The 46,002-nt window shown below is 60.8% G+C and carries 51 protein-coding genes and 6 pseudogenes (1 of these 57 only partly in view); 18 read left to right on the top strand and 39 right to left on the bottom strand.

Annotated features, from left to right (window positions below; genetic code table 11):
- Positions 1 to 135: 135 nt before the first annotated feature.
- From NKJ23_RS19905 to NKJ23_RS19855, 10 genes and pseudogenes are all read right to left on the bottom strand, one after another.
- Entirely contained in the window at positions 136 to 633 is a 498-nt protein-coding gene (locus tag NKJ23_RS19905) for a hypothetical protein (protein ID WP_352681755.1), read from the bottom strand.
- Between the two features lie 730 nt (positions 634 to 1,363).
- Positions 1,364 to 1,660, bottom strand: a pseudogene (locus NKJ23_RS19895) (FAD-dependent oxidoreductase); the annotation flags it as partial.
- A gap of 44 nt (positions 1,661 to 1,704) precedes the next feature.
- Positions 1,705 to 2,025 (bottom strand): ArsR/SmtB family transcription factor, encoded by a 321-nt coding sequence (locus tag NKJ23_RS19890; protein WP_352496400.1) that lies wholly within the window; start codon positions 2,023 to 2,025, stop codon positions 1,705 to 1,707.
- A gap of 70 nt (positions 2,026 to 2,095) precedes the next feature.
- Positions 2,096 to 2,806 carry an arsenical resistance protein ArsH gene (gene arsH, locus NKJ23_RS19885; protein WP_352496401.1) on the bottom strand — a complete coding sequence of 237 codons (711 nt, stop codon included), beginning with the start codon at positions 2,804 to 2,806 and terminating at the stop codon, positions 2,096 to 2,098.
- A complete protein-coding gene (gene arsB, locus NKJ23_RS19880) occupies positions 2,806 to 3,861 on the bottom strand; it encodes an ACR3 family arsenite efflux transporter (protein ID WP_352496402.1) in 1,056 nt (351 codons plus the stop codon). The genes arsH and arsB overlap by 1 nt, the downstream gene beginning before the upstream one ends.
- 9 nt (positions 3,862 to 3,870) lie before the next feature.
- A complete protein-coding gene (gene arsC, locus NKJ23_RS19875) occupies positions 3,871 to 4,296 on the bottom strand; it encodes an arsenate reductase (glutaredoxin) (protein ID WP_352496403.1) in 426 nt (141 codons plus the stop codon).
- An 8-nt stretch (positions 4,297 to 4,304) separates the two neighbouring features.
- A complete protein-coding gene (locus NKJ23_RS19870; protein ID WP_352496404.1) occupies positions 4,305 to 4,832 on the bottom strand; it encodes an arsenate reductase ArsC in 528 nt (175 codons plus the stop codon).
- Positions 4,825 to 5,196: an ArsR/SmtB family transcription factor gene (locus NKJ23_RS19865; RefSeq protein ID WP_352496405.1), complete on the bottom strand. Its 372-nt coding sequence runs from the start codon at positions 5,194 to 5,196 to the stop codon at positions 4,825 to 4,827. Before NKJ23_RS19865 ends, NKJ23_RS19870 begins: the two co-directional genes overlap by 8 nt.
- A 60-nt stretch (positions 5,197 to 5,256) precedes the next feature.
- A complete protein-coding gene (scpB, locus tag NKJ23_RS19860; RefSeq protein ID WP_352496406.1) occupies positions 5,257 to 5,973 on the bottom strand; it encodes an SMC-Scp complex subunit ScpB in 717 nt (238 codons plus the stop codon).
- Between the two features lie 3 nt (positions 5,974 to 5,976).
- A complete protein-coding gene (locus NKJ23_RS19855) occupies positions 5,977 to 6,993 on the bottom strand; it encodes a DUF1403 family protein (protein WP_352681766.1) in 1,017 nt (338 codons plus the stop codon).
- Between the two features lie 127 nt (positions 6,994 to 7,120).
- On the opposite strand from NKJ23_RS19855, the gene NKJ23_RS19850 reads away from it, so the two are divergent.
- From NKJ23_RS19850 to NKJ23_RS19840, 3 genes are all read left to right on the top strand, one after another.
- Positions 7,121 to 8,215: a tyrosine-type recombinase/integrase gene (locus tag NKJ23_RS19850; RefSeq protein WP_352496407.1), complete on the top strand. Its 1,095-nt coding sequence runs from the start codon at positions 7,121 to 7,123 to the stop codon at positions 8,213 to 8,215.
- Positions 8,216 to 8,499: 284 nt separating this feature from the next.
- On the top strand, positions 8,500 to 9,597 hold the full coding sequence (locus tag NKJ23_RS19845) for a hypothetical protein (RefSeq protein ID WP_352496408.1): 1,098 nt from the start codon (positions 8,500 to 8,502) through the stop codon (positions 9,595 to 9,597).
- Positions 9,598 to 9,607: 10 nt separating this feature from the next.
- Complete coding sequence (locus NKJ23_RS19840) at positions 9,608 to 10,777, top strand: site-specific integrase (protein ID WP_352496409.1); 1,170 nt, start codon at positions 9,608 to 9,610, stop codon at positions 10,775 to 10,777.
- 10 nt (positions 10,778 to 10,787) lie between these two features.
- On the opposite strand, the pseudogene NKJ23_RS34685 reads toward NKJ23_RS19840, so the two are convergent.
- Positions 10,788 to 10,912 (bottom strand): annotated as a pseudogene (locus NKJ23_RS34685) (IS256 family transposase); the annotation flags it as partial.
- On the opposite strand from NKJ23_RS34685, the gene NKJ23_RS19835 reads away from it, so the two are divergent.
- Positions 10,899 to 11,516: a hypothetical protein gene (locus NKJ23_RS19835; protein ID WP_352496410.1), complete on the top strand. Its 618-nt coding sequence runs from the start codon at positions 10,899 to 10,901 to the stop codon at positions 11,514 to 11,516. The pseudogene NKJ23_RS34685 and the gene NKJ23_RS19835 sit on opposite strands and share 14 nt — an antisense overlap.
- A 63-nt stretch (positions 11,517 to 11,579) precedes the next feature.
- On the opposite strand, the gene NKJ23_RS19830 is transcribed toward NKJ23_RS19835, so the two are convergent.
- The 6 genes from NKJ23_RS19830 to repA all read right to left on the bottom strand — a co-directional run bounded on the left by NKJ23_RS19830 (position 11,580) and on the right by repA (position 16,673).
- Positions 11,580 to 12,098 (bottom strand): RES family NAD+ phosphorylase, encoded by a 519-nt coding sequence (locus tag NKJ23_RS19830; protein WP_352496411.1) that lies wholly within the window; start codon positions 12,096 to 12,098, stop codon positions 11,580 to 11,582.
- Positions 12,095 to 12,484 carry an antitoxin Xre/MbcA/ParS toxin-binding domain-containing protein gene (locus NKJ23_RS19825; protein ID WP_352496412.1) on the bottom strand — a complete coding sequence of 130 codons (390 nt, stop codon included), beginning with the start codon at positions 12,482 to 12,484 and terminating at the stop codon, positions 12,095 to 12,097. The genes NKJ23_RS19830 and NKJ23_RS19825 overlap by 4 nt, the downstream gene beginning before the upstream one ends.
- Before the next feature lie 248 nt (positions 12,485 to 12,732).
- Entirely contained in the window at positions 12,733 to 12,918 is a 186-nt protein-coding gene (locus tag NKJ23_RS19820) for a hypothetical protein (protein WP_352681750.1), read from the bottom strand.
- A 115-nt stretch (positions 12,919 to 13,033) separates the two neighbouring features.
- Positions 13,034 to 14,239 carry a plasmid replication protein RepC gene (repC, locus tag NKJ23_RS19815; protein ID WP_352496413.1) on the bottom strand — a complete coding sequence of 402 codons (1,206 nt, stop codon included), beginning with the start codon at positions 14,237 to 14,239 and terminating at the stop codon, positions 13,034 to 13,036.
- A gap of 156 nt (positions 14,240 to 14,395) precedes the next feature.
- The gene (gene repB / locus NKJ23_RS19810) at positions 14,396 to 15,400 is read right to left on the bottom strand and encodes a plasmid partitioning protein RepB (protein WP_352496414.1); all 1,005 of its coding nucleotides are present in this window, start codon (positions 15,398 to 15,400) and stop codon (positions 14,396 to 14,398) included.
- 67 nt (positions 15,401 to 15,467) lie between these two features.
- Positions 15,468 to 16,673, bottom strand: a complete 1,206-nt coding sequence (repA, locus tag NKJ23_RS19805; RefSeq protein WP_352496428.1) for a plasmid partitioning protein RepA — start codon at positions 16,671 to 16,673, stop codon at positions 15,468 to 15,470.
- 356 nt (positions 16,674 to 17,029) lie between these two features.
- Here repA and NKJ23_RS19800 point away from each other — a divergent pair, with 356 nt between their 5' ends.
- The gene (locus NKJ23_RS19800; RefSeq protein WP_352496415.1) at positions 17,030 to 17,356 is read left to right on the top strand and encodes a GNAT family N-acetyltransferase; all 327 of its coding nucleotides are present in this window, start codon (positions 17,030 to 17,032) and stop codon (positions 17,354 to 17,356) included.
- A 33-nt stretch (positions 17,357 to 17,389) separates the two neighbouring features.
- Here the strand turns inward: NKJ23_RS19800 and NKJ23_RS19795 are convergent, their stop codons facing one another.
- The 4 genes from NKJ23_RS19795 to NKJ23_RS19780 all read right to left on the bottom strand — a co-directional run bounded on the left by NKJ23_RS19795 (position 17,390) and on the right by NKJ23_RS19780 (position 20,394).
- Positions 17,390 to 17,977, bottom strand: coding sequence for a hypothetical protein (locus tag NKJ23_RS19795; RefSeq protein WP_352496416.1), 588 nt, complete (start codon positions 17,975 to 17,977; stop codon positions 17,390 to 17,392).
- Positions 17,978 to 18,102: 125 nt separating this feature from the next.
- Positions 18,103 to 18,492 carry a hypothetical protein gene (locus NKJ23_RS19790; RefSeq protein ID WP_352496417.1) on the bottom strand — a complete coding sequence of 130 codons (390 nt, stop codon included), beginning with the start codon at positions 18,490 to 18,492 and terminating at the stop codon, positions 18,103 to 18,105.
- Between the two features lie 117 nt (positions 18,493 to 18,609).
- On the bottom strand, positions 18,610 to 19,179 hold the full coding sequence (locus tag NKJ23_RS19785; protein WP_352496418.1) for a hypothetical protein: 570 nt from the start codon (positions 19,177 to 19,179) through the stop codon (positions 18,610 to 18,612).
- A gap of 276 nt (positions 19,180 to 19,455) precedes the next feature.
- Positions 19,456 to 20,394: a recombinase family protein gene (locus NKJ23_RS19780; RefSeq protein WP_352496419.1), complete on the bottom strand. Its 939-nt coding sequence runs from the start codon at positions 20,392 to 20,394 to the stop codon at positions 19,456 to 19,458.
- A 679-nt stretch (positions 20,395 to 21,073) separates the two neighbouring features.
- On the opposite strand from NKJ23_RS19780, the pseudogene NKJ23_RS19775 reads away from it, so the two are divergent.
- From NKJ23_RS19775 to scpB (NKJ23_RS19765), 3 genes and pseudogenes are all read left to right on the top strand, one after another.
- Positions 21,074 to 21,337, top strand: a pseudogene (locus tag NKJ23_RS19775) (DUF1403 family protein); the annotation flags it as partial.
- Positions 21,338 to 21,387: 50 nt separating this feature from the next.
- A complete protein-coding gene (locus NKJ23_RS19770; protein WP_352496420.1) occupies positions 21,388 to 22,041 on the top strand; it encodes a DUF1403 family protein in 654 nt (217 codons plus the stop codon).
- 2 nt (positions 22,042 to 22,043) lie between these two features.
- Positions 22,044 to 22,763, top strand: coding sequence for an SMC-Scp complex subunit ScpB (gene scpB, locus NKJ23_RS19765; protein WP_352496421.1), 720 nt, complete (start codon positions 22,044 to 22,046; stop codon positions 22,761 to 22,763).
- Between the two features lie 40 nt (positions 22,764 to 22,803).
- Here scpB (NKJ23_RS19765) and NKJ23_RS19760 read toward each other — a convergent pair whose 3' ends face one another.
- The 4 genes and pseudogenes from NKJ23_RS19760 to NKJ23_RS19745 all read right to left on the bottom strand — a co-directional run.
- Positions 22,804 to 23,328, bottom strand: a complete 525-nt coding sequence (locus tag NKJ23_RS19760) for an RES family NAD+ phosphorylase (RefSeq protein ID WP_352496422.1) — start codon at positions 23,326 to 23,328, stop codon at positions 22,804 to 22,806.
- Positions 23,325 to 23,711: a hypothetical protein gene (locus NKJ23_RS19755; RefSeq protein ID WP_127253491.1), complete on the bottom strand. Its 387-nt coding sequence runs from the start codon at positions 23,709 to 23,711 to the stop codon at positions 23,325 to 23,327. Before NKJ23_RS19755 ends, NKJ23_RS19760 begins: the two co-directional genes overlap by 4 nt.
- A gap of 245 nt (positions 23,712 to 23,956) precedes the next feature.
- Positions 23,957 to 24,211, bottom strand: a pseudogene (locus tag NKJ23_RS19750) (cupin domain-containing protein); the annotation flags it as partial.
- Positions 24,212 to 24,213: 2 nt separating this feature from the next.
- A pseudogene (locus tag NKJ23_RS19745) lies at positions 24,214 to 24,450 on the bottom strand (hypothetical protein); the annotation flags it as partial.
- A gap of 246 nt (positions 24,451 to 24,696) precedes the next feature.
- On the opposite strand from NKJ23_RS19745, the gene NKJ23_RS19740 reads away from it, so the two are divergent.
- The gene (locus tag NKJ23_RS19740; protein WP_352496424.1) at positions 24,697 to 26,091 is read left to right on the top strand and encodes a Do family serine endopeptidase; all 1,395 of its coding nucleotides are present in this window, start codon (positions 24,697 to 24,699) and stop codon (positions 26,089 to 26,091) included.
- A gap of 62 nt (positions 26,092 to 26,153) precedes the next feature.
- Here the strand turns inward: NKJ23_RS19740 and NKJ23_RS19735 are convergent, their stop codons facing one another.
- The gene (locus NKJ23_RS19735; protein ID WP_352496425.1) at positions 26,154 to 26,642 is read right to left on the bottom strand and encodes a hypothetical protein; all 489 of its coding nucleotides are present in this window, start codon (positions 26,640 to 26,642) and stop codon (positions 26,154 to 26,156) included.
- 223 nt (positions 26,643 to 26,865) lie between these two features.
- On the bottom strand, positions 26,866 to 27,699 hold the full coding sequence (locus NKJ23_RS19730; RefSeq protein ID WP_352681745.1) for a thermonuclease family protein: 834 nt from the start codon (positions 27,697 to 27,699) through the stop codon (positions 26,866 to 26,868).
- 1,144 nt (positions 27,700 to 28,843) lie between these two features.
- Here NKJ23_RS19730 and NKJ23_RS19725 point away from each other — a divergent pair.
- Positions 28,844 to 29,823, top strand: a pseudogene (locus tag NKJ23_RS19725) (IS110 family RNA-guided transposase); the annotation flags it as partial.
- A gap of 939 nt (positions 29,824 to 30,762) precedes the next feature.
- On the opposite strand, the gene NKJ23_RS19720 reads toward NKJ23_RS19725, so the two are convergent.
- The 3 genes from NKJ23_RS19720 to NKJ23_RS19710 all read right to left on the bottom strand — a co-directional run bounded on the left by NKJ23_RS19720 (position 30,763) and on the right by NKJ23_RS19710 (position 32,013).
- The gene (locus tag NKJ23_RS19720; protein ID WP_352495646.1) at positions 30,763 to 31,128 is read right to left on the bottom strand and encodes a hypothetical protein; all 366 of its coding nucleotides are present in this window, start codon (positions 31,126 to 31,128) and stop codon (positions 30,763 to 30,765) included.
- 82 nt (positions 31,129 to 31,210) lie between these two features.
- A complete protein-coding gene (locus NKJ23_RS19715; protein WP_023680684.1) occupies positions 31,211 to 31,435 on the bottom strand; it encodes a hypothetical protein in 225 nt (74 codons plus the stop codon).
- A gap of 401 nt (positions 31,436 to 31,836) precedes the next feature.
- Entirely contained in the window at positions 31,837 to 32,013 is a 177-nt protein-coding gene (locus NKJ23_RS19710) for a hypothetical protein (RefSeq protein WP_352495647.1), read from the bottom strand.
- Between the two features lie 134 nt (positions 32,014 to 32,147).
- Here NKJ23_RS19710 and NKJ23_RS19705 point away from each other — a divergent pair, with 134 nt between their 5' ends.
- Positions 32,148 to 32,540, top strand: coding sequence for a hypothetical protein (locus tag NKJ23_RS19705; protein ID WP_352495648.1), 393 nt, complete (start codon positions 32,148 to 32,150; stop codon positions 32,538 to 32,540).
- Between the two features lie 798 nt (positions 32,541 to 33,338).
- Entirely contained in the window at positions 33,339 to 33,551 is a 213-nt protein-coding gene (locus NKJ23_RS19700) for a hypothetical protein (RefSeq protein WP_352495649.1), read from the top strand.
- 671 nt (positions 33,552 to 34,222) lie between these two features.
- Here the strand turns inward: NKJ23_RS19700 and NKJ23_RS19695 are convergent.
- From NKJ23_RS19695 to NKJ23_RS19680, 4 genes are all read right to left on the bottom strand, one after another.
- Entirely contained in the window at positions 34,223 to 34,468 is a 246-nt protein-coding gene (locus NKJ23_RS19695) for a DUF982 domain-containing protein (RefSeq protein ID WP_352469334.1), read from the bottom strand.
- 207 nt (positions 34,469 to 34,675) lie between these two features.
- Positions 34,676 to 34,930 carry a DUF982 domain-containing protein gene (locus NKJ23_RS19690; RefSeq protein WP_352469335.1) on the bottom strand — a complete coding sequence of 85 codons (255 nt, stop codon included), beginning with the start codon at positions 34,928 to 34,930 and terminating at the stop codon, positions 34,676 to 34,678.
- A gap of 379 nt (positions 34,931 to 35,309) precedes the next feature.
- Positions 35,310 to 35,528: a hypothetical protein gene (locus tag NKJ23_RS19685; RefSeq protein ID WP_352469336.1), complete on the bottom strand. Its 219-nt coding sequence runs from the start codon at positions 35,526 to 35,528 to the stop codon at positions 35,310 to 35,312.
- Positions 35,529 to 35,803: 275 nt separating this feature from the next.
- Positions 35,804 to 36,031, bottom strand: a complete 228-nt coding sequence (locus NKJ23_RS19680; protein WP_352495650.1) for a hypothetical protein — start codon at positions 36,029 to 36,031, stop codon at positions 35,804 to 35,806.
- A 478-nt stretch (positions 36,032 to 36,509) separates the two neighbouring features.
- Here NKJ23_RS19680 and NKJ23_RS19675 point away from each other — a divergent pair, with 478 nt between their 5' ends.
- Positions 36,510 to 36,836 carry a glycogen debranching N-terminal domain-containing protein gene (locus NKJ23_RS19675; RefSeq protein WP_352495651.1) on the top strand — a complete coding sequence of 109 codons (327 nt, stop codon included), beginning with the start codon at positions 36,510 to 36,512 and terminating at the stop codon, positions 36,834 to 36,836.
- A 220-nt stretch (positions 36,837 to 37,056) separates the two neighbouring features.
- On the top strand, positions 37,057 to 37,539 hold the full coding sequence (locus NKJ23_RS19670; protein ID WP_352529191.1) for an amylo-alpha-1,6-glucosidase: 483 nt from the start codon (positions 37,057 to 37,059) through the stop codon (positions 37,537 to 37,539).
- A gap of 451 nt (positions 37,540 to 37,990) precedes the next feature.
- On the opposite strand, the gene NKJ23_RS19665 is transcribed toward NKJ23_RS19670, so the two are convergent.
- The 5 genes from NKJ23_RS19665 to NKJ23_RS19645 all read right to left on the bottom strand — a co-directional run bounded on the left by NKJ23_RS19665 (position 37,991) and on the right by NKJ23_RS19645 (position 41,667).
- On the bottom strand, positions 37,991 to 38,188 hold the full coding sequence (locus NKJ23_RS19665) for a hypothetical protein (RefSeq protein ID WP_023722969.1): 198 nt from the start codon (positions 38,186 to 38,188) through the stop codon (positions 37,991 to 37,993).
- A gap of 826 nt (positions 38,189 to 39,014) precedes the next feature.
- The gene (locus tag NKJ23_RS19660; protein ID WP_023680838.1) at positions 39,015 to 39,299 is read right to left on the bottom strand and encodes a PilZ domain-containing protein; all 285 of its coding nucleotides are present in this window, start codon (positions 39,297 to 39,299) and stop codon (positions 39,015 to 39,017) included.
- Between the two features lie 295 nt (positions 39,300 to 39,594).
- A complete protein-coding gene (locus tag NKJ23_RS19655; RefSeq protein ID WP_352469275.1) occupies positions 39,595 to 39,948 on the bottom strand; it encodes a TadE/TadG family type IV pilus assembly protein in 354 nt (117 codons plus the stop codon).
- Positions 39,949 to 39,988: 40 nt separating this feature from the next.
- Positions 39,989 to 40,429, bottom strand: coding sequence for a TadE/TadG family type IV pilus assembly protein (locus NKJ23_RS19650; protein ID WP_031195389.1), 441 nt, complete (start codon positions 40,427 to 40,429; stop codon positions 39,989 to 39,991).
- 5 nt (positions 40,430 to 40,434) lie between these two features.
- Positions 40,435 to 41,667, bottom strand: coding sequence for a pilus assembly protein TadG-related protein (locus NKJ23_RS19645; protein WP_352681764.1), 1,233 nt, complete (start codon positions 41,665 to 41,667; stop codon positions 40,435 to 40,437).
- Between the two features lie 470 nt (positions 41,668 to 42,137).
- Here NKJ23_RS19645 and NKJ23_RS19640 point away from each other — a divergent pair, with 470 nt between their 5' ends.
- The 4 genes in view from NKJ23_RS19640 to NKJ23_RS19625 are tightly spaced (at most 7 nt apart) and all read left to right on the top strand, a layout consistent with a single transcriptional unit that may run on beyond the window.
- Positions 42,138 to 44,036: a methyl-accepting chemotaxis protein gene (locus NKJ23_RS19640; RefSeq protein WP_245278787.1), complete on the top strand. Its 1,899-nt coding sequence runs from the start codon at positions 42,138 to 42,140 to the stop codon at positions 44,034 to 44,036.
- A 7-nt stretch (positions 44,037 to 44,043) separates the two neighbouring features.
- Positions 44,044 to 44,508, top strand: coding sequence for a chemotaxis protein CheW (locus tag NKJ23_RS19635; RefSeq protein WP_023680840.1), 465 nt, complete (start codon positions 44,044 to 44,046; stop codon positions 44,506 to 44,508).
- Entirely contained in the window at positions 44,505 to 45,758 is a 1,254-nt protein-coding gene (locus NKJ23_RS19630) for a CheR family methyltransferase (RefSeq protein WP_023722963.1), read from the top strand. The genes NKJ23_RS19635 and NKJ23_RS19630 overlap by 4 nt, the downstream gene beginning before the upstream one ends.
- Positions 45,755 to 46,002: the 5' portion of a chemotaxis protein CheW gene (locus tag NKJ23_RS19625; protein WP_352495653.1), read on the top strand. 472 nt of this gene lie beyond the right edge of the window; 248 of the gene's 720 nt are visible here — the first part of the coding sequence; it begins with the start codon at positions 45,755 to 45,757; its stop codon lies off the right edge, out of view. Before NKJ23_RS19630 ends, NKJ23_RS19625 begins: the two co-directional genes overlap by 4 nt.

Genomic DNA, 46,002 nt, shown 5'->3' with positions numbered 1-46,002 from the left:
CACCGGCGAGCGGGCGAGACGCTCGTCGAGACGCGTCACAGCGTCTTCCGCCGCGACCAGCGGGCCGGCGATCTCGCCCCATGGGATCGTTCGTGGGATTTCACCGTCAGGTATGTTCATCGCGCACTGGCTCCGTCAGTCGATAAGCATCACGTTTTCGAGCGGCCATTGCGCGCCTGACCCCGTTGCCTCATGCGCGCGCCCAAGCTTGCGCAGAATAATGCCAACCGCGGCCCGCCACGCCAGATATTCTCCACGGTCCTCGGCGATGACGCGCACATAGTCGTGATAGGCGCGTGGGTACGCGGTCCGCAGCTCAAATCGATGCTGCGGGCACAGTGCCATGGTGGCGAAGACCTCGTCGCGGATCTTCGTTCGAACCTCGGGTTCAAACAGGTCGGGTGCGACCCGCACGATGGCGCCCGTCGCCCAGCCGAATGGCGCCAGGATGTCTCGGCATGACCAGACGATCGGCTCTGCTGCTTCCGGCACCGGTACCCTCACGGGGCCGCGACAAAACGGTGGATCGGTTTCACGGGTGGGCGCCAAGGGCACGGTCGGACTTTCCACCCGGCCTGGCCCGGGCCGATCGCGCGGGACGATCGGGTGTTGAAGCGGCATGCTGAAAATCATGTTTGTCGCTTTCACTTCCCGATTTCAATCGCGGAAGAGTCATGTGCTGTTTAGGTTTGGGCGCTACGACAGGCCCGATTTTTCGCTAACGATTTCACTGACCATTGAATTTGCCGAACCGATTGCACAACCGAAAAGCTGCTCCTGCCTCATCGCGCTCCGACGAAGCCTGGTTGGCGACGCGCCGTGTCGCTCGCGAGCTTGACAGAATTCCGACGGTCCGGAACCGCGCCGGGCGGCAATCGAGCGCGCGGCGGCCGAGCTGCGCCTTTCGACCCGCCAGGTCTACAATCTGCTGGCGCGCTATCGCATCGATCGGACGGTGACGTCGCTCTTGCCCGATGGGGATCGGACCAGGAAGAAGCGTCTTCAAGAGGCCGTCGAGGCAATCATCGCGGGGACACTGCGAGAGCAGTGGCTGGTGCTGGAGGCACCGCCACGCTCCTGTCGTCGCCGAGATACGCGCTCGATGCGAGGAGGTCGGCGCGGCTCCACCATCCTATGTCGGCTCATCCGAGAGATCGGAGGCACATGCGAGAGGCATCGCGTCGGCTTGCGGGATCGATGCCCCGCCTGCCACAGTGGGATTGCGTCCTTCGACCTTGGCGAACTTGTCCCACAGCAGCGCAACTCGGCCTTTTAAGGCTTCGGCTGGCCGGCGATTTCCGCGATTCTTCGGCGGAGCGCCACCTTCTCGACATTCGTGCGGGCGTTCCCGCCGCGCCGTCGCGGCCAGCGGTTCGAGGTACTTGGTGACGATCTCGCCGCCGGTCGGGAAGACATCGGGTTCCGGCAGGCGACAATTCTGGCGTTCGAGCAATTTCGTTGCTGCGGGGTCGACACAGTATCGCCAGGGCGTGAAAACCCGGACATGGCCCCAGTCGCGCATATTGGCGCCAACGGCATCCCCAGCTTCATAGACTTTGACAGGGATACCTCGCGCAATGAGATGCGCTGCAGCGGCCAGGCCAACGGGTCCGCCGCCAATCACGGCTACTGGGAGAGATTCCACAGCTTGCTGTATCATATTCTATCCTTCCGGGATTATCGAAATAAAAGGCAAAAAAGAGATCAGGCGGCAGCCTCTCCCTCGCTTACGGTACAGGGCGCATCGACACAGCATTCGTCCACGAGGAAACCGACAAGGTTGTCCATGGCCGGATAGTTGGCGCGGCAGATCAGCGTGGTCGCCTGACGCTCCTGCGTCACCAGGCCGGTCAGGATCAATCGGTGCAGGTGATGCGAGAGCGTCGAGGCCGCGATCCCGAGCTTCTCCTGCAGGCTGCCGACCGGGAGTCCGCTATCGCCGGCCCGCACGAGCGTCCGATAGACCTGAAGCCGCGTCGGGTTGCCAAGCGCTTCGAGCTGTTTTGCTGCTTGTTCGATGTTCATGGAAATAAGCTATCGCCAACCGGTCCGATGGTCAACGGCTATTTCGACGATTGTCGAAATAGCCGTTGCGTCAGATTGCTGAGAGCTTCACGCGCTTGGACAGCTTCTCGGCTGCTTCCTTGCGCTCGCTGTAGCGGTCGGTGAGATAGTGGGAGACGTCGCGGGTCAATAGCGTGAACTTGACCAGTTCCTCCATCACGTCGACCACGCGATCGTAGTAGGAGGACGGCTTCATCCGCCCCACCTCGTCGAACTCCTGATAGGCCTTCGGGACGGACGACTGGTTGGGGATTGTCACCATGCGCATCCAGCGGCCGAGCACCCGAAGCTGATTGACGGCATTGAAGCTCTGAGACCCGCCGGAAACCTGCATGACGGCTAGCGTCCGCCCCTGCGTCGGACGCACCGCACCGACCGAGAGCGGTATCCAGTCGATTTGTGCCTTCATCACCGCACTCATCGCGCCGTGCCGCTCCGGGCTGGTCCAGACCTGGCCCTCGGACCACAAGGATAGGTCACGCAGTTCCTGCACCTTCGGATGGTCGATCGCGGCGCCGTCCGGTAGCGGCAGGCCGTGCGGATCGAAGATGCGGGTTTCCGCGCCGAAGCGTTTGAGCAGACGTTCGGCCTCCAGCGTCAGGAACCGGCTGTAGGAGCGTTCGCGCAACGATCCATAGAGCAACAGGATACGCGGTAGATACGTCGAGGGCATCGCGTGCAGCCGGTCGATGGTTGGCACGTCAAGGCAGTCGGCGGCGACGTTGGACAGATCATCCGGCATCAACGGTGGGCCTCGGCAATCGCCACGACCTTGTCGCCGCGCTCGTACCAGCCCTTCGATCGATTCACGATCCAGACAACGATGAGCATCACCGGGACTTCGATCAGCACGCCGACGACGGTCGCGAGCGCGGCGCCTGAGTGGAAGCCGAACAGGCTCATCGCGGCGGCGACCGCCAGCTCGAAGAAGTTGGAGGCGCCGATCAGCGCCGATGGCCCGGCGACGCAATGCTGCTCCCCGGCCATGCGGTTGAGGACGTAGGCGAGGCCAGCATTGAAATAGACCTGGATCAGGATCGGCACAGCAAGGAGGCCGATGATGAAGGGCTGCGCGATAATCTGCTCGCCCTGGAAGCCGAACAGCAGCACCAAAGTCGTCAGCAATGCCGCGAGCGAGACCGGGCCGAGCCTGGAAAGCAGCCGGTCGAGCGCCGCCTGTCCTCCGGTCGCTAGCAGCCGGCGGCGTATGAGCTGCGCGATGATCACCGGAATGACGATGTAAAGCACGACCGACAGGACCAGCGTGTCCCAAGGCACGGTGATCGCGGAGAGCCCGAGCAGCAGGCCGACGATCGGCGCGAACGCCACGACCATGATGGCGTCGTTGAGCGCCACCTGGCTCAGCGTGAAATGCGGCTCGCCCTTGGTCAGGTTGGACCAGACGAACACCATGGCGGTACAAGGCGCGGCGGCGAGAATGATCAGACCGGCGATATAGCTGTCGATCTGGTCGGCCGGCAGATGCGACCGGAACAGCCAGCCAATGAAGAGCCAGCCGAGCAGTGCCATCGAGAACGGCTTGATCGCCCAGCTGATGAACAGGGTGACGCCGATGCCGCGCCAGTGCCGGCCGACCTCGCCGAGCGCTGCGAAGTCGATCTTGAGCAGCATCGGGATGACCATCAGCCAGATCAGTGCGGCAACCGGCAGGTTAACCTTGGCGATCTCGGCGGCGCCGATCGCCTGGAATGCGCCCGGCATGACGTGCCCGAGCGCGATTCCGGCAACAATGCACAAGGCGACCCAGAGCGTCAGATAGCGTTCAAATGTCGACATTGTTCTTCCTCACGTCGTCGCGACGCGGCGGCCGTGCTCGTCGATGACGCGCTCGCCATCTTCCTTGATGAACTCACCCCGCTGCGGCGGCAGCAGGTCGAGCACCTCTTCGGATGGCCGGCAGAGCTTCACGCCCTTGGGACTGACGACGATCGGTCGGTTGATCAGGACCGGATGCGCCAGCATCGCGTCGAGCAGCTGATCGTCGGGCAGGCTCTGATCGCCAAGGCCAAGGTCTGTGAAGGGCGTGCCCTTCTCGCGCAACAGCTCGCGCGCCGAGATGCCCATGCGCCCGATGAGCTGAATCAGCATTGTCCGCGACGGCGGCGTCTTCAGATATTCGATAACGTGCGGCTCAACGCCGGCATTGCGGATCAGCGCCAGTGTGTTGCGCGAGGTGCCGCAGTCGGGATTGTGATAGATGATTACATCCATGACCGACCTCACGCCGCACTGTTTCGCGGCGAGGATGCGCCTTCCGACTGCCCGATCTCCACGAGCCTGGCGCGGAGCGACGACTTGTCGAGGCTGGCCACAGGCAGAGCCGTGAAAACGGAAATCCGGTTCTTGAGAAACCGGAAAGCAGCGACGAAGGCGGCTTCCTTCCGGATATCAGGCCCTTCGACCGCTGCCGGATCTTCGACGCCCCAATGGGCGGTCATCGGCTGGCCCGGCCACACCGGGCAGGTTTCGCCGGCGGCGTTGTCGCAGACAGTGAACACGAAATCCATCACAGGTGCATCGGCGCTCGCGAACTCCTCCCAGTTCTTCGAGCGGAATCCCTCGGCCGGGTAGTCGAAGCTGGCGAGCACCTTCAACGCGAACGGATTGACAGCTCCCTTTGGTTGGCTGCCGGCGGAGAAGGCGCGGAAGCGGCCGCCGCCGTCCTTGGTCAGAATGCTCTCGGCCAGGATCGAGCGCGCCGAATTGCCGGTGCAGAGGAAGAGAACATTGTAGATGCGGTCAGCCATGAGCGGGCTCCTTGGTGGCTCCATTTCGCGGGGTGCAGCAAGGTGAGAGATCGGCGATCAGCGGCGTACAGATCTCCGGCCGTCCGCCGCAGCAATCCTTGACGAGATAGCCTGCAAGCTCCCGTACGGCGTCGAGCTTCGCCCGGTAAATGATCGACCGGCTCTGCCGCTCGGCTTCGATCAGCCCGGCACGGGACAGGATCGCCAGGTGTGTCGACATGGTATTGTGCGGCACGGCCATATGGCGAGCGATGTCCCCGGCCGGCAGTCCGTCGGGCTCGTGTTCGATCAGCAGCCGGAACACGTCGAGGCGTGTGGGCTGGGCGAGTGCCGCGAAGGCGAGGATGGCTTGTTCTGATTCCATCTGTCGAGACTAATCGACATATTCGGTAGAGTCCAGAGGCCGAAGGATCACAGGGCGCGGCTAATCCTCGATCTCGACGGTTTCCCTCTGGAGGTCGGAAAAGTCGGGCATAATGCCCCCCGCGAGCAGCTTCTCCTTCGAGAGCAGGCCCGCGTCCTCGAGCGCCTCGAAGTCGGGCAGGTCGCGCAGCGTGTCGAGCCCGAATTCCAGCAGGAACTCTTTGGTCGTGACGTAGGTATAAGGTGCGCCTGGCTGCGGCGCGCGCGGGCCGGATGCGATCAACCCGAAGGAGCGAAGATTGCCGACCAGGTCGCGGCTGATCTCCTTGCCGAAGAAGCTGGACAGCTCGGCGCGGGTGATCGGCTGGAAGTAGGCGATGCACATCAGCACCAGCACTTCGGACTGCGTCAAGTCGACCGCCTTATCGCCTCCACCAACCGCGGCGCGGATGGCGTCGGCATAAGCCGGCCGGGTCAGGTGCTTCCAGCCGCCGGCCACCGAGACCAGGTCGTAAGGTCGACCGCGCAGTTCCTCGCGGATGTCGTCGATCAACAGGTCGATGCTGCAGCTTTTGCCGACGACGCGGGCGAGCGTCTCGCGGTCGACCGGCTCGCTGGCGGCGAAGATGGTCGCCTCGACGCGGTTCATCCATTCGCGCCAGCGAACCTCCGGCGGCAGATGATCCAATTCCCGATCAAACAAATGGTCATTTGACCGGCCCTCGCCTGATCGATGGTCATCTGAGCGGCCTCGCCTCTTGCGCGGTGCTTCAGCCATTTCCTAAAGCCCGTAAATGCGGAAAGTGGTGCGGCCCGACAACTCACGAACGGCGCCGAGTTCGACCAGCCGGTCAAACAGCCGGCGCAGCCCACGGTCACTCATGCCTGCGATCTTTTCCGAGGCAACGATCGCATCGTCGGACAAGAGCTTGTTGACAACAGCGTCCGCCGCCTTGGCCCGGAGTTTCGGCGCGACCGCAAGCAGTTTTTCCGCACGGCGCTCGAGTTCCGTAAAAAGATCGATCGCGCGCACCGCGGCGCGCGCCTGCGCGGCGAGCAGACCTTTCGCACGCTCTGGATCTGTCTCAATGCTTGTGGCCACGGAGCTGGCTGCCGATCGACGCGGGCGGGCGCTTGTGCCCAAGGCCGCTTCGCCGCCGAGCAGCGGCACCGCATGGTGCCACCCCAGCCGCTGTGCGAGCAGTGCGTCCGCGAGCCAGAATCCGACGCCACGCGCGAGCCCCCGGCGCTCGGCGAGCGCAAATGCCCCGGTCAGCATCCCGACCGGTCCTTCACCGGCGGCGAGCGGCCGCAGGTCATCGGCCAGATCGCTCGCAGCCTCGTCGTCTCGGGCGTGGCCGAGATCCTCCAGAACCCTGGCGATGCTCGCCTTCGTCAGCAGCCCCTCAGCCGGCCGGGCCGCCAGGCTGCGCCAGGCCAAAAACATCCTGCCGGCTGGCCCGGCATTGTCGCCCGGTCGTGTGAGCAGCACGGCGTCGCGCAGCGCGGCCTCGTCCTCGGTGCGACCCGCCTGGCGCGCCGTCGCCGCGGCCGCGCCGAGTGCGAGGCGCTGCCGCCAGGCGCCGGCCCATCGTTCTTCCCGGCGCGCAAGCGCATCGAGCGCTCCAATGGCTGCCCCGGCGACGATCGCAATGTCCTCGAAGCCTTTTGCGGCAAGGCTTTGCGCATCAGGGATCGCCCGGCGTAGCCAGGCCGGAACGGGGCCCACGGGCGCGAGCAGCTGGGAGGCGAGCGGCTGAGCATGAAGGAAAGGAGACGGTTTGGGTCGAAGAATCATCCCCGACAAGGTGAATCAGCGCGGCGCTTTTTGCAAGTCTTTACGCCCACAACCGCCGCGCCTGTCGCAACGCTTTTATGTCCGGTAAGCTTGCCTTATCGGACGTATGGCGGTAGCCTGCCAAATCATGGAAAATGCCCCGGCCAATGCCACCGAAAACGATCTCTCGGACGCCGACGATCTTGACGGCGATCTGCCCGACATCGTCGATCTGGTCATGGAAATGGGCTCATCGCCGGCGCGGCTGGAAGCCCTCGTCGAGACCGCGACGGCCTACGCAAAGGCCGCCAGTTCCGAAAACACGCGGGACGCCTACGCCAAGGATTGGCGGCATTTCACCTCCTGGTGTCGCCGGGAAGGATTCGATCCGCTACCGCCCTCCAGCCAGGTCATCGGTCTCTACATCGGTGCCTGCGCTGCCGGCGATCCGAAACGCGGCCTGCCATCGCTCTCCGTCGCGACGATCGAGCGCCGCCTATCCGGTCTCGCCTGGAACTTCACCCAGCGTGGCCAGCCGATGGATCGAGCGGATCGCCACATCGCCACCGTACTCGCCGGCATTCGCCGCCAGCACGCAAAGCCGCCGCGGCAGAAGGAAGCCGTGCTTGGCGACGACATCAAGGCGATGGTCAACACGCTTGGCCATGATCTGCGGGGCTTGCGTGACCGGGCGATCCTGTTGCTCGGCTTTGCCGGCGGCCTTCGGCGCTCCGAAATCGTCGGTCTGGACGTCGTGCGCGACGACCGCAGTGACGGCGCCGGCTGGATCGAGATTTTTGACGGCAAAGGCGTGCTGGTCACCCTGCGCGGCAAGACGGGATGGCGCGAGGTCGAGGTCGGTTTAGGAGCATCCGACCAGACCTGCCCGGCCGCCGCGCTCGAGAGCTGGATCCGCTTCGGTCGCATCGCGCGGGGTCCGCTCTTCCGGCGCATCTTCAAGGACAACAAGACCGTCGACACCGAGCGGCTTTCCGACAAGCATGTCGCGCGCCTGGTCAAGCAGACCACCCTTGCCGCCGGCGTCCGTTCCGATCTTCCGGAAGGCGAACGCGAGTTGCTGTTCTCGGGCCATTCCCTTCGTGCCGGCCTAGCGTCATCGGCCGACATCGAGGAGCGATATGTGCAAAAGCATCTCGGCCACGCCTCGGCCGAGATGACACGCAAATATCAACGGAGGCGAGACAGATTCCGCACCAACCTGACCAAGGCGTCGGGCCTCTGAGAAAGCCCCTCCCCTCCCCCGTTTCAGGCCGCCATGTAGAGATCCCGGAGAGCAGGATTTTCAGCTTAGCGTTTCAATTGAAATCGGGAAGTAAAACCGACATAGGTTGACTTGCAGGGGATTTTCTCTGGCGGCCTTTTCACTATCGATAATTATCTCTTATCGATAGTGATTGTTTTTGACCCGCAAATCAGCCAGAATCGTGCAGATGACCCGCCGGCGTCGTACGGTCGGCGTTCTGGGCGGCCTTTTCTGGCCAATAGACCAATAGAGAAGCACCCGGCGTGCCCGAGCAAAAAACCGTCCGCCTGCCCGATCCCGCTTCCGTCGAAACCGTGCTCGCAGCTCTGCAGCCGCAGTCGGCCGACGCCGAGCTCGCCCAGGCCCTCAACAAGGCTTTTCCGGGCTTCGCCTTCACCGTCGCGAGGATCGACGACCCCTACTGGTGCAACCCTCATGCTGTCGTCGCTGCCGACGGCACGCGCCTCGGCGACCATCGCGCCTGGGTCGAGCGCGCGCTGGCCGATGTCGGCGGCGACCTCACCGCCTTCTGGAATGGGCATCGCGAGAGCGGCGAAAAATTCACCGAATGGCGCGGCACCAGCGCCTTCGCCTTTGCGCCGACCGGGCCGGGCGCGGCAGACTTCGTCCAGCTCTCGCTCGGCCGCGAGATCGAGTTCCTGGTCGGCCCGGTGGTCGATCGCGACTACCGCCCCAACAGTGCCGACCATCTGTTCGAGCCGACCTGGGTTACTCGCGAGTCCGCGGTTGCGGCGCGGCAGCTCGCCGGACCGGTCTATCGGCTGCGCGGTCGCACCGGCGGCGGCATCGTCCACATGCGGAGTTTCTTGGCGCGCCGGGCCCGCATCGAACGCGAGCAGCGCGAGGCAACCCGGCCCGAACTCGAAAGCCGCGTCATCCACGAGGTCGGCTCCGAGGGTGTCAGGGACATTCCGTTCCTGGACGCCAACCCGGACTGGTTCGATTTTTTTCCGCGCGAAAACCGCTTTTTTGCCGACTGGGCGCGATCGAGTGCCGCAAGCGTACTCATCTTTGACCACTGGGCCTTCGACATCCACGATTTTGAGGGTCCCGGCCAAAAACGCGAGATCGGGTTTATCCCGCGGCCGCTGCAGATGCCGGCCGAGCGGCTGCTCGCCGGCGAGAATGTATCCGTACATCGGCTGATGGAACGCATCGAGGCAATCGATGAAGAAATCGGCCTGGCCTTCGCCTGGTTTTTTCTGATGACCCACGGCCACTGGGTCGATCCGGATGTCGGCCACATCATCGCCGACGGCCTGCGCGCCGGGCGCGTGCGCCTGCCAGACCACGATGCCGCCGTGCTGCTCGCCTGGGCCGACCGAAAATATCTGTTCTGAGGCCGGCATCATGGACCTTCGCCTGCCAAAGCCCGCATCCGACCAGAAACTGCGCCGCGCCGAAGCGTTGGACGCGCTGGAGTCCGTGCTGCCGTTCGACCGCCGCGATTTTCTGGCCGAAATCCTCACCGACGACGACGTCGCGACGTTGCGCCATCTCGCCAGGGAAGGCATCGGCGAGAATTCGCTGCGGGCGCTGGCCTCGGACCTAGGCTACCTCGAAGCCTGGTCGCTTGCCGCCACCGGTTTTCCGCTCCCCTGGCCGGCGCCCGAGGCGCTGCTGATCAAATTCGTCGCCCATCATCTCTGGGATTTTTCGAAACGGGAGACGAATCCGGCGCACGGCATGCCCGCCGAAGTCGCGATAACGCTGAAAGCTGAAGGGCTTCTGCGCAGCGACGGCCCGCACGCGCCCGCTACCGTGCGCCGGCGGCTGTCGAGCTGGTCGACGCTGACCAAATGGCGCGGTTTGCGCGGCAAATTCAACGCGCCGGGGCTGCACAGCGCGACAAAACTGGCGGTGCGCGCCAGCGCCCGCCCGCGCGGCCGCAAGAGCAAGAAGGCGGTGACCGCCGATATTTTGACCGCCCTCCTGAAAGCCTGCGCCGGCGACCGTCTCGTCGACGTGCGCGACCGCGCCCTGCTCATCACCGCCTTCGCCTCAGGCGGCCGCCGCCGCAGCGAGATTTCGTCCCTGCGTGTCGAGCAGTTCGTCGAGGAAGAGCCTGTGCCGGCCGACCCCAAGGATCCAGACGGGCCAAAACTGCCCTGCCTAAAAATCCGGCTCGGCCGCACCAAGACGACACAGGCCGATGGGAATGCTTTCGTGCTGCTCGTCGGCCGCCCGGTGCTGGCCCTGAAACACTGGCTCGAGCGGGCCGGCATCAGCGAGGGCGCCGTGTTTCGCGGCATCGATCGCTGGGGCAACCTCGAAAAACGCGCCCTCACCCCGCAGGCCGTCAACCTGATTCTGAAACGTCGCGTTGCCGAGGCTGGCCTCGACCCGGCGGCGTTTTCCGCCCACGGCCTGCGCTCCGGCTATCTCACCGAAACCGCCCGCCGCGGCATTCCGCTGCCCGAAGCCATGCAGCAGTCACAGCATCGCTCTGTGCAGCAGGCGTCGAACTACTACAACGAGGCCGAACGCACGCTCGGAAGGGCAGCAAGACTCATCGTTTAGAACCCGGACCCCCGGTTGCGGCGCCGTCCACCATCGCCATCCGCCGCTCGCGGCAAAGCTCATCATCGCGCGCAAAAGATCAGCGTCAGGGGTCTTCACCACGAGCGTGCGCCGGTTCATCATGTCGTCGGTCATCGGTGGGTCCTTCGAACATCGATGCCGCCGCTACGCCGCTCGCTACGGCGCTGTTGAGAGCGCGCTCGCGAGCGACTTCGTCACCGCCGGGTACACCATGCGGCGGGGCACGATCGAGAACAGCTCGTGGTACCGACCTCTGATGCGTTGGCTCCACGCCATCTATATGGGACGCCGAACGACAATGCCCGTCAGCTTCAAAGACATACTGTTAGCTTTCGAATTCGTCAGTTCTGGGGGCACGGGAGAACATCAGGCCTTTCTGTGCAAGCAGTCAGGCACGCTCTACTGGCATTCCGAATTCACGGGTGATTTGGACGAATTGCCGGATGATATCGACGTCAGCGACAAATACGCCCAAATACCTGACAAGAAAGAACTCGACCTGGGCAAGCCGCTCGTACTGGACTTCGCCCGCCAATTTCTGCCTGACAACGTCGGTGACGTTCAAGAAATCTTCAGCAAAAGAGGCGCGTACGCAAGATTCAAGGATCTGTTGCAGCGAAGGGGTGCACTCGATCGGTGGTACGCTTTCGAAGCGAATGCGGAAGAAAGAGCGTTGCGGATGTGGTGCGATCACAATTCGATCGAGGTCGGTGACTGATATCGCCCCGAAAGCGTCGCGCGCCACCAGCAGCCGAAAACGTCCCTGCCCTTCGCGGATGCTTCATCGCCAGGACAGCTGGTCCTTTGGCAGCCGGCCGCTCGGGTCGAATACAGTTACCTTGTGCGGAAGATGCGGACCCCAGTCCCAAAGCACCAGGTTGCGATCCTCGGTCTCGGCACCGGGAGCAAAACTCGGAACCAGAATGCCGGCAATGCCTTGAGGCCGCAGTCGGTCATAGATCGACCATGACGCTGGGCGATTTCCATCGCTGAGAGCCGTCGCCCAGGCGCAGGCCATGTCCTCGAACGTGACGGAGAATTCTCCCCTCGTCTGCTCTGTCGTCAGGTCCGCAATGTCGTCGCAATCGACTTCGTAGGAGCATAGCACGCAAGGGTCGATCCGATGCGCGAAACCCTGGTTGGCTTCCTTGACCGCTGTCATGACGGTCAGCGCCAGATAGAGCGCCGGCACACTCTTGGGATTGAAGCGCGCACCTCTGCTCGCCGCTCCATCACCGGAAGTCGGCTTGAAAGCCCAACGTGGATCGTGCGCCCTGTAGCAGGTTCCAGCAAACCTCAAGCAAAGCCGCCAACGGCCATGTGGTCGAGATAATCACGGACCGCAGCGGCCTTGCCCTCCTTCACAAGCGCTTCGGCGGTGCGTCCGCCGAATGCCGGAAGCGGCTGGGCTCGATACCAAGCCATCGCCTGTTCCTTGCCGCCCGCCCAATCCGCCACCCGACTGATGATCTCGAGCATTTCACGCAGGCGTCCCTGTGTCTTTACCGTCCGGCTGCGCTCAGACCGGTAGAGGGTCTCGCGAGCAAGACCGGCGGTCTGGGCCAACTGGCCCTTGGACATGCCAAAACCATCCGCGACCTGCTCGATTGCGATCTTCCCGCTCCGGTCCATATAGGACAAGACGAGAGGTTCGTTCTGCACGGGAATCTTGAGTGCCTGGCTCATAGGATCACTCCACCATATAAACAGCCACGTTTCTTGTGCAAAAAATATGGCATTTTTCGATAGTTTTCAAGTCCAGAAATCGAACCCGCTTGAGCGCCTGCAAGCGGATACCAAGGGGGAGCTGCTCAATGGTCCGCTTCGTCAGTTGAGAACCTGCTCCATCGAGCCCTAAGGCTTGGTCTCGTCGCAGAACCAGTCATCTCGTGACCTAGATCCGAGAGACTTCATCGCCGCCGCAGGGACCGCCGTCAGTTTATAGTCCGCGGCTGACGCTCAACATCTCCGAGCCGCTTGTACGCCACCCAGGCATCCGCAGGGACGGCGCTGCCGGCCCGCGCCAGCCAAGCCGCGCGATCGGCCTCGGTAAGTGAGTTCCACCACACCATCCCGGCGGTTTCATCGGGCGTGGGTTCCCGGTCGTGCTCGTTTCTCATGTCCTCGATCCTCGCATAGGGCTTTCTTGCCGCCAAGCGCTGCAGCCACGATCCACGCCCTATCGCGCGGATCAAACCCTGAGCCCTCGCTCGGCAAATCCCGGTACCCACACACTCATCCGGTCATCCGCGCCGTTGCCCCGTTGGCCTTCAGCGCCGCCATCAGCATCGGTCCGACCGAAAACTGCCCCGCCCGCGCCTTTTCGGTCAGCACCCGCAGATAGCCGCCTGCGGAGTTGATGTGCTGTGCCCTTTGCACAATGCAGGCAATCACCATTGCGGCGACCTCCTGGCCCATCACATGGCAGGCTTCCTCATATGCTGACGGCGAAACGCCAAGGTAGCCTCGCACCTGGGCCGCGGTGATCATCAAATCGCGCCAGTTGCCGATCCCGTCGACGGCGTAATCCGAAAATTCCGGGCAGGCCTTCAGCACAAGCCCTAGCGGATAGGTTTTCGGGGGCTCTGCGGTCCTCGTCCTTGGCTCGGCCGTCGACCCGCTTTTCTCTAAAGCCGGTTCAAATTCAAAAATAGAGTCGGTATTTGAATCAGATTGCTGCCGCTCATTTTGGTAGTCATTGCCGCTCGGATTCGTGGATTTCATGTGAACTTCCAGCAGCTTATCCACTTCGTCATGCAATGCGGCCAGATCGCCCACGATCGGCTCGAGCTCGACAACGGAAGCTCGGCGCGGAATTGCCTCCACAACGGCGCGGAAACGCTTCCACAGGCCTCCCCAGTCGCCTGGCACATCTTCCTCAACCGCCGCCTCGACCAACTTCTGGATATCCCGGCGGTGCAAAGTGATCCGCTCACGCATAAGCCTGAGCGCCCTGTTGTGGGCGCGAACACGCTCAGCCGCCGCCTCGAACTCGTGAGCACGGGCCAGCAGCGGCGCCAGTGAGAAGCCAAATGCTTCCTCGATCTCCCCTCCCCGGCCCTTGCGCGCATAACGCTTGCCGTTCGGGCTGTCCCGACGGACGATCAGCCCGCAGTCCACAAGGGCTGCCAGGTGCCGTCTGACTGTGGGTTCGGGCATCCCATGAGCTCTAAGGGACAGCTGTGCGTTCGAGGGAAACACGATGAGGCCGTTTTCCTCACTCAGCTCGCTGTCAGGATAGAATGATAGCAGCGCATTCAGGACGGCCAGGGCGCGATCGCCAATGCCGACGATGCTTTTGCCCTCGCAGAGGTCGCGGTAGATCTGCCATTTGTCGACGACCCTGCCCTTGGGGATCTCACGTGAATCGTTTTGCGCTGCCAATATGGCAAGCGACATCGGCCGCCGCCCAAAGGGCGTCGTTGCAATACCAGTTTCCATTTCTTCCTTCGCCTTCAATTAGGCAAAAGAAATTTGCTCGCCGAATCGACGCCTAGACTCTTGACAGTGATTCGCGAAAATGTGATTCTCAGCTTGCTTAAGGATGAGAAGGGCTTCCGCGACGGTGACGTTCGGGGGCCTTTTTCTTTTGCGGGTTTAGTCTCCTGTTGCCTCTTCTTTCGACGTTCTGAATGCCTCGTAAAGGCTGTCCAGGTTCTCCGAAATGTATTCGCCGAACTCGGCCGCGTCTTTCGCTTTCAGCGCCAGACTGAAGGCCTTTCCATTGTTTCTAATCGTCGCGGCGACCGATTTGTCAGCCGGTGCCCAGGTTCTGTCGTTTCGCGGAGCTAGCCCTTTCCTGATTGCCTTATTGGATTTCGCTCCATTCAGAAAATCAAAGAGCAGGTTGAAACGCTCGTCAGAATCCGCAGCCGCGAAATCTTCACTGGCCACATAGCTCTTGGCAATTGGCGTGTTCTTGGGGTTCTCGACGAGTTTCCGAAGATCCAACCACCGGTCGCGTCCAATCCCTTTGGCCGGCCCAATCGCATCAATGACGACCGCGGGGATAGCTTTCGGAATCGTCAGCATCTTAGAGAGGGTCTGGTAGTCGACCGACAGAGCAGATTGGATGGTTTCGCGGCTGAAACCAAGCCCGTCCAGTTGCTGGGCGAACAGAACACGCTCGATAAACGTAAGATTGGCGCGGGCGGAGTTTTCCTGCCCCTGTGCGACAACGTGGTCGATGTCTGCCAGCGTCTTCACCACGGCGCGGACAGGCCTCCCGAGTTGTTTGGCAACTCTCACCCGTCGGTGTCCGAAAACGGCCATGTAGCGGCCTTCGGTGCTGGGATGGGGTCTTACAAGGATTGGGGTATCCTGTCCCCTCTCCCTCACTGCCTCCAGCAGTTCGTGGTATGCGTCGTCCTGATCAACGCTCATGCGGTCGGGCACAAATGACCTGTCGACAAGGTCGGGATCAAGTTCAATAACCGTTTCGCCTTCGGCGAGTTTGGAGGCCTGCCTGGCCAATTCATCGATCGACGATGAGATGGACCTCGCCGCTCCGAATTTGCGAAACCCGGAAGCTGGCTCGCCATCTTCTGCCGTTTCGGGCGCGGATTCCCGCATCAAATTGTCGAAAACGTTCTTTCTTGCCATTTCAGCGTCCCGAAATTTGGGTCATTCATCTGATTTCATTGCAATAAAACCTGACTTAGACGGCCGTCTATTTCGTACGTCCCCAAGCCCCGTGGATCAGTTCTCTGATTTCCGCGTTAACCGCTTCCATCGACTCCATGGCACGGTCGTACGTTGCCCTAATCATCCCGGATTTCTCGACCTCATAAAGCGTCTGCTTCGTTAGCCCAGCATCCGAAATCGCGGTCGATTTCAACATCGGCGTCTTGAGCATTTGTGACGCGAGCATTGACTGCATGAATCCGACCATCTGGGCTTGCGGGACGTCGGTCGGTTCGTATCGAGTGATCAAATATCTGAACCAATCTAAATCTACGTCGCCGCCCGCCTGGCGAATTGTCTTCAGGATGTCGCCGAGCATCAGAAGGAACTGCGACATGGACATCAGGTCGAGCATCTGCGGATGTACAGTGATCAGCACCGAACTCGCCGCCGACAAAGCGGTCAGCGTCAAATAGCCCAGCTGGGGTGGACAATCGATTACGACCACGTCGTATCGGTCATCGACCTCCCGCAATACTTTTTCGATGCGATTCCAAAACGTCTTCCCGACGACGGAATTCTTGTCCTGCATCGCCAGTGGAGTGTCATACTCATATTCCTGCAATTCTAGCGATGCAGGGACAAGTTCCAGGCCTGGAAAGTTTGTCGGCAAGATCACGTCGGTGATGGGCTTCCGCTCGTCGTCGTAACGGATCGCTTCGTAGATCGACGGATTCTTGTCGAGTTCGGGTTGGATGCCGTACAGGGCCGACAGCGAAGCCTGTGGGTCGAGGTCGATCGCCAATACACGGTGCCCCGTTAGCGCCAGATGTTGCGCAAGGTGTGCGGCCGTCGTTGTCTTTCCGCTGCCCCCCTTGAAATTAACAACGGCAACGACCTGCAGTTTCTCGTCCCTGCGGCGGTGAGGAACGTATTTCTTCACATCGGCTCGGCCGTGACGGTCGAGCCATTGACGCAGCTCCATGATCTGCTCTGCCGAATATGTCCGGCGACCTCCGGCATGTATAGTTGGCTCGACACCCTTGCCTTCAAGGTGCAGCTTCTTGAGATTGCTAGTCGAGACCCCGAGAAAATGCGCCGCTTCCCCGAGTGAAAATTGCCGCAAGGTCTTCCTGGCGTTCGGTGGGAAGGTCTCGAAACGAAGCTGGTTCAGCTTCCTGGAAATCTCGCGCCCTTGTGCCAGAATGGTGTCGTCGAAGAGGGGTTTCGACACGGGCGCTAAAACGTTCATGCTTTCCGGAACCTCAAGTGACGGCATTTCGCCGAAATTCTTTCGAATGCCGTCATTATGTCCGATTCGTTTGTCCCGACAAGAAATTTTAAGTTAACAAAAGGTTAACGCTAACTGGCGGCAGAAGGTCATACGGAATTGGTTTATTTGAATTTGAAACTCGGCGCGGTCAACGCGTCTGTCCCGGGCAGGTGCGAAATGCGATCCAACGATTTTCGATGAGGCATTTCTTCGAATCGCACCGCCTACCTGCTCGCCGCTTCACCCCGCTCGATCCCTGATGTCTTCGAGGCGATGTACGCCAAGCCCGAAGTCGCCCGTTTTCAAAGCTGGGAGACCTGCACCGAAGATGACGGATGCGCATTCCTGGAATCGACGCGCTGCGCAATCCAGGCAATCCGGGATGGTTCCAGTTTGCTCTTGAGCGCAATGAAGATCGAAGGATTGTCGGCGATAGCGGCCTCAAGACATTCGAGGCGGATACTCGGCTGGCGCAGATCGGGTCCACTAGAGGGCAGCAATATTGGAATCACAGTTACGCTACCGAAGCGGCCCGCAGTTTGATCGAATGCGCCTTCTACAATTTCCCCCATTCACCGCAACATTGCGTCCCGTCGACTGGCGCTGTCCCCGTTCTCGAAGAATCCGGCTTCGTGAAAGAGGGCTCATCTCCGGCTATCTGAGTGGTTCAAAGGCGGGTGGACAGACGACGCAATCTATGCGCTCTCCTCCGCTGGAGCAGGCTTGCGGTAGCGCTCTGAATATTCGAACTGAGACGCTTCGGTCTTGTTGGGCTCCTTTCGACCTCGCGTACAACAAGGTACTGTCAGCTTTCCGATTGTTTTAATTAATTTTTTTTGCCATTTAGACGGCAGTCTATTAGAGGCGGCGTCGCGAGTCCGCCGCGCAAATGGTCGACGGAAAAAAGGGCGTGCCACGCGCCCGGAGCATTGAACTTTGCTACCAAGCCGCGCCATATCGTAAGCATCGACCAGTTCGACAGCCGCCGGCGAACCGTCGAGGGTGTGTGCGGCCCGTCGCTGCGCAGAAGCCCCCTCGGGTTTCAGCGTCGCCGAGACGTCGGCCGGCACGCCGCGTGCAAGATCGCTGTCCCGCTTTGCGGGATCCCACAGACGATGCGCCACGAACTTGATCAGCAGCGCCTCCCGCGCCGGCCAGGGCAGGGGCTGCCTTAAGGCGGCCTGGCACCAGGCTTCAAGATAGCCGAGGTCTACGCAAGCGCCTTTAGCGAGCAATACCGCGTTTGGCAGATGGCGCAGCGTCTCGGTGTCGTCGTCCGACAAGATTCCGGCCAGAAACGCGCGGCGGTCGAAGGCCCAGCACCGAATCCAATTACGTCGAACGCCTCGGCGCGCCGCAGTTTTGCGTCAAATGGGGATTTCGGGAGCCGGAAGTCCATAGTGCTCGCTCAAAACAGATACGGCTTGTCCGCCCAGGCGAGCAGCACGGCGGCGTCGGGGTCGGGCAGCCGCACGCGGCCTGCACGCAACCCAGCCGCGATCGCGTAGCCGACGTCCGGATCGACCCAGTGCCCGTGCGTCATCAGGAAGAACCAGGCGAAGGGCAGGCCGATTTGCGTATCGATCGCCTCGATGCGTTCCATCAGCCGGTGCACCGAGACGCCTTCGTCGGCGAGCACCCGCTCAGTCGGCATTTTGAGCGGTCGCGGGATAAAGCCGATCTCGCGCCGGTCGCGCTCCTCAAGGTCGTGGATGTCGAAGGCCCAATGGGCAAAAATCCGGTGAGCGCAAGCGCTCGACCGCTCCCAGTCGGCAAAGAGGCGGTTTTCGCGCGGCACATAATCGAACCAGTCGGGGGTGGCTTCCAGAAATGGGATCTCGCGCGATCCCTCGGGCCCAACCTCGTGAAGGACACGGTTCTCGATCTCGGTTCGGCGCGCCTGCCGCTGCTCGCGTTAGATGGGCCCGGCAAGCACGGGAGCGACCGTATCAGCGTCGCGCCGCACCCGGGACGGGTCCAAAAGAGCGCCGGCGCTATAAGGGCGATAATCAGAATCGATCACCGGTCCGGCCAGAACCTCGATCTCGCGGCCAAGCGAGAGCTGGACAAAATCGGCAACGCCGGGGCCGGTGGAAACGAAGGCAAAGACGCTGGCGCCGCGCCATTCGGAAAAGCAAGACCCGCTCTCGCGATGCCGCGTCCAGAAGGCGGTGAGGTCGCCGTCGAGGTCGGCAAGCTCGCGCTCGACCCAGGCGCGATGGTCGCCGATGCGCGTGCCACTGGGGGACAAGACAGTGCGGGCGTCGTCGCGCCAGTAAAAATCGTCGATCGCGGCTGTGGTGAAGTCGAAGCCGGGAAAGGCGTTGGCGAGGGCAGGGGCGAGATGCGCCGGCGACCTGGAGGCGGGGGACGGGGCAGGGGGCGCAGGGCGGCCCATTTCCATTACCACGTTGATGATGTCCGGCAGGTCGTCCGTGCCGGAAACATCGGTTTCGGTGGATTGGTCGGGGACTTGCGTCGTCATTCAACTGGGATCGGCAGACTGCGCGCGGTTACCTGCTCTCACGATCCTACCCATCCTGATTCGTGCTCGTTCTCAAGCGAATGTATCGTAATTTGGCGGACGAAATCGAGTGCAAGGCTGACGAGCCCGCCTTGGGGTCGCTCCAGTCGGCTGTCATGACGAGAATGTAAGGCGCTGATCGACCGGTGGCCGGCCGCGATCCGCAGCACGGTCGACCGTACCGCGCGCCACAACAATGAGAGAGGGGAGGGCGGCGCTCGTCGACGAGCGGCCGTTTTAACCGTCAGCGGGTTCGTGCACCGTCAAACCGAGACGCCTGGCGCGATCGAGCAGATGCTTGACCGACGAGGCCGCCCATTGCCAGCCGCCGCGCGGCGTCCGCTCCCGCATTGCCTCGAGCTGTGCCGCGATCGCCCGCAGACTGAGATCCGGATCGGCAATGGCAATGCCGGCAACGAGTGTCATCAATCGATCCTCCGGCTGTCGTCGCGGCGCGCGCTGGACAAGTTCAGGCTTTGCGAGGCCTTCCCGCACCAGGCGGTACACCGATCGGCGAAGCCGTTCCACCGTCCAGCTTTGCCCCTTTTGATTCAAAACCCGGACGACATCGTCCCAATTATGCTGGGGGCGCAGCCGTCGCACGATCGGCAACCAGCTTTGTGCCGAGGCGATGAGATCGCCGACATAGGCGCTGTCCCGCGCCGCGGCGACGGCGCGGATGCTTTCTGGCCGTCGCTCGCGCAGCCCAGGATTGCCAGGCAGACGACCACGTGCCTTGGCCGCGGCGATGCCGGCTTTCGTACGCTCGGCGATGAGCGCCCGCTCCAGCTGGGCGACAGCACCGAGCACCTGCAGCGAGAACATCCCCTGCGGCGTCGACGTGTCGATCGGGTCGCGCAGCGAGCGGAAATGCGCGCCGCGCTTTTCCAACGTCTCGATGACCTCGAGCAGATGGCTGACCGACCGGGCGAGGCGGTCGAGCCTGACGACGACCAGAACGTCGCCGGCGCGGATCTCGTGCATCAGCTTGGTCAGCACCGGCCGCGAGCGCGATGCGCCCGATCCTTGCTCGTGGTGGATAACCGCGCAACCGGCTTGTCCGAGCTCGTCGGCCTGCGCATCGGTTACCTGATCCTCGGTCGAGACCCGCGCATAGCCGATGAGGCGGCGCGGTCTTACGGCGGGGAGAGGGCCTTGACCATGGCGGGCTTTCAAGTGTTTTCACGGCGTTTGTACAATATCAACGGCTGTGGTCACCCGCTCCTTTGCAGGCGTGTATTATCGACTAATTTGCAGGCCCGTGGAGCGCGTTCGGGGCCTCCGGAGGTGTGCTGAGTGCTCGGAAGGGTTCAAATCGCGCTCATGGGGCCGCTATGGCAGATAATGGGTAAAACCGGGCGTTTGGAGCACGGACATTCCGAAAGAGCGGCGCCGGAGGATCCAGAAACGCGGATTTGGTCCTGTTTCACCCGGCGGGCGGAGCAGATTTGATGAGACTACGTAATTCCGAGTCGGAAATAGTGAGACTACGCGACACAGCGGGTTTGGCACTGGCATCAGCCAGTAGAAGCGAGGCAATTCAAGCAGTTAGCAGCAACACGGCCATGTGGCATGGCACGCAGTCTCACGAAAACCGCTCCAAATCCGCCGATCCTGGCCGATCTGTCCACTGAATTAGGGTGAGAATCCACCGAATATGGGCGAGAACGACGCCTGAAACCGCGAAAATGCGGGCTTTTCCAGCCATCCAGGACGAGCGACAACCATGGTTCCCTCGCCTCGTAAACAACGAATGATAATGCAAGATTATCGTTCGTTTATGTCACCCGACAGGCTGTGCGTTTTTGTGCCGAGCAGATGGCCTTAAGCGCACACGTGATTTATCCTCTTCTCTATGATTCGAGCGGACCCATTGCCTACTGCGGTGCCTCTGCCGCTGCGTGTGCCGTCTTGGGCATTGCCGGGCGGACCAGTCGAACACGAAACCGATGCGGCGTTTTATGCCGGCGCGGTCCTGAATTCGCTCGACAATTTGGTTCGCTCCGAGCCGGCCTGGGCCGGCGCCTGGCGCCAGCGGCAGGCGCTGAGATGTGCGGCCGCCGCCGTTCGGCTCGCCGGCCGCAGCGAGGACGAGGCGGCGCTGCGCGATGCCTGGTATCTGCGTCCTGCCGACGGTGACCCCGGACCCGGCGGCAGCATTCTGGCAGCGTGGCGGCAGCGTGGCGGCAGCTGGCATCGCGGCCGCCGGCGATCGACGTCGCGAGGCTGGCTGAAGTGGTCGATCAGCTCGGGCTGCGCTGGGACGACGGTTTTGCCGATCTCCCGGGCGCAATTGACGATGTGGTCCGCTCCGACCGGCCGGCTCCGTTTGCCGCCGCCGCGGTCGCCAGCCAGGTAGTTGCCCTGTCGCCGGGAGCCGAATTGCTGGCCTGGTGGTGTGGCGACCTGGTGCTCGCGCAAAAGCTGCGCTGGCGACGGCCGGTACCGATGCTGATGACCCAGGCTTTTGCTGCGACCTTCCGAACCGGTGGCGGTCGCGCCAAGCGGATTCGGCCGGGAGAGCAAAAAGAATTTGAGCGTGCCGTGTGCCTGGCGTTGGCGCAGGGCGCAGCCGACGCTTGTGGATTGGCCGGTGAACTGTCGCGGCGTGCCGAGCGGCTTGCTGCGGTGATGCCAAAGTTGCGCGCCAAGGGGGCAGGGGACGTGATCAAAAGACTGCTCGACGACGATGCCGTTTCCGGCTCGCTGACCACAAAAAACCTGTCGCGCTTCGGCGCGCGCCGTCTGTTCGAGCGGCTGCAACAGCTCGACGCCGTGCGTGAGCTGTCCGGCCGCCCCAGCTTCCGGCTGTTCGGGCTGTAACGATGGTCGGATCCGCCGCACGCAAGGGGCAAAATAATCAGCCGACGCTGCTCGACACCGAGCTCGAGCATCTGCCGCCGGAACTGCGCTGGCGCGAGTGGATGGGGCGCGTCGAAGCGGTTGTCTTTGCCGCCAGCGAACCGGTGACACGTAGTGTCCTCGCGCGGGTGGTGGGGAAGAACTGCAATCTCGAGCTGATCATCGACGACATCCGCGCCGAGCTCGCCGGCCGCCCCTACGAACTGGTCGCGGTCGCCGGCGGCTGGCAGCACCGGACCAAGAAAGCCTTCGGAGACATCATCCACGCCGCATTCGGCACGCCCGCGGGGCAGGGGTCGAAAGAATTGTCGCAATCCGAAGCGCTGGTGCTGATGTGCATTGCCTACTTCCAGCCGATCACCCGTGGCGAGCTGTCTTCCTTCTTCGGCAAGGAGGTGTCGCGCGACCTGATCGGCGTGCTACGCGCGCAAGACCTCATCGCCTCGGGGCCGCGTTCGCCGCAGCCTGGCGCGCCCTACACCTATGTGACGACCAAGAATTTCCTGTCGCAGTTCGGGCTCGACACGCTGCGCCAGCTGCCGGATTTCGAGGAACTCGAGGACGCCGGGCTGCTGTCGAAGGAAAAGCTGCTGGCGGGAGACATTCCGGTGGGGCTTGTTGGGGAGGGGGACGCCGAAGAGGAAGAAGCCTACGGCGATGGTGTTGAGGACCACGTGTTTTGATCGGGCGTTGTCGAGTCCTGCCCTGAGCGGAACGCGGCATTCACGACCACGACGATTGATCGTGCGGCAGCCGTTGATCGGGATCATGGACCGCGACCTGATCGCCTTCGACAAGGTTGGCTGAAAAGACCACCAGGTTGGTGCCGCCTGCGTGACGCAGCGACGGGAACAGGATGGCCCGAAGCCCGACGGTGATGACCATGTCCGCAAGCTTCCACGAAGGCGGAACCTTCTTGTCGATGCGAGCGATCTGGCGCCAGGCACAATCCCATTCCTTCCAGGCGCCGTCCCAGCCTTCCGGATCAAATCCCCGCGAAAGGTCGGCAACCTCGGCGAGCGTGATCTTATAGGCGGCAAGCGTCGCCGGTGGGCTGATGCTGGCGCCTTGTTTGTATTCCTCAAGTGCCGTCTGCGGGGCCTGCGAGGGATAGAGCGCTTCGACACCAGGCCGGTTGAAACGGCCACCGTCGATCGCAGCGCCTGCACCGCTGGTTGGCAGGAAAGCCCATTTTGGCGTCAAATAACGATGGAAGATTTCATCCGGGCCGACGTGGGCGATCTTCACCCGCGCGCCCCGTTCTCGAGATCACGAATAAAAGCCAGAACTGCCTCGACCTGACCGTCGGCGACGAGCTCGGCTGCGGTGCGATGGCCATAGTCGGCGATCGGCTCGTTGCGATACCAGTAGATTGCCTTGTCGACATCGCCGGTGAGTTCCGTCGCGGCCGAGATCACCTTCACCATCTCGCGCATCCGGCCCTGCAGGCGCTCCGATGACGGGTTACGGAGCGTGTTGCGGTGGACACCGGTCAACTGGGCGAGGTTGGCCACCTTTACGCCAAGCGCCTGCGACAGGCGCTTCGGCGAGATATAAGGCGTGCGCGGCTCCTGAAGGCTATCGACAAAGCCTGAAACCACCGTGGAATGTGCGAGCTGTGCGTGGGCCATGACAAATCTCCGACCTCTCATACGCACAATATATGCACATTTCGAGGCATAGCAAGTGGACGGAGGCCCTACTCCTTCCACAGACTACTTGCCCTTCTTCATTCCGTAGCGTTTGTTAGCTAGCGGCGGCAATGCGCCCAACCTCGGTCGTTTATTGCGGCCCTGCACGCCCCCTGAAAGCGGACATCGCTGGTGCCGACGCCATGAGCGGTGCTGCGCCATGACCCGATATTGCAGAATCGAGCTTAGGCTCTTGTCGTCAGGGTAGAGAGCTGGTCAGTGTCGTAACGGTTCCGCAAGTCTGCAAGCGCTTTCGGATCCGGAGAGCCGTGTGCAGCGAGCCTGGCAAGCTCTTCAAAATAGTGCTCGTGTCCAGGCGGAGAGACGGTCATCAGCACCCGCGCCGGCTCTTCGCTGACATTGGTGATGTTGTGCGGAACGCCCGGTGGAATGAACAGGTAGGTGCCCGCGGTCGCGCGGATCGTCTTGTCCCCAACATGGAGCTGACCGGTTCGGTTGCTCCCGGCGGCATGCGTAGCGCCGGCACCGATTCCACCGCACAGGCATCCGATGCCCAGGACGAAAGGATTGCACGCTTCTCCTGGACGTCCAGCGTCGCGTCAGTCAGCACGTCCTGAGGTCGCTCGAAATGCCGTGCTGGATGGAGCAACCGGTCAAGAAAAACATCAGGACCCTCGGGCCCGATTGGGGGAAAACTCGTCGAAATGGCTCCTTCCATCGATGGTCCTCCGCTTTGAATAGTCTCCTTTGTTGATGTCATCTTTGGTGGCTCTCGCGATTTTCACCAGCCGAAATTTTGGAGAGTTTCGAGCAAATTTCAATGGCCCGACAAGGCCAAATCCTCGCAGTTCAGCCCACGATCAACATTTTTTCGAACCGGTGAAACAATCGGCGTGAATGTCAGTTGTTGCGTCTGGGAAAAGTCGCGCGGCAGCGCCAGGGCGGTCGGGCAGGAGAATCAATCATGTCTTACATTGCCAGGAAGCGACTGAGCATGGGCCTCGTCGCAGGAATCTTGATGCTCTCGGCTGGCGGCTTTGCTCCGGTTTCAGCACAGGAAATCCCGAACGACTTCAGCGCAATCCTGCGTCAGAAGCTGCCGGCCGTGGTCGCGATCACGACGAGGCAGATCATCCAGGACCAAACGATGCTCGACGATTTTCTCAACCCCTTCGACAGCCGCGGGCCTGCCCAGCCGCAGGTGCGAGAAGCTCTCGGCTCCGGCTTCGTGGTCAGTCCGGAGGGCTACATCGTCACCAACAATCATGTCGTGGCCGACTCCACCGAAATCCACGTCGTATTCTCCGATAAGGAGACTTCGCGCGCGCGACTTGTGGGCCGCGATCCAGCAACCGACATCGCGGTGCTGAAGGTCGATCCACGCCCCAACATGACGACCACCGCCTGGGGTGACTCTGACGCAATGCAGCCGGGGGCCTGGACGATCGCGATTGGCAGTCCCTTCGGGCTCGGGGGAACCGTGACCGTCGGCGTTCTTTCCGCCCGCTCGCGCGACATCCAAGCCGGCCCTTACGACGATTTTCTCCAGACAGACGCCTCGATCAATAGAGGCAATTCCGGCGGCCCCCTGTTTAACGCGCGCGGCGAAGTGATCGGGGTCAATACGGCCATCGTCTCTCCGTTTGGCGGCAGCATAGGCATCGGTTTCGCCGTGCCGTCCCGAACCGCACGGAGCGTCGCCGATCAGCTGATCCGCACCGGCCGGATCGAGCGCGGGTTCATCGGAGTGCGTCTCCAGGAGGTGACGCCGTCGCTTGCCCAGGCGCTTGACATATCGAGCACCAAGGGAGCGCTGGTCGCCTCGGTCGAGCCCGGCAGTCCGGCAGAGAAGGCCGGCTTGCAATCGGGGGATGTGATCACCCGGTTCAACGGCAAGGACATTCAGGGCGTCCATGACTTGACGTTGGCGGCAGCTAACGAAAAGCCGGGGTCGAAAGCCACGCTGACAAGGAACCGCGGCGGCTCCCAGCAGGAGGTGGAACTGACCCTCGGTCAACGCAAGGACGAGGAGGTACAGACCGGTGCCGTTCCGAGTCCGGAAGCGGCGGACCAACGCCTCGGGCTGTCGCTCAGCACCATTCCGGACGAAGCGCGCCAGCAACTCGGTCTGCAGCCGGGTACCACCGGCGTGTTTATCCAGGAAGTGGCGCCGAATAGCCCCGCCGCCGAGAACGGCCTTCGACCTGGCGACGTGATTGTCTCGGCCAACAACCGGGATGTGGCACAGCCGTCAGATATCCAGGAGGAGTGGGCAAGATCCCGGCAGCAGCACAAGCCCATTCTGTTGCGCATAAACAGGCAAGGACAATCGCTCTTCATTGCCCTAGCTGCTTCCTGACGTAGCGTGCGTCGAAACCAAAAATGTGGCAAAGTTTCCGTTCCGTATCCGAAAGAACGGAATCAGGTCGCCGGAGCCCAAACATCACTCCAGCCGCCTCCTCCCATCTCGCGCGCGGCAAAAAGCAGCCAGCCGGCCGTGGCTCCCATCATCGTCCGCACTTGAGCAGCTCGTGCCGAGCCCGTGTCAATTTTGACGCACTCCGTTCCTATATAGCGTGATAGAAGACCTTCGCCGCGTTGGCGATGATGAAGACCGGCCTTGCCGGAACCGCGCAGCGAGCGCCCTTCCCGAAGACGCCATATGACCACATCTCGCACGGTCATTGTTGAGACGGCAGCGTCAAAGTTCGCCGCATCAGTTGCAACGAGTTCTGGAAAATCAGGCCGGACTTGATGCCAGCGAATGTTAACGTCAGGTCGGCTCGCCGTGTTCTGCATCGCTCGTTGTCGATGGGTGGCGATCATAATCGATGGGCGGGGCAACATAACTTCGGCCTCGGCTCTGCCGAACTCCCTGCCGATTTGGAATGCCGCTGAAAGCTGTCTCATGAACGGAGGGCTGCACGTATTTTGGAGGCATCGTTGGATCTTCCCGCTTTCATTTAGTCGACAATAGCTGGTCCGCTTGGAACGGCAGTCCGTCACCGTTCAAAAGCCACCCGTCGAGGCGGCCCTTTCATTAGGAACCCCTCCACATGACCAAACCCACCCCAACGCGCCGCGGCGCCAACACCGACGTGCGTGCGACCGTGAAGCGGCAGCACCTGCAGGTTCAACACTGGCTTTCGCAGGCGATGCCGTCTTTGTCGCGGTCTAGCTTGCGGCCCCAAGAGCAGTTGGCTGGGTACCAACTTGCTTCATCGCACGAGCTGATTTGGGAACAGGTGCGCCGCGGCTCGCATGAATAGCCGCTTTGTGCGACCTGATGGCGGTTGATTAAGCCAAGCGGCTGGTTAGAAAGCGGCCGGTTGTCGGCATGCGCTAGACGCCACACCCAAGGCGCCTGAAAAGTTCCGGCCCACAGACCGAGCTTTGCCGCCTCTGCCTTCGCCTGCTGCCCCGCATAGGCGCCGTGGCTGTAGAGGGGCCAGTCCAGTGCCAAGCCCTGCTCGACAAGCCAGCGCTGAACGCTACGACCGCCCGCCCGATCGCAGTTCCCGACAAGACGCCCGTACCGATCACGATCGACAAAACTGCAATGCAGCGGTCGCGAAGCTGCCAGGAACTTGTCCAAGGCTTGGGCAGCGCGGCGCCCGCATGGGTAGTCAAAGCCCTTGGCGTCGTCGCAGTGCTGACGGCTCTCGGGCGCGTCGATGCCATTGAAACGAATCCTTTGGCCTGCAATCTCTACTGTGTCGCCATCGATCACCGAGGCGCGGCCTTCCATGTGGCCAGGCAATGGTTCTGTCCAGTTTGTTATCGTGCTCTGTTGGCCGGCGGTGCTCTGGATCGCGAATTGGGTGACTGCGGCGGCAAGCGTGCCGGCGCCGAGGAAGATCAGCCCCAAGAGGGGTCGCGGCAGCCGCCGTGACGGCATTCTTCTGCCGGCGCGCCTTCGCCAGCGGTCAGCCTGATTGGCGCCTTGATAACGGTGGCCTTTGCCCACGCCCGCTCTCCCGGAAGAGAGAATGCCGCCATTCCGGGCGAGAGTCCAGAAGCTGCACTAGCCGGTCGGCAACTGGTCAACGCGGGGGGCACCGGCTCAGCCTTTCAACCGTCTCAACTATGGCCTTCGCAAGCGGGCATCAAGGTCCGCGTGAAGCACCTCCGGGGCGAGGAAGACCTTCGGCACGCCTCGCTGCAGGATTTTTGGGATGAAGACTAGAACGCCGTTTGTGTCTCCAAGACGCGACAACGCAAAGTTCACCGGCCCGGCCAAGCGCCGACTATTTGACAAGCGCGCAAATGGCGTATGCTGTCAGCGTCCAAGCTGTTGGGGACGTAGCGGCTACATGCGCTTGTGCTACCCACCCTGGAGCTGGGGAAGTAACCGGCAAGCTCCTAGAAATTAGAGCATTTGAATTTGACGCGCTGGCACCGCCACCTATGACGACTTTTGGCTTGGGACACCAAGCCTGTGCGGATTTGTCTGGGCTTGTATCACTCGCGCTTGCATACTGGGTGATTTCCCAACCGCCGACGCCGTCCTTCCCCGCCGGACCCTCAGCCCCCATTGCACCTCTAGGTCCCTGCTTGCCGGGAAGACCTTGTGGACCGACAGGCCCTTGGGGCCTTGGGGGGCCTGCCGTTGTGCAACCTGCAAGGAGGGCGACGCATGCTAGAGCGGTAATAATTCTCATGACCACCTTCCCGGTTTCCCGGTGAGTTGACGACAAAAAACATTCGCCAAATCAACCGAATGTACCACCACGCGATTGTCGTGGATAGGAACGCGATCGGCGGCTAACGGAACGTCGCATATGCGCCGTGACGACGGGCGGCCAGCAATCGTAGCGTAGAGTGTTGACGCGCCTTCCTTGCCGTTGAAGCTCTCGATGAAGCCGTATCCGGCATGATGTTCTTGGTGCCATCGTTTGTTCGGTACGTCAGGTTCGTTAAGCTTGGCGCATCCGGGCCACGGGGCACCGGGAGCACGCAAGTGCGGGCAGGCCGGCGTATGCAGATGAACTGCGAGTTCGAGCACATTATCTGGCCGCCCCTACGACTCGCCCGGATGCGCTGCGAGTGCGGATCCGTATTTGTCGTGTTGCCCGCTCGCTCCCTGTTCGTGACCAACGATGGAGGGAACCGTGCGTATTATCGGCATGGACATACACCGCGTAACCGCCGAGGTCGTGTCGTTGCTTGATGGCGAGATCGTCAAGCTCGGCCGCGTTCAAATGCTGCGCAATAAGCTCGAGGAGTTCGCCAGGAAGGAACTCACCCACGATGATCATGTGGTGATCGAGGCGACAGGCAATGCTGCTGCCGTCGCTGAAGTGCTGTCGCCCTACGTCCATCGGATCGTGATCGCCAATCCCAAGCAGGTGCACATGATCGCGCACGCGAAGGTGAAGACTGACACGATCGACGCACTGTCCTTGCGAAGCTCTACGCCTCGGGCTTTCTGCCGGAGGTCTGGGTTCCGGATCCGGGGACCCTTGCCCTCCGAAGACAGGTCACCAGGCGGACACAGCTGGTTCGCCAGCGTTCGCGGCTGAAGAACCTGATCCAGTCAATCCTCCACGCCCACCTGATCCCGCCGTGTCCGCATGGGAACCTCGTCGGGATCAGCGGGCGCAAATGGCTGACGAGGCAAATATTGCCTGCGGATGAGCGCGCCGCCATCGAGCGCCACCTCGGCTTGATTAACCAGATCAACGAGGCGTTGACGGTGGTCGAGGCGGATATAGCCGTACATGCCCTTCAGGATCCGACAATCCGCCGCCTGATGACGTTGCCCGGCCTCGACGTCACCGTGGCTGCGAGCGTTGCCGCGGCAATCGGCGACATACGGCGCTTCAGCGATCCACAGAAGCTCGTTGACTATCTTGGCCTCAATCCGAGCGTGCGGCAGTCCGGTGAGGGGCCAGCCTATGACGGGCGCATCACGAAGCAGGGCCGCGGCCATGCGCGGGGGATGCTGGTCGAGGCGGCATGGGCGGCTGTGCGATCGCCAGGACCTCTTCGCGCCTCCCACAAGCGGATCGCCTCGCGCCGCGGGAAGCACATCGCGGCCGTCGCCACTGCGCGCAAGCTTGCAATGATCATCTGGCACATGCTGAGCAAGGATACCGCAAAAAAGCCTCGGCGCTGGGTCGTTGCGCCGAGGCTTTGGGCACGTACAAGCTACACCAACATGTCCGTTTATAAACGTGCGCTAATAATGTAAAAAACGGTGAACCACGCACAGGCGGAAGGGCGCACGCTCAAAGCTGGGGTGAAGCGGCAATATCAGTCATGACAAGTTGCGCACCCTGATTGTTCCACCTAGCTTTCGACCGAACGAGGGGACGAGGATGTCGGCTGTGTTGATTTGGCAAGATGATGTACTCCGTCACCGCTCATGCCGATGAAGGGAGGCTTGAACCGCAAATCTCGAAATGTCTAGTGATGGCCACTGGGACCCCGCACATTCGGGGATTCGAAGCTGATTTTCAGGTGGTGCTAAGCAAGGCCGGCAAGGTGGAGACGATCACCGTTATGCTAGGTATGCTCATACATCGCGCTTTGCTCTGAGTGGCGGCCCAGCAGCTTGGGTTAGGGGGGCCGCTGGGCCTGACCAGCGAGCGTTCGGGAATGCTCGACTGGCCGGTTAGTATTTTAGATAAATCTAATATAATCGAACCATGCGAACGAAGTACGCGGCGGTAAGAAAGTGGCTGGCGTCCGATTCACTTACCGCGCGGTTTTGCCTTGGGTTCTGGCGAGCTTTCGGAGGGGTTTGCAGCCAATTTTGCAGATCGCCGATCTGTTACCCACAGGGACTTTTTCCTCGCCACCAAATCGTCACGATCGCCCTCAGCGGTCGCTCGGCTATGCATCGCAGCTATGGCGTAGTCGGCTCTGTTGGTTCGATAGTCTTCTTTTTGGACAGTCATCGTTTTCTCCCAGTTTCATAGCCCCTCTTTTTGCCCTGGCGGGGAGATTAACTGCCGGTGCATTACGCGAGTCAATCGATGAAACGACCACTCCGCAGTCGCGAGGGCGGGGAGCAACCCTACAATTTTTAACGTTGGAACGGCTTACAGACTGCAACACAGCCGCCCTTTCGTCGGGCTGCGTTGATCGCGTTCATGTTGCCCTTCAGCTCGCCGATCTTGGCTTCACGTACCTTGATGTCTGTGTTGTCCATCATGCTGCCAACCGGCAAGCCAAGCCAAAACACGCCGTCCACATCATGGCGGGCGGTTCTGTCTTGTATGGCCATTATCGGCGCGAGGTCGGAACTCGTTCGGTAAAGTTCGGCTTCCAACTGGCTGCAGGACTTGCCCGCGTATACGCGGACGAAACCAGCGTGGGCTTGATGTCGGCTGGGCGAGTAGCGCAGCCCGACAAAACGCTGATGGCTACAAACGCACATAACTTGATTCATGCTTCCCCCAAAATGCCCGCGGCTAGCAGGCGCTGAGGGCAGGACGAAGTCTATTTGCCTTGACGGCATGCGGAATATATTCCTATTTTGCGGGATGCCGCACCCTCGCCGACACGAAGCCGTTTCCGAATATCACCTCGCCAAAATTGAACGATAGGCGTGGCTTCTGACGGTAGAACTCCGCGACGCGCAGTTGTCGCTCAAGCCATTTGGCGAGCATTGGGAAGCGATCGACCATCTGCATCGGGACATAAAGCGGGCGCTCAATCTGCTTAACAATAGGCCGGCGGACTACGAAGAACCACATTTCGCGCCTATGTCGCGAGGGTGAAGAACTAGCCTGTCAGTTTAGTGAAGTCGTGGCGCCGCGCGCGAACATGTGCCAGCAAATTCGTTTCGTTTACGACCCCTGATTGAAAGAGATTCAGCGTGGTCGAGGCCAGAATCTGACCGTCTATCGGGGTGCTGTACCATTTGGCGTCGGCGGTTACCTGGTCGACAACCCGCTGGCAGATCGCCCGATCTTTAGGTCTAAGGAACTGACTTTTCGGTGCTCGTAGCATCTCGACGCCTTGAAACGGGGAGTCACTGTCTCCCGCGCGATACCCATGCGTGGTCTCCGAGCATGGACCCTAAACGCATTCAGACGGAAAATTGCCATTCGTTTGAGTGGTACCGATGTCGCGTGGATAAGTGGCGGTCCGCGAGCTAATCCACCATGTCGCGCAGCGGCTTCTTGCGCTTTGGCGTCCTGTACTTCTCGACCAGCCTGACCTTGTCGATGTCGATCGTCACCAGTGGTCCCAGATCGACGGTCACCCTGCCGCCTTCCTCGTCTACGCGCGTGATCTCTCCGGTAAGCTCGATCTGCTGCCGCTTCTTCACCTTGGTATGATCGATGATCGAATGCGGAAAGCTATAGCTCGGAATCGAGACGTTTACGCAGTGCTGAATGACCCGTTTGCGAAGGCGGCCGGGATCGCCACCTCGTCACGAATGGAAATTCCGCGCGCCGTTCCATGAGTCTGGTGCGCTCGGTGCCTTCCAAGATATTGCTAATTATGGATGAGCCTGCTTCCTCCAATCGATGGATGAAGCCGATCGTGGGCCGGTGCTATTTTGATGCATCGCGCGACTTACCCGACAAGAGCTGGCTCCAGGGGCAAAATATGAGCAAGACGACTCTCATTGCTATCGCAATCCTCGCGATCAGTGTCGGCTGTGCCGAAGCCAAGGACCGTAAGGTCGAAACCGCGACGCTCGGCACGTACGCCAATTCGAAGAACCTGCCGGTTTGTACCGCGTCAAGCTCACCCTTCGAAGTCCTCGGTGATGAATGTTTTCTCGTCACAGGTTCGATGATCTATGGCGACATCGCCGAACTCTCCCGGACAATCACTTTGAGTTGGTAGCCTAACCAACAACCTCCCAGCGCGGCCTCCATTCTCCGGTATGAAGTTGTTGCGTCGCAGGGGCTGCCTTCGCCCAGATATCGACCCAGTCTTCGCGCGTCGCCAATACCGGCGCAATCCCCAGTCACCACGGGCCTCTCCAAAATTCTTATGCCGTCCGCACCTGCGGTCGAGCGTGTCGCGCCAACACAGCAGCGCCTCTGCATCGTTTGGGCAACCCAACGCATAGCTTCCGGTCCGGAAACTCGCTTACGCGTCTCATCGTCCATTCGGCAGCGGAAAATTAGGCCGATTTGGCAGTGCTCAGAATCGCGTAGCTGTCCTGCGATCCGCTCGGAGAGGATGGCGAGTGGTTGCGGCAACTGCGCCTCAAGCTGGCTGGCGACCGCCGTCTGCAGCGCGCTGCTGCGGAGCAGCGCTGACGCTGCGTTCGTCCGGACCGTCGCAAGACCGCTTGATTGTATCCGGCCTGGAGACAGACAAACGCCGGCGCAATCTCACCCTGAAACCAAAAGACAATATCGATGACCTCCAACAGCTATGCTCCCAAGGGTTCAAGCGCCTGCAAACATTCACCATGCCAATTTCGCCCGCTTCGATAATGACGGCGCCATCAATTTCATGGCGCAAGCCGCTTCATGAACCGGCTAGAAGACCCCACCCCAAAAGCCGCTGATCGATTTGAGCCGCAGTAACGAAGTCTAACCGGGTTCCCAGTACAAGAAGCTCAAACCGCGCAAGACCGCTGATCGATACGGCCACGATCTTCAACGGTCTTGCCCAATGGAAGCCGCCCCAATGGAAATCCCCACGAACGGCCATACGACTAGCCATCTGATGACGTCACGGCGCTATGCGCCTCTCTTCTGGACGCAGTTCCTTTCCGCCTTCAACGACAATTTCCTCAAGAACACGCTGGTGTTCCTTATTCTGTTCACCCTGGCGGCGGACAAGCACTTGCATGGCGGATTGAAGCGTCGTCATGCGTATCCTAGTCCCTTCATGCGCTGATAGGGTCCGCTCCCACTGCTCGCACAATGGCGTGTCCACAGCCGGTATCAGGGCTGTTAGTGATCTTCACACGCGCACCAATGCGCCTTGTGGCAGTTCTTCTCCCTCGAGATGCAGCTATCGCCGCACGCCTTGCCGGCGGAGCACGTCTTGCAGCAGCCCTCGACCGGGATTGTCGACCAGGGTATTGCGGATCCGGGCGCATGACGATCGGCGCCGTCAGCATCAGAATGCCGGCAATCGCCGCAGCGGCGACGAGTCGAAACATGGTTGCCCCCTCCCAAGGAAGGAGGATCAGAGCATTTGTGATGGCTCAAGTCGAGGGAGGTGCAAACGTGATGAAATGCAAGGTTTTCGCCCACTGCCTCACGGTGGAGGGCTCTCCTTTCATCGTGACATCCAGCCGTCCGGCCCGTTGTCTGAGCGCATTGTCTCGTTGAGTTGCCGAAGCCGCTCTTTTCTCGCCGCCTCGGCCGCGGTCCGTAGCGGGTGAAGGGAAAAGCCTCGAGCTTGGAGGCAGAGGGTCACCGCCTTATGCCAGCGAGGCCCTCGCCGGGTCCACATCTTGAGCTGCTCAAGGGCTTCCTTCGCATTGTTGCAGCCATGCCTGACACCGGTTTCAGTCTTCACGAACACCGGAGGGACGAACCAGATGGGCGCCATGATACCTCCTACTCAGGGGAGAGATACACGTTGGCCTCCTTGGCAGCCGCCTCAAAGGCTTCACGCACCTCTTGGGGGGAGGCGCTGCCCTGGAACGCATCGACGCAGGATTGGACCGCCTTGGTCCACTTCGGGCCCTTTGTGTCCCACCCCATGAGTTCCTCGGCGGCTCCCTCGACGTGGCTGACCCCATTGCGAATGCCCGGACGTTTCGTCTTCACGTAGACCGGGGGAGCGAACCAGAGGGGACCCATAAGGGGGAACTTAGAGCGCCAAGAGCCCGCTGACCAACCCCGCTTTAGCCGCAGCTAAGGAACGATGTAGGCCCTCGCGGGTTTAGAACTCGCAGCGGTCCTTCTTGGATGTGCAGCCGCTGTGGGGGTCCGTCGCCTTTCTCTCACGGGCGGCGGGCTCCTTTCGCGAAGGCGGTGTTGGTCAGAGAACCTTTACCGCAGTTCAAGTTAGCTGGTTGTCATTGGGGGGAGTAATGTCCCCTCCTCTTTTGCAGCGGCCAGGAATGCCTTCCGTGCCTCCTCAGGTTCCATCTCGTCGGCAATGCAGGCCATGCAAACGCGCACCGCGAGGTCCCACCAAGGGCCACGCTTGGTCCACTTCATCAGCTCCTCGCCGGCTGCCTCGGCGTTGTTGACGTTGCGGATGATCCCGGGACGCTCGGTCTTGACGGGGACCGGAGGGTTGAACCAGTGGCGAGCCATGAAGGGGCCTTAGGGCGGCTAGCGGGTTTCCTCTCTATGAACCGGCTCAGCGACGAGGACGGCTAACCATTTGTTAGGGATGGTCTGAGTCCGTGACGGGTGTTTCCAAACGTTCATCGACGTTTATCCGAGCGGTCGGTACGAAGCCGGTATGCATCATCTTCCGGTGGGTGTCGCCCTAGTCATTTCGCTTGTAGTCGGTCTAGCCATTGCGGCGATCGCCTCAAAGGACCATTCGGAAATCTGCGGCATCCGATGCTTATTCGTCCTCGGCGAGAGCGTTAATGTGAGGGCTGTCACGCCAAGGCCGGAATGTCGAGAATGAATGGCAGCACACGGTCGCCATTGCCAGGTCACGACAAGCGAAGTTGGCTGACAGCTACTCCTGGGCGTCGAAAGCCACGCAGAGGCCCATGGCAGTTGCTGCCTCGACGATTGCCTCGGTTAGTTCTTCGTCGGAGGCCACCAAATAAGGCGCAGTCTCCCGAGCTTCGCGTAGTGCCGCTTTGATCGAGACCGTGTCGCGACGGTCCGCCCTGTTGAGGAGTACAGTAATTGCTTGTTCTAGAAACGGACCGACCCTTCGCGCGACGCTCATCCAGCCCTCCCCAGGGACACGCCGAAGGGTGACTCTACTCCCTACCTGAGCGGCATCAAGGCCATGTACGAATTGTACAAATTGGTACGGCGCTGGGCCGCCACAGTCAGGAATGTTTGTAGAATTTCTGTGGTGGGGATCGGACACCGGCTCGCGAAGACCCCCATGTTCCTCCTCGATCCTATTGACGCGCCTCGAGCCGCCTTTCTCCCACAATCCCAGGTCGGTCTGTCCTAACGTACACCGCAGGGGAGGACCAATGGGTTGCCATGAGGCTATTTGCGAAGATCGAACCCGACGAACAGGCCAAAGGCTGGGGCAAGATCGACAATAAGCTCCACCAGCTCGCAGTCAGTTTCCGCCAGATGTGGCCCGTCTCGGCGCACCGCTGCAATAGTCTCTTTGACGGAGATGATTTGGCCGCGACGGGCTTGTAAGATCAGCTCGTGAACAAGGTGTTTGGCAGTCACCTTGTCGGGTCGGCAGTTCGTCCAAACGTTCATACAAGGCCTCCCACCTCAGCGAGAACCCAAGGGGCATTCATGACCCACTGTCGGGAAAAATCAAGAAGAATGTTTGGTGGAAATTTCTGGGTGGGAACCAGAAAAAGTACGGAGCGAGCCTCTGTACTCTTCCCGCTTTGACGCCCAGCCAGCCGGCTAGGGACCTTCTTCCGTCGGAGCCCGTTTGGCCCGATCAATAGCCGCAAGTAATGACTGTAGGGTTGGCGGCAGTTCTGGTTCGACCCCCAGATTTAAGAACGTTTGTACGTTATGACGATAGCCATCGGAACGGATCAGTTTCCGAAACGCTTCGGAGACAGACTGATGGTCTGCTTTGTTGCTGGTCGTCATGTTCGGGAAGTCCGTCCCAATGAGCCGCAACTCGCCCGCAACGAATGGGTCCCATCAGGAGGTCGGAATATTTGGTAGAAATTTCTGAGCGGGAGACCGGATAACTGGCTCGCGCGAAGACCCCCCGTTGCTCGAGCGCATTACCTTCACCAACTACTTCGCGCGCGAGATTGCGTTGCCGGTCCGTCTCGACTTCGATGCCGATTTCCGAGACATGTTCGAGGTGCGCGGCACCACGCGTAGCCGTCGCGGTCGTGCCCCTGACGCGCTGATTGGTGAGGCAAGCGTCACATTTCGGTACGAAGGGCTTGATAATGTAGCGCGCCAGTCGGTCATTGCGGAGCCGGATCAGGTGCATTCCAGTTACGCCGAGTTCCGCATTGTCGTGCCGAGCCGTGACCGCAGGATCCTCCATCTGGATGGTCGGTCACGGCGAAGAGATTCCGTCCAGTGACCGGTTTCGTGCCGCCGCTGCGCGAGCGCGATGTGCGATTCGCTCAAAGCGCCGGCAAGGCGCCACCGTTTTCAGTTCCGGACGCGTGTTCAATGACTGGCTGGCCCGCATACGTACCGACATCGCGCTCCTGACAACCGACCTCGAGACGGGACCATACCCGTATGCCGGCATTCCATGGTTCTCAACCGCCTTTGGTCGCGACGGAGTCATTTCCGCCTTGCAGATGCTCTGGCTCAATCCCGAGCTTGCCCGTGGCGTGCTGGCGTTTCTCGCCCGCTACCAATCGACCGAGACTTCCGTCTTCGGAGACGCGGAGCCAGGCAAGATCATGCACGAAATGCGCAAGGGCAAGATGGCCGTGCTTCGCGAGTTGCCGTTCGGCCGTTACTATGATGGCGTCGACACCACTCCGCTGCACATCTATCTGGCTTCGTCCTACGCCGACAGGACCGGAGATGAGGACTTTGTCGATCGCATTTGGGAATCACTGGGTGCTGCCACGGCTTGGATGGAAGAGGTCGGAGCCCGCAACGGGGAGGGGTTCGTTACCTACAGCAGGGCAGCGGATACGGGCCTCTTCAATCAGGGCTGGAAGGACAGTGCCGATGCGATCTTCCATACCGACGGCACTATTCCCAAGGGACCGATCGCCTTAGTCGAGCTGCAAGGTTACGTCTTCGCAGCATACCAACCGCGCTGAACGCTCGCACCTACCAAGCCGGACAGCGCTACTGGTTCGCCGCATGTTGCACAGGAGCGGAAGAAGCTCGAACGCCGAGGCTTTACCCCAAGCCAGATCGACGCCGAGATCAGCCGCTATGCGACGGCGATCAGCCGCATCCTTCACTCTCAAAAGCAATATGGCTCAACACCGGATAGTGCCGCATGAGCGAGGGAGCGAGCATGTCCGTCCGCGAAGCGGAACGGAATGGGGGTGTGTGGCCTCAGGCCCCACGTCTTCCTTCTGTTGGCGCCGCGCGCGCGATGGCATTTCGAGGCAGTGGAGCGCATGCCCGATGACAGGTTCCTCGCGAGCACCAGGCCGCGCACCATGAGCTGCGCTCGCCGTCTGTCGACCTGGTTGCCGCCGTGCTTGAGCGCGAGTGGTGCCGGTGGCCTGAAGGTCGCGACGAATCAACCGCCGGCCCAGTTCAACCCGCGCGACGTCCTTCAAAGCTCGGGGGATCGATCTTCACCAAGCGGTCTGCGGCCTCGACCGCAGTTCGTATCCTGCTGCACAGCGCAAGATTTTCGGCCAGCATTTCTTCAGTGCGTTGAAGTGCGAGCTCGGTCCGGTGGATGCGCTGCCTGGCATTGGCAACTTCCGATGTCAAAAGATCGGCCGCCATCCCGTGGCCGTGGGGTTCCATAGTGTCCATGGGTTTCTAATACATGGGGGGCGATATCGTTCCATGATGTCGGGCGAAACGGCGGGCCGCAGAAAAGCGCGATGGGCCGAATGACCAATGCGCTCCCTGTCAAAACAGCGGACGCTGAGGAAGATCACAAGGGAAGCACTAAGGCGCAACTCAACCTCAAAGCGAACGGTCCGTTTTTTTGGAACTTTGTGGGCTGGTCGACAAATTGCACGACGTTCCCTGATATGACAGGCACTCTGACCCTGTCGTTCCCAGTCAGGCGAATGTCGCTGTCGTCTCGACGGACCAAAACCATCACCTTTCGGACCGATCACGTGACGATTCGCGACGGCATGAAAAGATGGACGGCGGCACCCGCTAGCGGGTGCCTTGTCGGTGCTGCAGGCCGCAGGCCGAAGCAAGGGGGAGGCCGGTTTTCTGCTTGTGGGGGAACAGCGCCTTTTATTACCCCTGCCCAATACCGAGCAGGTGCGCGACCAACGCAGGCGTGATGAATGCGAGCAGTTCCACACGAGCAGACCGACCCCACCAGCGCCGCATCCTCGCGACGACTCGGACCGTCTCGAAATGCACGGGCACTGTTTAAACCATCAGGACGGTGGAGAGGGCGAGAGCAGTAGCTATTCTGAAATCTCCAACGATGGTCGGCAAACCGATAATGGAAGCGAGCAGTCAGTCGGCGCCAGAATGGTTGTCGGCCACCTAAGTCGAAGAAATTCTGGAGGAGGAACAAGGCGTCCAAAGGACGGGGTCAATCACCGCCCAGCATACGGCTACGAGGTGTGGTTCAGGGGATTTAGCCGTAGTGCCAGTGCGGCTTTGGCTCGGTGCCGGTGAACATGACGCCGATGCGGTCTTCGCGACGCCAACGAACCACCGCCTTGTAGGCGATGCCGTCGGTCGGCACATAGAGCAGGAATTCGTCGGGGACGCGAGCGTCGATCGAGGCCTTCAGTTCGGCGCCGCCGGCATGCATGTTGCGCACCGTGCACGTGACCTCGGAATGGGTCATGCCGGTCAGGATTGTTGCGCCCTTGAAGACGCGCTGCCTGCGTTGGCGCCTCTGTTCGTCTTCAGCCATTTCGCCTAATTCCCGGCGTCTGTCGCTTCGTGTAGTTTTTGGTCTGCCAGATAATTGAGCTTGGCTGATGAACATAGCGTTATCGTCAGAGGCGGCGTGACATGCGGGATCGGTTGTGGAAGTACGTTTCAGGAGCATGCCGGCCTCCTACCAAAGGGCTTGCCAAGGCCGCCGGCGACCCCACAATGGGTCAAGCCGGGGATCAAAGCCCGCGTGAAGCACCTTGCGGCAAGGAAGAGCTTCGCTGCAGGTTTTTTGATGGAGAACTAGCTGCGGCGTCCGACTAGAATGAGCCTTATGTTCCAATCAACGGAACCGTGACGGTTGTCGCATAATTAATCGGATACCGGTCGAAATACGGGAATTCAATCACGAACGCATATTTGGCGGTCAGATGGGCCATTCGAAAGCCGCCGCTGGGGGCGTCGATTGCTATTGTTATGTTGACATCGCTTAATCCCAAACTCAGCAATTTTGCCGTGGCTATCGCTTTTATCTCGGCTTCGGTCAGCGAGTTCTTCATTTGCAGCGCTCGTGAGGACGTTTCCAGAGTATAGCGAACACTCGACATGGCATTCAGAGCCCAGCCGAATGCGAAGATGCCGATCAAAAGCATTATCAGAATAGGCGCGATCAGCGCGAACTCCAATGCGGCTCCGCCTGATACCCCACGTATGAAGGCTCCCGCTTTAGCGGACACGAATCACCTGTTTGTGGCTGATCCCGCGCGAGAGGGAAAAATCGCCAAAACTGAAGGGCGGGAACCAGGTGGCTGTCGCCTGGATTTCGACGAAAACCGCGGGAGCTTTCAAACTGTCGCACAGGACAGATGGATCGACCACGGTGATCCCGCACATATATTTCCGGCTCAGCGTCACCTGCGCGTCATCGGGATGATTTTCCCAGCTCGAAAGGGCGACGGCTTGGGTAGCCGCGTCGTCGGCCGCGCCTTGCATCACGAGGTTCGCCGCCGTTTTGACGCCTGCACGCATCGACAACGCGCTTGATACGAAAGACCAGCCGTTAATAACGCCAAGAAGTACCAGGCAAAGGATCGGCACAATCAGCGCAAACTCTACCGCAGCAACACCCGAATCGCTCCGGAACATCCGGACGGATCGCCGTTCCACGAAGATTACTCCACAAGCCGAACGGATTGCGTCGCCGGAATGTCGCGCATTCCGAGGCTCGTGCAATCCTGGCTGATGCTCGTGTTGCCGGACCACTGCAAGGTACTGGCGACGACCTGCGTGCAACCACCTTTGCCAGAGAAATTGCCCAGAAAATTGACATCCTGGGTTGGAAAATACAAAGCGCCGGTCAAAAGCGAGTCCGCCGTGCCATTGAACGTGTTCGATCCCGCCAGGTTAGCCCTGTTGCCGTAAAACAGCACACCGGAATACGTGCCCGACGTCGGTGCGCTAAGCTTGACGGTGGCGTTGCCGTTCATGCTGACGCCCGAGCTGCCGGCCAGATAAATGATGACTCCGTCGCCGGAAATATTGGCGTTCGCGTTCGCCTTGAAATCACCGCCTTGAATGACGTACACGCCGGGCGCGAGCGCAACATTGCCGCTCAAGCTCAGCCCGCTGCAGTATGTCCCGGGGTTCAGGGTCGACAATTTCGAGTTTTGACAGGGGGTTGTGGCTGGTGGCGCCAGCAGGTCGGCAAAGGGATCACCAGCGGGTAAGGCCTGGGTTATCGGGCTGGCGCAAACAGTCGTCACGGGGTTGTTCAACGAAACACCGCCGGCCGATATCAGGCAGTCGGCCTGAAGGTTTGCCGATCCCTGAAGCTTGATCGCATCGGCGGCAATGGAATTGGACATGACGGAGCAGCCCGTCATTTTTATGGTCGAACTGCCGGAAAACAGCGCCGCTCTCGGGGCGGAACGATTGAGCGACAAAGCGCAGGCCTTTGAGGCGTCAGTGATAAAAGCCACCGCTCTTGCCCGTGCGCCGATCGCGTTTTGCGTGAATATCGATGTGAAAAACCGATCGAGGGTCTGATGAACGATGACCTCGACGGCCTTTTGGGCGACATTCGGGCCAGAGGACGGGGGAGTGAAGATTTCGATTGTGCCTGTTGACGGGTCCCAGCCGTTCGTCGTCGCTGACAGTGTCGCGGCGGCGACTATCGTTGGCTTGTCAGATCCCGAAACCTTTTCCAAAGCGCCAGCATAGGCTGCCGCATCCGCCACCGCCTGTAATTTCAGGCTGCTAAAGTACCAGTAGGAGGTCTCGATACCGAGACCCGCTGCGCCGACGACAATCGGCAAAGATAGGGCAAAAATAGTAGCAACGTTGCCGCTCGTCCCGACGCCTCGTCGCAAACACCGAACCAACCGCCTCGATATGGGGCGCCCCATTTCCATGGGGTATTTAACGAAAGATGGATGAAGGAATGGCTAAGAATTGCGCTCCATTTGATATATCCGCTCCTTGGCGCGGCCGGCACAAGTTCCCGCGGCCGCACTCGGCGAGCACGCTGCTGGTCGCTGGCCCTCTCTTCAACCGGCGGCGCCAGTCGCGTATCGGGTTAGCGTTTCCAGTCTCGATGATTGACTTTGCGAGTGTTTCGCCCTCGTGGGTAGGCTAACGGCCATAGCCGCGACAAATGAAATCAGATTTGCGCCAGCGCAAAGCGTGCACGGCAAGCAGGCCTCACCTGCACGCGCTCCACTTTGACAACCCTAGGCGCCAATTGCACGGCGCTTCCAGGAGTTCCACCTCGAGCTATGTGCGCTCTCGCGCGAAACAGCGCGCCCCCTTGCCAGGCCTTCGAAGCAATCCGTCGCTGAGAACACGCGCGACTCACGAGCGTTTCAATGGAGGGGAGTTGGTTGCCACGCTCGATGTGGGAGATACTTTCCAGTTGCGGCCGATGCGATCGACCATTGGTTTGGACGCGTACATGCCGTTCGCAGGCGGCTTGTGGGCGCGACGTGAACGGAAAAGAAACGTTTCCAATATTAGATTCCGCGATTCGAATGAATCTCGCCTGTTCGGCATAGTCGCAACGCGGTGCTGGGCTAGTCGTGCCAACAAATCAATTAGCGCCCTGGCGGAACTGAGCCCGATGAACAGCTTGACGATACGCCGCCGCATACTCGCCAGTTTCGCGGCCGTTCTGGTTGTCATGTCGGTTATGGCCATCATTACATACGTTTGGTTTCTCCAGACGGAGCAAGAAGCGACCAGCGTGGAAAAGGAAACTCTTCCGGACCTCTATCACAGCACCCAGATCATGATGGGACAGATGGATGCCCATAGTCTTCTCCAGGAATATGCTCTTCAGGACAATCCTGCCGACAAGCGGGCTTTCGAGACTACCATCAAGGCGAACCGCGACGCCCTGCAACGGTCGATGGACGAGTATGAAGAGACCATTGAGTCCGATTTGGACAAGCAGAACTACGCTGTCGTCAAGGACCTCGCCGATCAATTCCGCCAAGCCGAAGCCGCCGTACTGGATGCCAGTCGTGCCGCGTTGGCGAAGGGAGAGATCCCCAACGAGCGCCCGGCCATCAAGAACAATGTGGAGCCGATCTTTCGGAAATTGCAATCGGCTCTGCAAGCCATGGTCGAGGACCATAGAGGAGAGGCAAACAGCTCGACCCAAAAGATAGGTTCGATCGTCCGCACAGCGAAGTTGGGCCTGATTGCCGGGTTCCTCGTAGCACTCGGTTTGGCCCTTTTGTGCGGCTATCTTCTATTCCGTGCCGTTAGTGTCCCGCTTGGCCGATTGGTCGATCTCGTCCGTGTAATGCGCCTGGGCGACTTCAGCGGGCGCCTCGATTTGAAGCGCAAGGACGAGTTTGACACGCTGGCTGAGGGCTTCAACACCATGGCCGATGATCTCACCACGCTGATAGGCCAGGTTCAGAAATCCAGCATTCAAGTCAACACATCGATAACCGAGGTGGCCGCCACCTCAAAGGAACAGCAGGCAACCGCAAATGAGATCGCGGCCACTACGACCGAAATCCGAGCGACCGCGAAGGAAATCTCGGCAACCTCCAATGAGCTCGTACGAACGATGAGCGAAGTTTCTGCGGTCGCCGAGCAAACCGCCACGCTCGCCACCGGCGGACAAGCAGGGCTGGCACGCATGGAGGCAACCATGCAGCACGTCATGGAAGCCGCCACCGCGATTAATTCCAAACTTGCGATCCTGAGCGAGAAGGCCGGCAATATCAATCAGGTGGTGACCACGATCACCAAGGTTGCCGACCAGACCAACCTTCTTTCGCTAAACGCCGCAATCGAGGCTGAAAAGGCGGGCCAATATGGGCGAGGCTTTGCGGTCGTGGCAACGGAGATCCGGCGGCTTGCCGACCAAACCGCCGTCTCGACATACGACATCGAGCAGATGGTCAAGGAAATTCAATCCGCCGTCGCAGCCGGCGTCATGGGCATGGACAAATTCTCCGAGGAGGTCCGACGTGGCATGCAAGATGTGCAGCAGGTCGGCGGCCAACTCTACGAGATTATTCAGCAGGTCCAGGGCTTGGTGCCACGCTTCGAAGTCGCCAATGAAGGAATGCAGGCCCAGGCAACGGGCGCAGCGCAGATCAGTGAGACGCTGATACAATTGAGCGAAGCCGCTCAGCAAACGGTTGAATCCCTCCAGCAATCCACGCTCGCGATCGACGAACTCAATCAGGTTTCGGGCGGGTTACGCAGCAGCATTTCCCGTTTCAAACTGCGGGCGCTACGAGAGGTGCCTGCGAGCTAGGACGACTATGCTATTCCTCGGGTTCTGTATAGGTGGCGACCGGTATGTGCTGGACATGGAGCAGGTTGAAGAGGTCCTGCCTTACATTGGCGTGAGAACGCTGCCGGGCGCGCCGAACGGCGTAGTAGGCCTAATCAACTGCCGGGGCTTACCCGTTCCCATGATCGATCTCAGCCTGCTTGCGCTTGGCCGCCCCTCGGCGCTGGTGCTGAGCACACGAATCGTTCTGATACGCTATCCAACCAAGGATGGTGAGAACCACCTGCTTGCGCTTGTTGCTGAACGAGCGACCGATATGCTCGAGCGGGATCCTTCTGACTTCGCGCCGTCCGGGATGGAGGCGGGAACTCCGCCCTACTTGGGCCCCGTGGCGTCCGACGATAGAGGACTTGTCCAGTGGGTCAGGGCCGAAGCGCTGCTATCGGACGACATTCGCAAAACGTTGTTCCGTCAGGTCGCGATGAGTTCATGATGTTTGGTGCGGTCGAACAGCTATTGAGGGAAAAGATTGGACTGGACAGCGGCACTGTCGGTCTGTCGGTGATCCGTCACGCGCTCCGGGAGCGGATGTCAGCCTGCCGGATCAGCGGGCTTCAAGATTATTGGCAGTTGCTGGCTGGCTCCCCATCCGAGCTCCAGGAACTGATCAACGCGGTTGTCGTACCGGAGACATGGTTCTTCCGAGATCGTGAAGCTTTCACTGCAATGACGCGTCATGCACGGGCGCGCATGCGGCCGGGTCAACCCATAATGCTCTTGAGCCTACCATGTTCGACAGGCGAAGAGCCCTATTCGATGGCGATGGCCATGTTCGATGCTGGTTTCGGAGCACAGGATTTCAAGATTGACGCAGTCGACGTGAGCACGGGCAATCTCGCGGCCGCGGAGCGCGCGGTCTACGGGCGCAACTCATTTCGCGGCGATTTTCTCGAATTCAGAGGGCGCTATCTCGAAGCGGCCGAAGGCGGACTACGGCCTGAGGTGCGGGTCCTGAAGCAAGTCCGGTTCAGGCTTGGCAACCTGTTTGATCCTGCGGCCTCGTATGGGCCGGCACCGTACGACATTATTTTTTGCCGCAACCTGCTGATCTATTTCAACCGAAACCTGCAAGACCGCGCGCTGGTTTGTCTGAAGACCCTCCTCGCGCCAGATGGCCTGCTGCTCGTCGGTCCAGCGGAATCAGGCCTTCCGATTCTGCACGGCTTTGCTTCAGCGCGATTACCGATGGCATTTGCGTTCACGAACGTGGAGCCGGCTAAGGCGCCCCGGACGGTTGCCCCCTCCAAGTCGCGCTTCGGTCCGGCCACCCCTGCTCCTATCTCTGACGTCAGCAAAGTGCTGAGCCCGATCCGGCCGGCCTCCAGTAATGCAGCGAAAGTGGAGCGCTCCTTCCACCCTTCCGAGCGGGCGGCCCAAAGCCTCGCTTCTGTAGAACGCACCGCCAATGCCGGACGAGTTGCGGAAGCAAAGGAACTCGCGCTGACGCATCTCGGGGAATACGGTCCTTCGCCGGAAATCTTCTATCTGCTCGGGCTAGCTCAGGATGCAGAAGATGCGCGTTCCGAGGCGATCCAGAACTATCGCAAGGCCCTCTATCTCGAACCCCGCCATCAAGAAGCCCTCGCGCATCTTGCGCTGCTGCTTCGCAAGCAGGGTGACATCGCCGGTGCCGAGGCACTCACCGGGCGGCTCGGTCGGATTGGGAAAAGGAGCGGCACTTGACGTCAGCTGAGCCCGGTAGCGCATCATCGGTGCCGGACATCGCCATCGGCGACTGCTGGCGGCAAATAGGCGTTCGTGGTGACAGATCGTGCCCTGAACTGGAGCAACATCTCCACTGCCGGAACTGCCCGACCTATAAGGAAATCGCACGGAACCTCCTGAACCGTCCGCTGCCGCCCGGCTATCGGGACGAGTGGGCCCGACATTTTGCCCAGGCAAGGACCGATGAAGCAGTCGGGAATGC

This window comes from Mesorhizobium sp. M0184, assembly GCF_040322215.1.
Classification (GTDB): domain Bacteria; phylum Pseudomonadota; class Alphaproteobacteria; order Rhizobiales; family Rhizobiaceae; genus Mesorhizobium.
The sequence above is the reverse complement of the archived record's forward strand: the minus strand, read 5'-3'. Positions and strand labels throughout refer to the sequence as shown.

What these genes read in the sequence shown, in the direction of transcription:
- NKJ23_RS19905 (WP_352681755.1), bottom strand. Translation starts at nt 633, where the DNA reads ATGATTTTCAGCATGCCGCTTCAACACCCGATCGTCCCGCGCGATCGG.
- NKJ23_RS19890 (WP_352496400.1), bottom strand. Translation starts at nt 2,025, where the DNA reads ATGAACATCGAACAAGCAGCAAAACAGCTCGAAGCGCTTGGCAACCCG.
- arsH (WP_352496401.1), bottom strand. Translation starts at nt 2,806, where the DNA reads ATGCCGGATGATCTGTCCAACGTCGCCGCCGACTGCCTTGACGTGCCA.
- arsB (WP_352496402.1), bottom strand. Translation starts at nt 3,861, where the DNA reads ATGTCGACATTTGAACGCTATCTGACGCTCTGGGTCGCCTTGTGCATT.
- arsC (WP_352496403.1), bottom strand. Translation starts at nt 4,296, where the DNA reads ATGGATGTAATCATCTATCACAATCCCGACTGCGGCACCTCGCGCAAC.
- NKJ23_RS19870 (WP_352496404.1), bottom strand. Translation starts at nt 4,832, where the DNA reads ATGGCTGACCGCATCTACAATGTTCTCTTCCTCTGCACCGGCAATTCG.
- NKJ23_RS19865 (WP_352496405.1), bottom strand. Translation starts at nt 5,196, where the DNA reads ATGGAATCAGAACAAGCCATCCTCGCCTTCGCGGCACTCGCCCAGCCC.
- scpB (WP_352496406.1), bottom strand. Translation starts at nt 5,973, where the DNA reads ATGGCTGAAGCACCGCGCAAGAGGCGAGGCCGCTCAGATGACCATCGA.
- NKJ23_RS19855 (WP_352681766.1), bottom strand. Translation starts at nt 6,993, where the DNA reads ATGATTCTTCGACCCAAACCGTCTCCTTTCCTTCATGCTCAGCCGCTC.
- NKJ23_RS19850 (WP_352496407.1), top strand. Translation starts at nt 7,121, where the DNA reads ATGGAAAATGCCCCGGCCAATGCCACCGAAAACGATCTCTCGGACGCC.
- NKJ23_RS19840 (WP_352496409.1), top strand. Translation starts at nt 9,608, where the DNA reads ATGGACCTTCGCCTGCCAAAGCCCGCATCCGACCAGAAACTGCGCCGC.
- NKJ23_RS19835 (WP_352496410.1), top strand. Translation starts at nt 10,899, where the DNA reads ATGTCGTCGGTCATCGGTGGGTCCTTCGAACATCGATGCCGCCGCTAC.
- NKJ23_RS19825 (WP_352496412.1), bottom strand. Translation starts at nt 12,484, where the DNA reads ATGAGCCAGGCACTCAAGATTCCCGTGCAGAACGAACCTCTCGTCTTG.
- NKJ23_RS19820 (WP_352681750.1), bottom strand. Translation starts at nt 12,918, where the DNA reads ATGAGAAACGAGCACGACCGGGAACCCACGCCCGATGAAACCGCCGGG.
- repC (WP_352496413.1), bottom strand. Translation starts at nt 14,239, where the DNA reads ATGGAAACTGGTATTGCAACGACGCCCTTTGGGCGGCGGCCGATGTCG.
- repB (WP_352496414.1), bottom strand. Translation starts at nt 15,400, where the DNA reads ATGGCAAGAAAGAACGTTTTCGACAATTTGATGCGGGAATCCGCGCCC.
- repA (WP_352496428.1), bottom strand. Translation starts at nt 16,673, where the DNA reads ATGAACGTTTTAGCGCCCGTGTCGAAACCCCTCTTCGACGACACCATT.
- NKJ23_RS19800 (WP_352496415.1), top strand. Translation starts at nt 17,030, where the DNA reads ATGCGCATTCCTGGAATCGACGCGCTGCGCAATCCAGGCAATCCGGGA.
- NKJ23_RS19785 (WP_352496418.1), bottom strand. Translation starts at nt 19,179, where the DNA reads ATGACGACGCAAGTCCCCGACCAATCCACCGAAACCGATGTTTCCGGC.
- scpB (WP_352496421.1), top strand. Translation starts at nt 22,044, where the DNA reads ATGGTCGGATCCGCCGCACGCAAGGGGCAAAATAATCAGCCGACGCTG.
- NKJ23_RS19755 (WP_127253491.1), bottom strand. Translation starts at nt 23,711, where the DNA reads ATGGCCCACGCACAGCTCGCACATTCCACGGTGGTTTCAGGCTTTGTC.
- NKJ23_RS19740 (WP_352496424.1), top strand. Translation starts at nt 24,697, where the DNA reads ATGTCTTACATTGCCAGGAAGCGACTGAGCATGGGCCTCGTCGCAGGA.
- NKJ23_RS19735 (WP_352496425.1), bottom strand. Translation starts at nt 26,642, where the DNA reads ATGAGACAGCTTTCAGCGGCATTCCAAATCGGCAGGGAGTTCGGCAGA.
- NKJ23_RS19720 (WP_352495646.1), bottom strand. Translation starts at nt 31,128, where the DNA reads ATGAATCAAGTTATGTGCGTTTGTAGCCATCAGCGTTTTGTCGGGCTG.
- NKJ23_RS19715 (WP_023680684.1), bottom strand. Translation starts at nt 31,435, where the DNA reads ATGTGGTTCTTCGTAGTCCGCCGGCCTATTGTTAAGCAGATTGAGCGC.
- NKJ23_RS19705 (WP_352495648.1), top strand. Translation starts at nt 32,148, where the DNA reads ATGAGTCTGGTGCGCTCGGTGCCTTCCAAGATATTGCTAATTATGGAT.
- NKJ23_RS19700 (WP_352495649.1), top strand. Translation starts at nt 33,339, where the DNA reads ATGGAAATCCCCACGAACGGCCATACGACTAGCCATCTGATGACGTCA.
- NKJ23_RS19695 (WP_352469334.1), bottom strand. Translation starts at nt 34,468, where the DNA reads ATGGGTCCCCTCTGGTTCGCTCCCCCGGTCTACGTGAAGACGAAACGT.
- NKJ23_RS19690 (WP_352469335.1), bottom strand. Translation starts at nt 34,930, where the DNA reads ATGGCTCGCCACTGGTTCAACCCTCCGGTCCCCGTCAAGACCGAGCGT.
- NKJ23_RS19685 (WP_352469336.1), bottom strand. Translation starts at nt 35,528, where the DNA reads ATGAGCGTCGCGCGAAGGGTCGGTCCGTTTCTAGAACAAGCAATTACT.
- NKJ23_RS19680 (WP_352495650.1), bottom strand. Translation starts at nt 36,031, where the DNA reads ATGAACGTTTGGACGAACTGCCGACCCGACAAGGTGACTGCCAAACAC.
- NKJ23_RS19665 (WP_023722969.1), bottom strand. Translation starts at nt 38,188, where the DNA reads ATGGCGGCCGATCTTTTGACATCGGAAGTTGCCAATGCCAGGCAGCGC.
- NKJ23_RS19660 (WP_023680838.1), bottom strand. Translation starts at nt 39,299, where the DNA reads ATGGCTGAAGACGAACAGAGGCGCCAACGCAGGCAGCGCGTCTTCAAG.
- NKJ23_RS19645 (WP_352681764.1), bottom strand. Translation starts at nt 41,667, where the DNA reads ATGGGGCGCCCCATATCGAGGCGGTTGGTTCGGTGTTTGCGACGAGGC.
- NKJ23_RS19635 (WP_023680840.1), top strand. Translation starts at nt 44,044, where the DNA reads ATGCTATTCCTCGGGTTCTGTATAGGTGGCGACCGGTATGTGCTGGAC.
- NKJ23_RS19630 (WP_023722963.1), top strand. Translation starts at nt 44,505, where the DNA reads ATGATGTTTGGTGCGGTCGAACAGCTATTGAGGGAAAAGATTGGACTG.